This is a genomic window from Aquimarina sp. BL5 (genome assembly GCF_003443675.1).
GTDB lineage: Bacteria > Bacteroidota > Bacteroidia > Flavobacteriales > Flavobacteriaceae > Aquimarina.
In genome coordinates this window covers 1481201-1538871 of sequence record NZ_CP031963.1, presented here as the reverse complement: position 1 = coordinate 1538871, position 57671 = coordinate 1481201, and the positions used below count along the sequence as shown (strand labels likewise).

The window sequence follows — 57671 nt, the reverse complement described above, 5'->3', positions numbered from 1 at the left end:
AGCGATGAGATCATTTATCAATTGAAATACTTCTAAGAAAGTATCAAGCTTTTCCTTTGGAACATGCTTTCTTACGGCATGGTCGAATGTAAAAACTACATCTTTTGAAAAATTTCTCATTTCTACTCCGAAAGGGGTTAGATATATTAGAACACCACGTCCGTCTTGAGGGTTTTTCTTTCTAAAAATTAACCCTTTCTCTTCCATGGTTTTTAAAGTTCGTGATAAACTAGTGGCTTCCATACCCATCTTAGGGCCTAATGAGGTAGATGGAGTTCCATTTTCAGGATCGATGCTAATTAATGCAAAACCCGTTGCCATTGTACTACCTTTTTTACCTGCTTCTTCGTTATACATCTTGGCAACAGCCATCCATGTTGCACGAAGTGCATAATCAATTGTTTTTTCTCTCATTCAGAAAATTTGTTATGGTGTAAAGGTAAGAAAAATTTATTATGCACGCATAGTAAATTATATAAAAAATTGTGAAAAGAGAAAGTAATTTACATTTTTCTGTTGAATTAATAAAAAAACTCCTCATAAAATGAGGAGTTTACTGATTTAAAGTTAAAGTTTTACACTATACATTTGTAATCAGTGAATTGAATTAGCCATAAATTTTACTATATAGATCTTGATATTTTGCCTTGATCACTCGTCTTTTTAGTTTCATAGTAGGAGTGAGGTGTTCTGCTTCAATGCTCCACTCGTCTGATGTAAGTTCGAATCTTTTGATACGTTCCCATTTTCCGAATTTTTCATTATGCTCATCAACTTCTTCCTGTACGCGGTCGATTACGGTTTGGTTACTTACGATTTCTTCATTTGAATTACCGATAGAAATGCCTTTTCGATTTGCCCAATCTTTTACAAATTCAAAATTTAGTTGAATAAAAGCAGCAGGCATTTTTTCTCCGTCACCTATAACCATTATTTGTTCGATAAAACGTGATTGTTTCATCGCATTTTCTATTACCTGAGGAGCAACATACTTACCTCCTGAAGTTTTGAACATTTCTTTTTTACGATCCGTAATTCTTAAGAAACCTTCACTATCTATTTCTCCAATATCTCCAGTGTGGAAATATCCATCTTTTAGAACTTCTTTACTTTTTTCTTCATCCTTATAGTAACCTATCATTACCTGTGGTCCTTTTATAAGAATTTCACCATCTTCAGCAATTTTAACTTCTGTTTCAGGTAACATTTTACCTACAGTACCAATTTTAAAACCTCTGTCTCTAATATCATTTACAGAAATCACAGGCGATGTTTCTGTTAATCCATAACCTTCCATTACATTTATTCCTGCAGCGTTAAAAACACGAGCTAGTCTGGATTGTAAAGCGGCACTTCCTGATGCAATTACTTTTAGATTTCCTCCTAATGCTTCCTGCCACTTACTGAAAATTAGTTTTTTAGCAATGCCTAATTTCTTCTCATACCACCAGCCATTAGCACCATAAGGTTCATATTTTAAGCCTAGTTCTACCGCCCAGAAAAATAATTTCTTTTTTACACCTGTTAGATCTGCTCCCTTAGCAATGATTTTATCATATACTTTTTCCAGCAATCTAGGAACAGCTGTCATCATATCAGGTTGTATCTCTTTTAAGTTATCACTTATTGTTTCCAGAGATTCAGCAAAATAAATACCTATACCTCTATATTGGTATAAATACATTAACATCCTTTCATAAATATGACAAACAGGTAAAAAACTCAATGCCTTTACTTCTCCATCGAATTCTGCAAATCTGGTCGAACTATGTAAGGCATTAGTTACTATATTTTTATGACTTAACATAACTCCTTTTGGTCTACCTGTAGTTCCTGAAGTATATATTAAGGTAGCTAGATCGTCTTCCTTTACAGAAGCCATAAGCTTCTCTACTTCTTCTTGATTGCTATCATCGCTTCCGAGCTCTAACACCTTATTCCAGCTATCGCAGCCTTCTATGTCATTAAAAGAATATACTCCTTTAAGGGAAGGTACATTACCTTTTATGTTGTTTACTTTTTGCAAAACTTCATCATCAGATACAAAACAATAAACAGATTCGGAATGGTTTAAAACATATTCGTAATCTTCCTGAGAAATAGTAGGATAAATAGGTACATCCTGTGCGGCAATTTGTAACACGCCTATGTCAACAATATTCCATTCGGTCCTATTATTAGAAGAAATTATAGCAACTTTATCATTAGGTTTAACACCTAATCGTAATAAACCTCGGCTGATTTGATTTGCTTTTTCTACGTATTCCTTAGTAGAAGTAGCAACCCACTTTCCATCATATTTTGTTATTAAAGCTTTGTCTAAATTGTATTTCTCTAGCTGATAATGTGGGAAATCAAATAATCTAGTAATTGTATTCATACGTTGTTTCAGATATGTTTTTTCTCTGTTTGTAAAGACCTTTTAAATTTAAGAATTATGTTTTAAAAAAACGTAACGCTTAACAATTATAATAAAGTTGTACAACAAATTTGTTTAATATAATCAAAATTCTCCGAATTCTTATGCGCTAGAGAATTTTAAAAACTACTATGCGTGCATAGTTTCGCAAATTATAAAAAATATCACAATACACAACCCTAATATATAAAAAAAGGAGCTATCTTTTGATAACTCCTTAAGTTTTATGGGTTTTAATTGAAGAATTATCGTTTTAAAATTTTAAAAGTTTTGATGTTACCATTTATTTCTATTGTTAGAAAATACAATCCAGAATTTAATTTTGAGACATCAAGTTCTTGATCTCCAGAAACTTTAGTTTTGGTAGACACCTCTTGTCCTATCAAATTTCTTAGGTGTAGACTGAAATTAGTAGAAGATGAAGGAGATATTTTTAGAAAATCTTTAACAGGATTAGGGAATATTTTAAACTCAGAGAAGATAGTATCTGGAACATCTAATACATCTTGATTTATAGAATTCACAATCAGATCATCAAAAAAGAAACCATCTTCTTCGGTATTACCATCAGAAACAAATTGAAAGCGAACTTTAATAGTTTCTCCAAGATAATCACTAAGGTTGATTTCTTCTAGTACCCAATCTGTTTGGGTTCCATCATACAAAGGTTCGCCTGTTGGTTGCCCTGCGTTTGTACTACCTGAGTTTGTGAATTTTCCACATTGTGGAATCCAGGAACTTCCATTATCTATGGATACTTCGAATTGTGCATAATCCCAATTGTTCTCGATATCCCATTTTGCATAAAATTGAACATTTGCAAATGCTGCATCACTAAGATCTATATTTTGAGAAAGTTCGATTGTCTTATTTTGATTAGCGCTATAGTTTCCATTAGGAGATTCGGTTATTGAAGCATTAGCTGATACAAAGGTAGCCATGGTGGTAGACCAGCCAGACTGTGTATAATCAACTAAACTATTAGCGTCATTGTTAACAATACTCTGTAGCTCTCCATACTTTTTAGTAATATTTACAGATTCTGTGATGGCTCCTCCATCAACTAGAATTGTATAAGAAATGTCATCACCAATTTGGACTGAATTATTTAGATTCACTTGAATATTATCCGATACGTTGGTTCCAATTTGTGTGCTTGTATAATTTTTAGGACTACCAACACTCGTAATATTGTTGGAGATGGGTACAATACTTACTGTGAAATTTCCATTTCCTGTAACTCCTAATCTTTTTAGAGTATAGTTTGCATTGAAAGTAGTATTTTCTCCAATAAAGATGTTTCCTATACTTTCTATTTGTGCGTAGTTATTCGTCATTTTCGCAGCAGTAAGGTTTAGGTACATCATTCCTTTACAGATACCATCTATTTGGTTAGATGCTGGCCAGAAGGCGGTGCCTACTTCAGGAGTAAAAGAAAATATTTTATTATGCGGTTGTGTAGTTCCTCCATACATGAAGTCATCGCTATCTCCCGCAAACGGAGCATCTCTTAATGGGTTATAACCATTTTGGGAAGTAAGTTCCGCTCCAATCGTAACAAAAATATCTTCATCTGGCGTAGGGGTATTTGCAGCATAAGAATAAGGGAAATATAATAATTCGCCAAAAGTATGGTTGTTAAGAGCGATTACAAAATTGTGTTGCTCCGTAAACCATTTCATTGCTTGATTTTCTATTTCAGAAAAAGCGCTAGTACCATGATATGTTTCACTATTTACGTTGTTTGATGAACCAGGACCGCTCCAGGTTGCAGTCGCAGAAGTTCCATCGGGATAATGATCGTAGTTTCGATTGTTATCTACACCACCATTAGTTCCTGTAGCATTAAATCTGTTTTTTCTCCAAAATCCACCACCGTTAGGATTAGTAACTTGATTGTATAAATATCCATCAGGGTTTAAAACAGGTACAAAATATAATTCCGTATTGTCGACAATTTGTTTAATATCTGGATCAGAATTGTAATTCTCTAATAAATACCACATATAGTAAATAAGCTGAGATAAACTAGCCGGTTCTCTTGCGTGATGAATTGCATCGTATAATATTTCTGATTCGTTTTCATCTACATCAGGGTTATCAGAAATACGCACCCATTGTATTGTATTTCCTCCTATCGATGGCGAAACAGAATTGTCTGGTGTCCCATTCGTAACAAATGTACCGATGTCTACTCTTTCTGAAATTAATGTTGGGTACTGCGCTCTCATGGCATCGAGATTATCTAACATTTCTTGATAAGTAAGATATCCACCCATAGATCCTAACGAAAAATTAGATGGAGTAGGGTAGTTTGTTATAGTTCCATTGTCAGAAGGACAGCTTAGATTTTGTATGGCTTTTTGAGTTTTGGCAATTTCATTTCTTTTAATAAAATCTGCTTCCGCATCTTCTATTATAATGTCTACTTGGAAACCAAGATTTCGTGCAGTTTCAATTTCTATTGAAGAGAAATCCGAAATAATAAAAATTCCACGTTTATGTTGACCGTGATCCATGGGAACTCCTGCGTCCATAAGTAATTGGAAATTCTCCGGAGTATTGTACGTGATTTTAGCTTTACTATATTTTAGTTTTGTTTGAGAAATAGCAAAAGCCGAAACCAATAAAAACAGGGTGACGAATATTTTTTTCAAGGTTTACGTATTTAGGTTCAAAAAAGTTGTTGATACTTCTGTAAAAATACTGATTAAATCACCATTTGGTTGTGAAGCGTGAATCAGTAATACAGTTATTAATATATAACAGTTTGATAGTAATAAACCCTAAATAAGTTTTAACCAAAAGTAAAAATTACTTTGTATCCCCAATCCATAATCTAGCATTTACAAAAGCTTCTATCCATGGCGACACTTCATCTTGTCTTCCTTTTGGGTAGTTCGCCCAGTTCCATTGGAATGTTGAACGCTCGATATGAGGCATCATTACTAAATGACGACCTGTAGCATCACACATCATAGCAGTATTGTAGTCTGAGCCATTAGGGTTGGCTGGATATCCTTCGTATCCATATTTCGCAACAATATTATATTGATCTTCGGATAGTGGAAGGTTAAATTTTCCTTCGCCATGAGAAATCCATACACCAAGTGTACTTCCTTCTAATGAAGATAACATGACAGAATTATTTTTCTGAATCTTAACAGAGGTAAATCCACTTTCGTGTTTGTGAGAGTCATTATGATGCATTTTTCCGTGCTCACTATGCTCAGGATTGATCACTTCTAATTCCATAAATAATTGACATCCATTACAGATTCCGACAGATAGTGTGTCTTCTCTTTTAAAGAAGTTATTTAAAGCTGTATTCGCTTTTTCATTATAAAGAAATGCTCCAGCCCAACCTTTAGCAGAACCAAGTACATCACTATTCGAGAATCCACCTACAGCACCTATAAATTGAATATCTTCTAAGGTTTCTCGACCTGTGATAAGATCGGTCATATGTACATCTTTTACATCAAAACCAGCCAGGTACATAGCATTGGCCATTTCGCGTTCAGAGTTACTTCCTTTTTCACGAATGATAGCAGCTTTTGGCTTTGGATTATCATTATCAATTACAGGAAGTTTTCCATTAAAATGCTTAGGAAATGTATATTGTAAAGGTTGTTTTGCAAAATTATCAAAACGATCATTTGCTAGATTATTAGCGGTTTGCTTTTGATCTAAAAGGTATGATGTTCTAAACCATATTTTTCTTAAAGCTGTAATATTAAAATCAAATGATTCATCAGTATTTATGATTTCTAATGAAGCTTTATTGGTTACTTTACCAATATTGAAAAACTGAATATTATGCTCCGAAAGTATAGACTCTATATCTGAATCATTTGTACTTTGAAAAACTATACCTGCGTTTTCTGCAAAAAGTAACTTGATCGTATCTTGTTCTCCTAGTTGAGAAAGATCTAATGTTGCACCTAAGTTAACATCTGCAAAACATAATTCTAATAAAGTAGTAATTAAACCACCAGAGGCAACATCATGTCCAGCTACAATTTTGTTATCTCTTATTAATTGTTGAATTAGATTAAAGGTGTTTTTAAAATTTTGCGCATCTCTAATACTTGGAGCTTCTGAACCAATTTTATTGATTACCTGAGAAAAAGAAGATCCTCCCAGTTTGTAATTATCCTGAGATAAGTTAATATAATAAATGTTCCCGCTATCTTTTTGAAGTACCGGTTCTATTACTTTGGTAATGTCATTACAATTAGCAGCAGCTGATATAATAACGGTTCCCGGAGAAATGACTTCTTCATTTGGGTATTTCTGCTTCATCGAAAGAGAATCTTTACCAGTAGGTACATTGATTCCTAAATCGATAGCAAAATCAGAGATTGCTTTTACCGCTTTATATAAACGTGCGTCTTCACCTTCATTTTTGCAAGGCCACATCCAATTTGCCGATAAAGAAATAGATTGTAATCCATCTTTTAGTGGTGCCCAGACGATATTAGTTAAAGCTTCGGCAATAGAATTTTTACTTCCAGCTTCGGGATTAATAAGACCTGAAATAGGAGAGTGACCAATTGAAGTCGCAATACCTTCTTTAGAGGTGTAATCTAAAGCCATCACACCACAGTTGTTAAGAGGTAATTGCAGAGGTCCTGTACATTGTTGTTTAGCAACTTTTCCACCAACGCATCGATCTACCTTGTTAGTAAGCCAATCTTTACAAGCAACAGCTTCTAGTTGCAATACCTGTTCGAGATAAGTGTGAAGATGTTCTTGTTGGTACGAAATATCCTCATAGTTACGATCAATGGTCTTATCATTCATAATCGTTTTAGGAGAGCTGCCAAACATATCCTCTAAAGCCAAATCCATAGGTTTGTCACCTTTGGTTTTGGATTCGAAAGTAAAATGGTCATCTCCTGTTACATCTCCTACCTGATACATTGGCGAACGCTCACGTTCCGCAATTCGTTCTAAAGTATCAATATCTTTTTGTCCGATAACCAATCCCATTCTTTCTTGAGACTCATTACCAATAATTTCTTTGGCCGATAGTGTAGGGTCTCCAACAGGAAGTTTATCTAAGTCGATTTTCCCTCCAGTTTCTTCTACCAGTTCAGAAAGACAATTAAGATGTCCTCCGGCTCCATGATCGTGAATAGAAACAATGGTATTTACATCACTTTCTACCATACCACGAATGGCATTGGCAGCTCGTTTTTGCATTTCTGGATTAGAACGCTGAATAGCATTCAATTCGATACCGCTACTAAATTCTCCTGTGTCTGCTGATGAAACCGCAGCACCACCCATACCAATTCGATAGTTTTCACCACCAAGAATGACAATCTTATCTCCGGTTTCAGGTTTGTCTTTAAGTGCTTGTTCGGCTTTACCATATCCAATTCCACCAGCTTGCATAATTACTTTGTCAAAACCTAGTTTACGTGCATCTTCTTCATGTTCAAAAGTCAGAATGGATCCAGTAATTAGCGGTTGTCCAAATTTATTTCCAAAATCCGAAGCTCCGTTAGATGCTTTGATTAGAATATCTACAGGTGTTTGGTATAGCCATTTTCTTTCTTCCACAGATTGTTCCCAAGGTCTATTTTCTTCTAATCGTGAATAAGAAGTCATATAAACAGCTGTTCCTGCTAATGGTAAAGAACCTTTTCCTCCAGCGAGTCGGTCTCTGATTTCTCCACCAGAACCTGTAGCAGCCCCATTAAATGGCTCTACAGTTGTTGGGAAATTATGAGTTTCTGCTTTCAGAGAAATCACACTTTCGTAAGGTGTTTCTTGATAGAAATCCGGTTTATCAGCACTTTTTGGTGCAAATTGAGTAACCTTTGGACCTTTTACAAAGGCCACATTATCTTTATATGCGGAAACGATATTGTTAGGATGTGTTTCCGAGGTTTTCTTTATTAATTTAAAAAGGGAAGTCGGTTGCTCTTCTCCATCAATAATAAAGGTTCCATTGAATATTTTATGTCTACAATGTTCTGAGTTGACTTGAGAAAACCCGAATACTTCAGAGTCTGTTAATTTTCTTCCTATTTTTTTAGCTACTCCTTCTAAATACTCAACTTCTTCTGGACTTAGTGCTAACCCCTCAGTTTTATTATAAGCCTCAATATTGTCTATTTCTATAATTAATTCAGGCTCAATATTAATAGTATATATATTCTGATTTAGCCCAGTATATTTTTGAGAAAGCATTGGGTCAAAATCGGTAAAATCTTCTGATACAGACTGAAATTCTTCAATACGAATGATTCCTTCGATTCCCATGTTTTGGGTAATCTCCACAGCATTGGTACTCCAAGGTGTAATCATTGCGGCGCGAGGACCAACAAAAAAAGCGTCAATAGACGCCGAAGATATTTTAGGTTGGTTGCCAAATAACCATACTAATTTTTTGATATTTTCTGTTGAGATTTCATCAGTGGTTTGTACCGCAAATACATTCTCATTTTGGTTTCCGAAGAAGTGGATCATGCTTCCAGACTTTGTGTTGTTTTTAATAAGCTGCAAATTTACTGTTTTTCTTTACAAAGTATTGTATAAAACTTAATAGTAATATTAGAGTTATCCACTAAATTTTAAACAATGAACATAAATAAAAAAAGCGGCTAAATAGCCGCTTTTCATTTTATCGTATAATTATCTTTTTAGTAATACTCCTCTGAGATGAAATAATCTCTACTAGTAGCATTCCTTGAGGGAGACTTGATAGCTGAATAGCCTCTTTAATATTCTTTTTAGAAACAATTTGCTTCCCTGTAATATCATAAATGTTTAATTCGCTAGTAGTACCATTAGGAATATTAATAGTGATAGAACCATCTATTGAAGGATTTGGATACACTGTTATTAGGTTATCCAGGTCAAGATCATCGACTCCTAGGGTAGGGTCATAGCAAGTCCAAGATAGATCATCAATGATTACTCTATCACTAGTTGTTGCTTTGTCTGTAAAAGAAATTACAACATTTCCTGTAACATTAATATCATTAATAGTTGTGGTTTCCTCTGTATCACCATATGGAATTGTTCCTACAGCAGTTCCGTTAACTTGTACCGTAAATGTTCCACTACCACCACCAAATGCTCTAATGGTAGTTATTGTTAAAGAACCAATACCTCCTGAAATCGAAGGAGCTGTAAGCTCTCCATTTCTAATAGTAATTGCAGCATCGGTAAGAGTTTGATCTGTTCTAGCGTCTGTTGCGGTCCAGGTTCCTCCATCATCACCTGTCCACATACGATCAAGATATTGACTGGACGGAGCTCCTATGTTGGTAAAGGTTTCTGAAGCACAATCACTGCCGCCAGTTCCTCCAGCTAAGGTTGTGCCATTTACTGAATTGCTTTGTGCAGATTCGTTTCCAGCAGCATCTTTTGCCAATACACTAAAAGAGTAAGTAGTTTCAGGACTTAATCCGTTAACACTTGTACTGTTAGAAGCAACAGATTTATTAAAAACTGAATTTACATATACATCATATTCAGTTACAGCTGTATTGTCGGAAGAGACCGTCCAGGAAAGATCAACGCTATTAGAAGTTTCATTAGATACCATTAAATTTGTTGGAACCGTTGGCGCTTCTGTATCCACTGTTATGTTCCATATCATTTGTACATACTCTGGATGATCAATGAAAGGGTTCCTATTGTTCTGTCTTGCAAAAATGGCATCATTTCTATCCATTTCTCTTGTAGATACAGGATCCTGTAAATGCCAGGTTACAAGAATACTTAAAAAAGTATTATCAAAAACCTGATCACTAGTTCCATTAAACATACTATATGAATATCCTGCTACATTATCTTCATATCGAGTTGCAAAGTAGAAATGCATTCTGGCGATATCGCCTTTAAATTCATCAATAGGTTCGAAAACTGTAGCTGTATATCCTGCTGAATATCCTGCATCTAGATTATTACCTCTTTTAGAACCATTGGAGGTTGTTAAATTTGCATTTTCAACTCTTCCGAAAGGAAAACTCCCTCGTTGACTATTTACGTATTTATCAGAAGGAACTACAAAATGAGCATCCGAACGTTGTGGAGTAACTTGATTAAAAACAGATTGCGGAATTATATGTTCGCGGTTATAGAATTCTCCTTCAGATGTTCCGCCAGATCCTGGGTCCTGATCCGTAAAATGAGTGTATTCATAAGAATCTGTGCCATCTGGTTTTTCAGAATACATGTCCAAAACACTACCATTATTTTCATAATATGAATCGGAATCCGAAGTTACATATGTTGTATACAATCCAGCATAACCAGGATCTGTAGATTGAAATTCAGGAGTTAAACCATCATTGTCACTATCAATAATGTTTTTTAGTTGCGTTTTTAGGGAGTATCCTGATCCTGTTACAGAGTCATAATATCCCGATGGAACTTGACTAAAACCAAAATAAAATGCACAAAGAGCAATTAAAAGTAATCTTGTTTTCATTGTTTGTTGCGTAAGTTGAGTTATTTTCTTTCTAGTAGTGCCATATAAAATCCATCAAATCCAGATTCTGAAGAAAGCACTTTTTTATCCTTTACAAAGATAAACTCTTTTCCTATTTCTTTGGTTAAGAATGTTTTAACCTGTTCTTGGTTTTCTGAAGGTAAAATAGAACAAGTGGCGTATACTAATTTTCCGCCAGGTTTTACCATTTTGGAATAGCTTTCTAATATCTCGGATTGTGTTTGCCTGATTTTATCCAGAAATTCTGGTTGCAATTTCCATTTGGCATCTGGGTTTCTACTTAAAACACCTAATCCACTACAAGGCGCATCGATTAAGACACGATCTGCTTTACCGTGTAATTTCTTAATATCTTTAGTGCTTTCTATAGTCCGGGGTTCTATGTTGTGAGCACCTGCACGTCTCGCTCTTCTCTTAAGTTCTTTTAGTTTATTACTATAAATATCCATAGCAATTACCTGACCTTTGTTCTCCATTAATGCAGCCAAGTGTAGTGTTTTTCCACCAGCTCCTGCACAAGTATCTACTACCCGCTGACCTGGTTTTACTTCTAAGAAATCAGCAACTAATTGCGATGAACCATCCTGTACCTCAAAGAATCCCTTTTTAAAAGCTTCTGTAGAGAATACATTTGCTCTCTCTGTAAGTTGAAGAGCCGATGGATATCCTTTGATAAATTCTGTGTCTATATTTTCATCTTCAAGAATTCCTCTAAGCTTATCTCTGGATATTTTTAGAGAATTAGCTCTAAGAACTACCGGTGCTTGCTGATTTAAGGCAGCAATTTCTTTATCCCATTTAGCTCCCAACTCTTTTTCTCCTAATTCGTCCATCCAATCCGGTATGGATTCTCTAAATTTACGTGTATTGCTTAATTCATCAAAACGACCTTTGATACGTCTTGTAGGAGTAGGAATAATTTGTTTCCAGTCAGGTAATGTGATACCTCTTAGTGTAGCCCAAACAGCAAATATTCTCCAAAGATTTTCTCTAGAAAAAGGTTCAGAAACATCGGCAATTTCAGCATAAAGGCGTTTCCACCTTACGATATCATACACGGTTTCTGCAATAAAACTGCGGTCACGAGATCCCCATCGTTTATCACGTTTTAGTAATTTTTGAACTACTTTATCGGCATAAGCTCCTTCATTAAATATTTCAGTAAGTCCGTCTATAACAGCAAAAACCAAAGTTCTATGTAAACGCATTGTCATTTTTTTTAAGGTTTGCAAAGGTAATCCTTTGCTTTAGAATAGTGTTATATTTGATTCAAAAATATGGGGTATGAGATTTTTACTATTGTTGTTGGTTGTGACGCTTCTTTTCAATTGTGGATCAGAACAACAGAAATTAGTTCAACACAATTTTTCTGAAGTAACTGTCGAGACTATTTTTAGTGATTCAACGAGTATAAGAGCTATAGAAATATATGATAGTCTATTAATGTTTGCAGGTAGTAATGGTGTGTATGGAACTTTTGAAATAGATGATAAGCTTACTATCAAGAATAAAAAAATCAACACTTTAGATTTTGAAGGAGAGAAAATTCACTTTAGGGCTATAGCAGATACAGAGACTGATTTTTTTATACTGAGTATTGCATCGCCAGCTTTATTATATAAAATTAATAAAGAAAACCGAGAAACAAAGGTGGTGTACAAAGAAGATCACGAAAAGGTCTTTTATGATGCTATGACATTTTGGAATAATAAAGAAGGAATTGCGATGGGAGATCCAACGGATGGATGTTTATCCATTATTATTACCAGGGATGGAGGAGAGACCTGGAATAAATTTTCTTGCGAAGATTTACCTAAAACAGGAGAAGGAGAAGCCGCTTTTGCAGCTAGTAACGGAAATATAGCAATTGTTGGTAATCATACCTGGATTGTTTCCGGTGGTATGAAATCGAGAGTTTTTTATTCATCTGATAAAGGTAATAGCTGGCAAGTTTTTGAAACTCCAATAATACAGGGAATCGAAACAACTGGAGCATATTCTATGGATTTTTATGATGAAAGTAATGGGGTGATTTTTGGTGGAGATTATACAAAACCTGAGAATAAAAAAAGAAATAAGGCTGTAACGACTGACGGAGGCAAAACTTGGAATTTGATAGCAGATGGAGTAGGAGTGGGATATAAAAGTTGTATTCGATACATTCCCAATGGAGGTGGTAAAGAAATGATAGCATTAGGCTTTACCGGAATTTCTATTTCTAATGACTCAGGAAATTCATGGAAAGATATTAGTAAAGAAAGCTTTTATACACTTCGATTTATAAATGATAGTGTGGCAGTGGCGGCAGGAAAAAATAGAATTGCAAAATTAATTTTTAAAACAAAAAAGTAAATGATAAAGAGATCTCATTTACTTTTTATTCAAAATCAGCAAGATTTCTTATTGTCAATTTCTTTGTCGTCTATCCCTCAATTGCTTTAGAAGACGTTTGTTAAATTCCCTCTCTGCTTTTACCAGTTTTAGAATCTGCTTATAGGAAATAACTTGTCTTAGATCTGTAATTAGTTTTTTGCGAGCATTTAATTTTTGCTCTTCTCCTTTTATATGATTTCTTAAAAGCTCCTCAGCTTCTTTTTCACTTAAGCCTTCAGGTCCATCAGCATCTTTTATTGATCTAATAGATCTACGTTCTTCCTTTTTAAGGCTTTCCATGGTTTCGTCATGTTTGTTATAAATAGGCCAAAATTGTTGAGCTTCCTTACTACTTAAATTTAATTGTTCTGTTATATAAGCTATTTTTAAAGTTTTTACTCTTTCTCTAGAACCTCTTTGGGAATAAGAAATATTAATTGTAAAAACAATAATAAATAGTAATAGTATTTTTTTCATGCGTTCTTTTTTATTCAACATATATAATCTCATCAGTTAACTCTTCATCAGATAAATAATCTTCTAATTCTTTTTCACTTAGTTCGGTATTGCCAAATGCATCGGTTAAATTAGTTTCATCATCCAGCAATTCGGCAATTTCAGCATCACTAAATTCTGCATTTCCTTCCTCAAAGTACTCCTGAATGTCAGCAACATCAATATTGTCAAAATTAAAAGAATCATTTTCTTTATGAATCGAGATAGATATAATAATGGCAATCATCGCTGCAATACCAGAAACATATAATATGTTCTTTCTAGAGAATATAGATACTACGTTGGTTTCCTTGTTTACAGTAATTGTTTTTTGTAAAATCTTTTCTTCTATATTTTCAAAATACTTTTCAGGTGTTGTCAAGCCTGTTTTTAGACTATCAACAAGTATGGAAGTCTCTTTTTCCTCAGAATTCAGTTTTTCCATAAGCTGATTCTCAAAAGTATAGAAATAGTTGTCAGGAACATTTAGACCAGAGGATCTTGTATCCGATAGTAAAGAAGAGTTTTCATTTTCTTGAGATATTTTCTCAAAAAGCTTCTCTTCGAAATTATCGAAGTAATTTTCAGGAACTTTAAATCCTTTCTTATCGTTATGTAAATTATTTTTTTTCACTGTATATAGGACGCTATAAATGTAAAAAGGTTTAATTAGTTTTCAGGAATTCTTCAATTTTTTTAGAAGCTAAATGGTACGAGGCTTTTAACGCTCCTTCACTAGTCTCCAAAATTTCAGATATTTCTTTGTATTTCAATTCCTGAAAATATTTCATATTGAATACCTGTTGCTGTTTTCTTGGTAATAAAGTAATTGCCTTTTGCAATTTAAGTTGAATCTCATCACCTTCAAAATATACATCAGCTTCTAGGTTTTCGATAAGCTGTTGCTGTAATTCTTCATTACTTATATTATATTTTTTTGCCTTTTGGTTTAAGAAGGTAATAGATTCATTGGTAGCGATTCTATACATCCACGAATATAATTTACTTTCTCCTTTAAATTTTGATATGTTTTTATACACCTTAATAAACACATTTTGCAATATATCATCTGTATCATCATGGTTTTTTACCATATTTCTAATATGCCAATATAATCTCTGTTTATAAAGAGCAACAAGCTTGCTAAAGGCACTATTGATGTCTTTATCCGTTTTCAGGGCAATAAGTAATTTTTCTTCTTCTTGAATATTCAATAGTAAAATATAGTTTTAATGGTAGTTCATATGCGTTACTATGCTATAAGACTAAATTACATAAAAAAGGTTTAATAAGATCATTAAAATATTTTTTTGTAAGAAAATGTAGGAATTAAATGTAATAATTTAGTTAAAAGTGTGTTTTTTTAGATAAAAAGCATTAAATGTTTTGCAGTGTTCTAAAATGATTGTATCTTTACAAAGTAAAAATGAGTTAGTACTTTCATTTTCCCCAAGATGAAGGTTTTTAATAAAAGTGAGTTTTAATTTTAGATTAAGCCCCTAAATTAAGATGATTTGTGTGAAGAAAAAGAGCGTGGAGACGCTCTTTTTTATTTTATATACTTTCTTTGTGAGTGTTTCTATTACAATTATTCGGTATTTAGTTTTTGTTTTATTGTAAGTTTTAGATTACAAAATTATCATTTATTGATTAAACAAGTGTTAAAAAGTATGTTTTTTTAGATTAAATACATAAAATGTTTTGCAGTGTTCTAAAATGATTGTATCTTTACAAAGTAAAAATGAGTTAGTACTTTCATTTTCCCCAAGATGGAAGTTCTTAATAAAAGTGAGTTTTAATTTTAGATTAAGCCCCTAAATTAAGATGATTTGTGTGAAGAAAAAGAGCGTGGAGACGCTCTTTTTTGTTTTTATATAATTGATATTCAGGGATTAGCTATCAAAAGATTGCATGGTAACTAATTTTTGGTATGCGCCATTACTAGCAATGAGTTCTTCGTGAGTCCCTTGTTCTACAATTTTTCCTTTTTGCATTACAACGATTAAATCTGAATTTTGTATAGTAGATAGTCTATGTGCTATTACGATACTGGTTCGATTTTTCATCATATTTTCTAAAGCTGATTGCACCAGTCGCTCGCTTTCTGTGTCTAAAGCGGAGGTCGCTTCATCCAGAATCATGATCGGGGGATTTTTTAGCACCGCTCTGGCTATAGAAAGTCGTTGTTTCTGTCCGCCACTTATTTTATTACCACTATCACCAATATTGGTTTCTATACCTTTGGGAAGGTCTTTTACAAATTCCCAGGCATTCGCTATTTTTAAAGCTTCCAATATTTCTTCGTCAGACGCATTTTCATCTCCAATAAGCAAATTATTTTTGATAGTGTCATTAAATAAAATTGAGTCTTGAGTCACCAATCCCATTAACCCTCTTAAGGATTCTTTAGTAATATCTCTAATATCGATACCATCTATTTTGATAGCTCCTTTATTTACGTCATAGAATCTCGTAACCAAATTAGCTATCGTGGATTTACCACTTCCGGATTGCCCAACGAGTGCAACAGATTTACCTTTAGGAACATTAAGAGTGAAGTCGTTTAGCACATACTCATTCTCGTATTTAAAGGAGATACCTTCTAAAAGAATATTATCCTCAAAATTACTTTTATCAACTGCTCCAGGTTTATCTTGTAATGGAGATTCTGTGTTTAGGATTTCTAGAACACGTTCTGCAGCGGCGTTACCTTTTTTTACTCCGTAGTTAGCTTTTGAGATTGCCTTTGCAGGAGTTAAAATGTTATATGCTAAACCAATATATGCTAAAAACATTTCTGCTTCTAAAGTTTTGCTTACAAACACTAATCTTCCTCCATACCATAGCAATACAGAGATTACGCAAATTCCTAGAAATTCACTAGTTGGAGAAGCTAAATTCTGACGATTTAATAAAGTATTTGAAAATTTGAAAAACCTTGATGTAGATTCTTTAAACTTATTTCCAAATATTTTTTCGGCATTAAACCCTTTAATTACCTTAAGTCCACCCAATGTTTCTTCAACTACGGATAAAAAATAACCTTGTTCTTTTTGAACTTTATCAGAGTGCTTTTTTAATGTTTTACCAATTAATGAAATAAGAAACCCTGAAACCGGAATAAAAATGAATACAAACAACGTAAGTGTTGTACTCAAGTAAAACATAAATATTAAGGTAAAAAGAATGGTAAGGGGTTCTCTAACTATTAGCTCTAGAATTGACAAGAAAGAATGTTGTATTTCTAATACATCAGTAGAAATCCTCGCCATAGTATCTCCTTTTCGTTTTTCAGAGAAGAAGGATAATGGGAGACTAATAGTTTTTTCATATAACTCATCTCTGATATCTCTTAATACGCCATTTCTTAGAAATGTAATAAAGTACATTGCTAAATAATTAAATAGATTCTTTAACATGAATATAGTAATAATAGCTATAATCATATAAGTAAGAACATATAATTCCCCTTTAGAAGCAACATTTTCTGAAATAAAAATGTTTAGAGAATCCATGAGATAATCCTTAGAACTAGCAATTCCCTTCCATACAGGTTCGGGATACACCGTGTTTTTTTCCTTATTAAATAATACTTTAAGCATGGGAATTAATGCTATAAAGGACAATGCACTAAACAGTGCATAAAAAATATTACATATAATATTTAGAATCCCGAAAGATTTATAAGGTTTCGCAAAGCGAAGAATTTGTTTAAAATAGTTCATTAAGTATTCAGAAACGGTTATTATCGTTATTTAAGTTAATTGTAAATCTTTTTTGATGACTTCTATTTTATGATCTAGTTTTTCCTGTACTTTATCAAAATCAGCAGTAGTTGCTAAAGACTCTTGTACACTTATATAGAATTTGATTTTTGGTTCGGTTCCGCTTGGTCTTGCAGCGATTTTGCTTCCTGCTTCTGTGTAAAAGATTAATACATTGGATTTAGGGACATCAATAGTTTGCTCCGTGCGATCTTGGGTATTTTTGGCAATACTCGTATGATAATCTTCGATCAGTACTATTTTTTCGTTGTTTAGTGCTGTCGGAGGGTTATTTCTTAAATCAATCATTGTTTGTTTTATCTCCTCAGCGCCTTTAATTCCTTTTTTAACAAGAGAAATCAAACTTTCTTTATAAAATCCGTGATCTGTGTATAGTTTTAATAGCTCTTGATAAAACGAACTGCCATGAGATTTTGTATATGCTACTATTTCACAGGCTAATAGAGTAGAAGTAACAGCATCTTTATCACGAACAAAATCACCAACCATAAAGCCAAAACTTTCTTCTCCACCACCAATAAAGTGTTTTTCAGGAAAATCTTTGATGAGTTTAGCAATCCACTTAAATCCTGTAAGTACTTCTTTATATTCTACACCATATGCTTCACCAAGATTTCTTAGCATCGGAGTAGACACTATAGTAGAAGCTATAAATTCATTGCCATTTAATCCTTTTTCTTTATAGTGTTTTAATAAAAACCAAGTCATTACTACCATAGTTTGGTTTCCATTAAGCAATTGTAATTCTCCTAGATTGTTACGAATGGCAATTCCTAGTCGATCACAATCCGGATCTGTACCGATTACAATGTCGGCATCTACTTTTTTTGCCAATTCCATCGCCATGGCAAGTGCTTCAGGTTCTTCTGGATTTGGAGATTTTACTGTTGGAAAATTACCATCAGGAATTTCTTGTTCTTTTACGATGTGTACATTTTTGTACCCAGCTTTTTCTAATGTCTCAGGAACTGAAGTAATAGAAGTACCGTGTAACGAGGTGAATACAATAGTCGTATTATCTTTGGCCTCTTGAGTAGCAGCAAAACTTCCTTTCTTAACACTGTTCTCTATAAAAGGTACATCAATTTCTTTATCAATTTTCTGAATTAAATCAGTGTTTGCATCAAACTTGATATCGGTATAATTTAGTGAGTTAATTTCGGCAATAATCTCACCATCTTGTGGGGGAACTAATTGCCCTCCGTCTTGCCAGTATACTTTGTATCCATTGTATTCTGGCGGATTATGACTAGCAGTTAGTACGATTCCACAATGACAATTTAATTCTTTCACGGCGTATGATAACTCCGGTGTTGGTCGTAAACTAGAAAATAGATATACTTGAACCCCATTAGCAGAAAATACATCGGCAACAAGTTGGGCTAAGGTATCGCTATTGTTTCTGCAATCGTAAGCTATTACAGCTTTTGCTTGTTCTCCAGGAAATTCTTTTTTTAGGTAATTACTTAAACCTTGTGTACTTTTTCCTAAAGTATATTTATTAATGCGATTTGTTCCTACTCCCATGATACCGCGCATACCACCTGTACCAAATTCTAAGTCCTTATAAAAACTCTCTTTAAGAATTTCGGGATTGTTTTGCTTTAATTGTGAAATTTGTTCTTGTGTTTGAGTATCAAAAATAGGTGATAGCCACTCTTCAACTCGGGTATTTAGTACGGAATCTGAAATCTGCATTGGTTTAGGTTTTGTAACAAAAATACTATTTAATTTTGTTTTGTAAGCTCCTTTAAAAAGGATGTGCTTCGTTAAACTTAAGTTATGTAAGTAGAGGAGTTCTTTTTTTTAAGAAAAATCTCCTAAACAGAGAGTTTTTGTTTGAAAATTAAGACAAATTGAGTGAAATTTTTCAAGAGTTTTATCTCAAAAAAAGAAATAATTTTCTTAGACCGATTTCAGATTTAGAGATGTATTTTCTCAGAAATGTTATATCGTTCTTTATCTCGCTTGCTTGTTAAAATGATCTCTCCCAGGAATCCAGCAAGAAAAAACTGTGTTCCTAATATCATAGATGTCAATGCTACATAGAATTCAGGTCGTTGAGCAATTAATCTTCCTTTTGTTTCTATAAAGAGTTTGTCAATTCCTAGATACAATGAAAAGCAAAATCCAACAATAAAAAGAATGGTACCGATCAGTCCAAAGAAATGCATTGGGCGCTTACCAAAGCGAGACATAAACCAAATGGTAATTAAATCTAAGAAACCATTTATAAAACGACTCATCCCAAATTTAGTTTTACCATACTTTCTTGCCTGGTGTAATACTACCTTTTCACCAATTTTATTAAAACCAGCATTTTTTGCCAATACAGGAATATAGCGATGCATTTCTCCATGTACATCAACATGTTTCACCACTTGATTTTTATATGCTTTCAATCCACAGTTAAAATCGTGTAATTTTAGACCCGATGTTTTTCTTGCGGCAGCATTAAATAATTTGGAAGGTAAATTTTTAGCGATTACAGAATCGTATCGTTTCTTTTTCCATCCAGAAATCAAATCATAATTATCTTTGATAATCAGATCATATAATTCAGGTATTTCTTCTGGATTATCTTGTAAATCTGCATCCATGGTAATGACTACATCACCTAGAGCTTCTGCAAAACCAGCATGTAAAGCCTGAGACTTACCATAATTTCTCAAGAATTGTATTCCTTTTACGTTTTGGTCCTTTTTTGATAAGGTAGTAATGACATCCCAAGATCCATCTGTACTGCCGTCATCTATAAAAATGATTTCATACGAGTAAGAGTTGGATTGCATTACCTTTGCGATCCAATCATATAATTCGGTAAGCGATTCCTGCTCGTTAAGCAACGGTATGACAACAGAAATATCCATATTATTTTGATGCTGAATTAGTTTTAAAAACAGAACCTGCAATTAAAGATATCACAGCTCCTAAAAATACAAACCAAATTGTATACATAATGACCCCAATATAAGACTTACTAGCATCTTGATTCTCAAGATTTAGTTTTACTTGATCCAACTGATCTGGAGAAAATTGTTCTGTAAATCGTAACTGTGTATTTATTTGAAAATCAGGATCGATATAAACATCATAAACATATGCCATAGAACAGTAGCATAGTCCAATCGCTCCCATAATAATGATACCCGTTTTTAGAGCGTCTATAATGGTTAAACTACCTTTTATGTTTTTATATTTTTTAATTACATATATAATGAGAATAATCTCTAGTATAAAAGCAATCAAAAAAGTAACATAATATAGAATAGGAGAGAGTTCTAATATTCTGGATATATAGTCCAAAGCAACTCTGGAAATACCAGATAAAAAGGCTACGCCAAGAATATAGTTAAGAAAATTTTTATGAGAAATCCCCATTGATAATTTAGTAAAATGATTTGGTTGACAAATATAGGTATTACATTAATAGAAAATATGAACTCATCTTGACTTTCTGTTTTGAACTAAAAAAATTGGATTGCTGCATCAGCAATCCAATTGTGTGTTTTTAAATTATGTATATTTTAATATAAAGGTTCTTTCTTTTTTACGGCCAAACAAGCTAATAGTCCGATGATGATATAAAATATCATCCATCCAAACCATCCTTTGACCTGAGACCCTAAGCTTAAAGTATCTTGTTCTTCAGCTTTAGCAATTTGCTTTTCTATTTCTTCTTGCGGTGCTCCCATACTTTCCATAAAATCAACAGAAACTTGAATTCCTTTTTCCTTTATATCCAAAGCAGCTTCTGGGTCAACTACATTAAAAATAAGTATGGCTACTACCGAGCTAATAAGCGTTCCGATTACAACAGTAATAAAGTATGAAGTAAATGCAGATTTAAAAGAAATGAAACCTTCTAATTGTTTCCTGCTTTTTACTGCTGCTATGATCCCAAGTGTGATAGGTAATAGTATTGCAATTGCCAAGTTTATGTACCATAATTTAGTAAAAAAATCTTGATACACCGCATATGCTATTACAGTAATTAATGAAAGAATTACTCCTAAAGTGATACCTTGAGCAATTCCATTAGATTTTACTGGTTTTTCCATAATTATATTGTTTTGGTTATTTAGATATAACACATAAGTATACAAATGTAGCAAATTGTTACATTTTACTTTTTAAAAAGATGATAATGGAAAATTCTGAATGGAGATAATTTTTTTAGTATCTACTGTTTATCAGTAGCACTAATTAAAAGGGTCTCGCTTTTTTCTGATGATGAGTCCGCCAATAAGACCGAATAAAATACCATTAATCAAATCTTCTGCAAGAGCAATTAAAATCATTCGAATGGGAGAAGTATATTTTCTTGTGATCGCAATTTTTCTTTCAATATTTTCTTGGGTGAAATTGGTAGCAGTTTTTGCAATACGTTTGATTTGCTTGTCTTCAATTTGTGTAATAATTTCAGGATCTATTACTTTAATTAATAAAACCTTCCATAATATAGCCATTAATCCTCCTAACAAAGATATTCCTATACTAATCTTTAACGCTTCTCCAAGACTCATATAACCATTGTTATTTTTTTTAAAAATAAGCAGACCGGCAATGATGCTGGTAATAGTTATGAAAAAAAGAATAATTAAATGGAATACACCTTGATCGGTGTAATTACCGGTTAAGTAAGAGGTAAGACTAAAAATAATACTCGCTATCCCAAAAAGAACACCATATTTTAGGATATATTTTTTTGAAGGAATGCTCTTACTTTTCATTGTTTCCTTTAGTTGTTTTTGTAGAGTTTAAAACTCAAATATAATAAAATGTTAATAGTAAATTGCTTAATTTCTTCTTTTTTAATGGGTAATTATCGAAAAAAGATTATATTTACGTTATAAAATTACGGTTAAACCATCGTTTTTATTGTTTTTTACAAGTAAGACATAATAAAGATAAAAATGCATTTTAGCTGTTTTTTTTGACTCTTTAACTCCCAAAATATTGGCTTATGAAAACAAAATTACTTTATTTAACGAGTTTTTTACTTGTGCTTATTACTTCTTGTTCGTCTGATGAGAGCATTAATGGTTCTGTGGAACAAGAAAAAGATTTAAAGGTGAAAAGTCTTATTGAGGCTTTTGCGAAAGATGTAATTCCTTCTCCAGGTTTTTCTAAATTCATTGAAGAAGTACAAAACAAATCATCCTCTGGATTGACTACTGAAGAAGCTGATCAATTGGAACAAGAATTTTTGAGTCGACAAACGGAAGAGTTTGTTCAGCTCTACTATTATGTATTAGCATTAAATTTATCTAAAGAAGAACTTAGAGGTTTTATAATTGAATATTTATCTATTATCAATAAAAGTTTTAAAGAGGATGCGAAAAATGATACCGATGAGTGTGCAGCTGGTGGGGCTGGAGATGATGACTCTATTTTGTGGGCATTAATCCTTGCAATCTTTTGTGAAGAGAATAAAGTATGACATAACATCTATTAATTTAATACTGTAAGAGTTTTCTAATAAAGAGAGTTAAATTTCTTTTAAGTAAAAGAGTATTGCAGGTAGCAGGATACTTTTTTACAATGAAAATTTAATCTTTTAAAATTATTAAACCAATTTTATTTTATTCAAGGTTGGTATTTTATAAAAAATGTTTAAATTTGCACCTCGAAAATGATAATACAATACAATGAGAAAAGATATTCACCCAGATAATTACAGACTAGTTGCCTTTAAGGATATGTCGAATGATGAGGTTTTTTTAACTAAATCTACTGCGAATACTAAAGAAACACTTGAGGTTGATGGTGTTGAGTATCCGTTAGTGAAATTAGAAATTTCTAGAACATCTCATCCTTTTTATACAGGTAAGTCTAAACTAATCGATACTGCAGGACGTATCGATAAGTTCAAAAACAAATACGCTAAGTTCAAAAAGTAATTTAGTATGTAAGAATTATTGGAAAGCCTTTCTTCATAGAAGGGCTTTTTTGTTTTTAGATGTTACCGTATTTTTGGAACTTGATGACATAGAGTAATTGAATTTTTGTAATGTAACTCGAATAGTGGATAGTGGTTTCATATGGTTAATTACGTCATTTCGAGTGATACGCCTTAAGCGGATTGTATCGATAAACTTTCAAAAATGAAAATTTACTTGTCTTCTATATGATTTTCTATCAAAAATTATTTTGACTGACGTAAATTTTCTGATCATTATTCGCGTTAATATTGTAATATTGATCATCTATTAAGTAACAATAACAATGCAAAACTTTTCATTTTTATAGCTATGAATTATATTCTTTTTGATGGAGCTTCCAGAAATTCACTACTTCCTTTTACATATACCAGACCAGTAGCTGATATCAGGATTGGTATTTTAACCATTCGTGAGAAATGGGAGCAATATTTGGGATTTACAACCTCTACAATTACCGAAGAATACCTTAGTGGTAAGTTTCCTATGGTAGAATTAGAAGAGAATGTAATGATAAATGCTTCTTATTTACCAACAGAGAATCTAGTAATTATGGTGAAGAACTTAGAACCGAATCAAGCTATATTTTTTGAAGACGAACCAATTGCTTTTTATGCAAAAGAAGATCAGGAAGTAGATTTTGACACCTATGATGTAATTCAGTATAGCTATGATGATGTATTTACGGTAAAATATACCTGGGATATTTTTTCTAAAAATGAACGAGCAATCAAGGAAGATTTTGATTTACTTACTAAAGATCGCGAGAGTCAACCAATTCCAACAAGTAATAATGTCATTGCGCCAGAAAATGTTTTCTTAGAAGAAGGTGCTAGATTAGAATTCGCAACACTTAATGCATCTGGAGGACCGATATATATAGGAAAAGATGCAGAAATTATGGAAGGTAGTCTTATTCGAGGACCTTTTGCTCTTTGTGATCATGCCACCGTAAAAATGGGAGCTAAGATATATGGCGGTACTACAGTAGGGCCACATTCTAAAGTAGGAGGAGAGGTTAATAATTCTGTGATATTTGGATATTCTAATAAAGGTCATGATGGATTTATAGGTAATACGGTATTAGGAGAATGGTGTAATCTTGGAGCAGATACGAATACCTCTAATCTTAAAAACAACTATGCGCCGGTACGATTATGGAATTATGAAACAGAAGGTTTTGCGAAAACAGGATTACAGTTTTGTGGTTTAATGATGGGTGATCATTCTAAATGTGGTATCAATACAATGTTTAATACAGGAACTGTAGTAGGAGTTAATGCTAATATTTTCGGTAGTGGATTCCCACGTAATTTTGTACCTAGTTATAGTTGGGGAGGCAATAGTGGATTTACTACCTATTTAACCAAAAAAGCTTTTGAAGTAGCAAAAGTAGTGATGTCTAGACGAAATATAGAACTAACAGAAGAAGATCAAAAGATTCTGGAGCACGTTTTCGAAGAAACAAAAACGTGGCGTAAGAGTTATGTATAAAAGGACTCGGGAATTCTGAAAATTTTTATTATACAAAAAAGACAGTCTTCTTAAGACTGTCTTTTTTGTATAATAAAATGTAGTAAACTCTAGTTACTTTGAGTAAAATGTTTCAAGTGCTCCTGCCGAGGCGCTTTCGTTATCGCTCAGAATAATTAATTCTGATCCGTTTAAAGTAACTGTTCCTGATAAATAAAACAGAAAACCAAATTCTTCATCATAACTATCTACAAAGTTGGTTTCAAGGTCAGTAGTTTGGTCTTTAAATGCTATCAGGTTCAATGTATTTTCTTCTTCATCAAATGCCCACATTCCAGATATTAAATCTTCTGAACCAAAGGTGTCAACTACTTGGCTGTTATTAACACTACAAGATTCTAGACTTTCAGGAAAATTAAATTCTTGCTTTTGGAAAAATAAATCTTCAAAAGTAAAAGTTCCATTCTCATCTAAAGTCAGTTTTATTTCGGTAGATGCATAGCACCAACCTTCTGATTCCTGAACTACTAAAGTATCATCATTATTACAGGTAATAGTTCCCGGTCCCTCACAAAAGTTCACATCCCCAAGTACAAGAGTTTGGTTATTCGATAATTGCTTTGTGTAATTCCAAGTACCCACTAAATTAGGGTTACCTCCCCATGCTTCAATTTCTACACAAACTTCTACTGGCTGGCTGATATTACCATCAGTATCGTAAATACAGATTAAATAACAAAATGTTCCCGCAGGCACAGTATCTTCAAAATCTACATCAATTTCAATTTGTTGATCGTTTACTTTGCTTAGTTTTTTGTTAAAAAATCCTTTTCTTTTCTCATTGTTAATTACTTTTGATCTACGAGGTCCTGTAACGTTCCAATATTCATTAGCCATGGTACCATCTGTGGATTGTACCTGGATATATGCTCCTGCATAATTGGTTGGTGCGTCAAAAGTGATATCAAAACCATTTTTCTGAAAACCAGATTGCGTAGTTTGATCCATAGTAAAAGGTAATGTGCCTGTAGGAGTTGGAGCATCACCGGGAACTATTGTTCCGTTGTTGATAATAATATTTCCGGATACATCGTCAGGGTTTAAAGCAATTTCTTCTGTTGGATCAGGAGTTACAGTTACGATTCCGCTAACTGAGTCATCATCACTACAAGATGCTGCTACTAGGAATAATGCTGCTACTGCACAGAAATAGGTTTTTTTCATAAGATTTAGGTTAAAAATTTATGTTAAAAAAATTAAATAGATGCCGAATATAATAAAAAAACATCGATTAAGAGTGTTTTTAATCGATTAAAGGCTGTTTTCTGTATATGTTAAATCAAAGATTAAGGAGTCTTCTCCTTCCAAACCCGCTTTAAGACTAAGAAGTTTTGTGGGTTATTAGTTAATCCTTTTACACTGTTTTGAACAAATCGTGTAGCTTGATCATAATACAAGGGAACTATGGGAGCATGTGCAATTACTATAGAGTCCATTTTTATGTATAATTCTTCTCTTAGTTTATTATCTGTGATAGAAAAACTCTTTTCGTAAAGTTGGTCAAAAGTTTCGTTTTTAAAATGAGTGTAGTTGGGACCATTTGGAGTGAAGTTTTTACTATAGAAAGGGGATAAGAAATTCTCGGCATCTGGATAATCCGCAATCCAGCTTGCCCTAAATGTGTCCAATTCACCACTCCATTTCTTTTCTCTTATCGTGGAAGGAGTCATTACATCGACAATAACCGTAAGGCCGACTTTTTCCATTTCTCTTTGAATAAATTCAAACAAACTTTGGTAGTTATTATCTGTAGCAATCCTAATAGTTGGTTTTTTGTTGCCACTGCGCTTTATATATTCTTTAATGAGTTGTTCTGCTTTTGACGGATTATACTCGTATCCCTTTTGTGCATTATAACCTGGTAGCCCATTGGGTATAAAGCCACTAGTAGCGGGAGTTCCAACTCCGTTCTTTAAATAGGTGATCATTTTTTGTCTATCGAACCCATAATTAATTGCTTTTCTTATCAATTCAGATTTAACTTCTTCGTTATTTCCTTCTAGGTAAAAGCCTAAGTATTCTGAATTTAAGTAAGGGCTTTTTGTAAACTTAATTTTGTCTTTAAACTTGTCTCTTAGTTTACCACTAGGTGTGAGTAATTCATCTTTGTACGATGCATCCAGACTATTTAGAAAATCAATATTTCCTTTAGCAAATTGCAAAAATTCTGTTTGTTTATCCGGTAAAAATGTAACTGCAACAGCTTCGAGATAAGGTAATTGTTTTCCGTTTTTGTCTTTTTCAAAATAAAGCTCATTGCGACGTAATATCAGTTTGATGTTTTCTTTCCAAAGTTTAAATCTAAAAGGTCCAGTTCCAATTGGATTTGCTCTAAATTTCGTACCATAGAATGTTATAACTTCTTCTGGTACTACGGAGCAATATCGCATACTCATCAATCCTAAAAAGGCAGGAAAAGGTTTTTTTAGTTGTACCCGAAAGGTAGTATCATTAATTGCTTTATAATTTTCTACGTTTTTTAAGACCCAATTTCCAGGAGATGCAACTTTTGGGTCAATAAGTCTGTTAAAACTATATTCAAAATCCTTTGCTGTTACTGTTCGTGTGCTATCTTTAGTTTTAAAGGCGGTATGTTTATGGAACTTCACATTATCTCTTAAAGTGAAAGTATAGATTAAGTTATCATCCGAAATTGTCCATTTTTTTGCAATATCCGGCTGTATGTGTAATGAATCGTCTAATTGCACAAGGCCATTGAATAATTGGTTTGTTGCCCAAATAATTGGTGGGTTTCGGGCAAATGCAGGATCTAAGGTAGGGATATTAGAATATTCATTATATCTGAATACCAGATGATCTTTGTCTTCTTTAGAAGAATTTCCACAAGAAAAGCAGAGAGTACACAGGTAAATTGCTGCTAAATAGTGAATTATGGAAGTTAATCGGTTGATTTTCAATTTTAGTAAACGGATTATTGTTGGTATCTTTGACGGCTTTTAATTATGATACTAACGAAGGTCGGGATCTTTTAATTAAAAACAAGTGTAAATATAAACAGATTTCTGCCTTTGCAGAAATGCCTTCATATTTGTTAATGAGAAAAAAAGTAGCTTTTTATACCCTAGGTTGTAAATTAAATTTTTCGGAAACCTCTACGATTGCCAGAAACTTTACGGATGAAGGCTTTGATCGTGTAGATTTTTCTGAAAATGCTGATATTTATGTAATCAATACCTGTTCCGTTACAGAGAATGCGGATAAAAGATTTAAAACTATCGTAAAGCAAGCTCAAAAAGGGAATCCAGATGCATTTGTTGCTGCTGTGGGGTGTTATGCTCAGCTAAAACCAGAAGAATTAGTAGCCGTAGATGGTGTTGATCTGGTATTGGGAGCGACTGAGAAGTTTAAGATCACGGACTATATTAATGATTTGTCCAAAAATGAATTTGGAGAAATACATTCTTGCGAAATTGAAGAAGCTGATTTTTATGTAGGTAGTTATTCTATAGGAGACCGTACCAGAGCATTTTTGAAGGTTCAAGATGGTTGTGATTATAAGTGCACGTATTGTACTATTCCATTAGCGAGAGGAATTTCACGTAGTGATACCTTAGATAACGTGCTAAAAAATGCTAAAGAAATTTCTGAGCAAGGGATTAAAGAAATTGTGTTAACAGGAGTAAATATTGGTGATTACGGTAAAGGAGAGTTTGGTAATAAGAAACACGAGCATACTTTTTACGAATTAGTGCAAGCGCTGGATGGAGTAGAAGGTATTGAGAGATTACGTATATCATCTATAGAGCCTAACTTATTAAAGAATGAAACAATTGATTTTGTTTCAAAATCTAGAACGTTTGTGCCTCATTTTCATATTCCATTACAATCTGGAAATGATGAAATACTAAAACTGATGCGCCGCAGGTATCTTAGTGGTTTGTATGTGGATCGTATTAAAAAGATTAAAGAAGTAATGCCACACGCTTGTATAGGAGTTGATGTTATTGTTGGTTTTCCGGGTGAGACTGATGATCATTTTCTAGATACGTATAATTTTTTATCAGAGTTAGATATATCTTATTTGCATGTGTTTACATATTCTGAAAGAGAAAATACAGTGGCGGCTTTATTGGAAGATGTGGTTCCGCAAGATGTTCGTAAGAAAAGAAGTAAAATGCTACGAGGATTATCTGTAAAGAAAAGAAGAGCTTTTTATGAAAGTCAGATAGGTGCGGAAAGAACAGTGTTGTTCGAATCTGAAAATAAAGAAGGTTATATTCACGGGTTTACAGAGAATTATGTAAAAGTAAAAATGCCATGGAATCCTTCGTTTGTGAATACTCTGAATAAGGTAAAACTATTGGATATTGATGATGATGGAATGGTGAGGTTTAAGCTTTTGGATCAATAAACAGGGGCTTAGGAAATAAAAAAACCTGCTCACAAGCAGGTTTTTAACTTTTAAAACAGACAAACTTCTATATGTTAATTCCGACAGGAAGTAAGTCTTTATACTTTCTTCTATTCTTTCGCATAAACTTAGCGATAATAGGGCTAGTAGGTACTAATCTAATATTACGTTCTTCGATAATATTAAAAACAGCTACTATAAAATCTTCAGAATATCCTTTTTCTATTAGCTCATCAGGCATGATAAGTTTAGTTAAGAATATTTTTCTCTCTTGTTGAGCATACTCGATCTTTGCTTTTTGACCTTCAATAGTAGTCTCGAATTGTCTCAAAAATTCGTTATCTACTATTTCTAATTCCACATCGCTCATGTTCTCCATATTTTTTTTAATTTACTATTTAATAAAAATTAAAAGGGGTGTTTTAAAATGTATAGCTTTTGATTATCAGAAATTCAATAATTATTCTGAAATTAGTTCATGATTTTGCATCGAATTTTGTTATTGTTTTTTTTAACCTAACTAAGATTTGTTAGTTCAATTTTTCCCTTTTACAATAATTTAATACACTGTTTACTTTTTTCTAATAAAGTATTACTATAATTTTGAATTGCAAAGATAAGAAAATTAGCGCTTTAAATGCATAAACCACTGTTAAAATACCTAGTATGAAGGAAGTTACCCATGTTTATTTTGTTCCCGGTATGGCTGCAGACGTTTCCATTTTTGAATACATAAGTCTTCCTGAAGATACATATAAGACACATACGATACCTTGGAAGATTCCTGAAAAAGGAGAGTCTATTAAAAATTATGCACAACGTATGTGTGAAGAAATCGAACATGAACAGTGTGTGCTTATTGGTGTTTCCTTTGGAGGGATGATAGTTCAGGAGATGAGTAAGTATCTCAATGTTAAGAAATTGGTTATTATTTCTAGTGTTAAAAATAAACACGAATTACCAAGAAGAATAAAGATAGCAAGAAAAACTAAGGCCTATAAGTTAATGCCTACTTCATTGGTTTCTAAGATAGATAATTGGGAAAAACTTGCTTTTGGTGATTTTGCAAAGAAGAGAGCCGCTATGTATCAAAAGTATCTTTCTGTTAATGATAAAACATATTTGGATTGGGCAATAGAGAATATTGTATGTTGGGATCAGGAAGAGTCAATTGAGGGAATTGTTCATATTCATGGTGATAAGGATATTGTGTTTCCGATTTCACACATTAAAGATTGTATTACTGTAGAAAATGGTACACATGTTATGATAATTAATCGTGCAAGATGGTTTAATACCCATTTACCGGAAATAATTGAGAATTAATTACCAATATTCCAATATTTTACATTATTTTGGAAACATAGAAATTATTCCCCAATAAAATCTACTTATAAGATGAAGATGATAAGAAAAGTTTTAGTTTTTTTAGGAGTGCTATTTACCTTCGGTATTTTAGTGAACGCTACACAAGAAGAGCCACAGAAACCAATTGCTCAAGAGCTTTTAGAGGAAAAGCTAATTAATGACTACAATGTCTATGCAGTACCTATGCCGGAAAATATAAATTTTGCTGGCGAGTTAGTACCAGTAGAAAATCCTGATATTCGTGAGCGAATGGATAGAGAGTTATTGGTAAATACCTATTGGCAATCCAATGGTTTGCTGCTGTTTAAAAGGGCTAATAAATACTTTCCTATTATAGAGCCTATTCTTAAAGAAGAAGGGGTGCCTGATGATTTTAAATATCTAGCAGTTATAGAAAGTAGTTTGACGCAAGCTGTTTCTCCTGCAAGAGCTACGGGTTTTTGGCAAATATTAAAAAACACAGGAAAAGAATACGGTTTAGAAGTAAACAATAATGTGGATGAAAGATATCATATCGAAAAATCAACGAGAGTTGCTTGTAAATATTTAAAGAATGCAAAGAAACGTTTTGGTAGTTGGACATTAGCTGCAGCAGCTTATAATGCTGGTCCTGCAGGAATAAATAAACAATTACAACGACAAAATGCAACAACATACTATGATCTTTTGTTGGGACAAGAAACTGGAAGATATGTATTCAGAATTACAGCAGTAAAAGAGATTCTTAGTAATCCTAAGAAATATGGTTTCAACTTTACTAAAGATGATTTGTATGAGTATATTCCAACATTTAATGTTTTAGTGGATGAACCAATTACTGACTTTAACGAATTTGCGGCTAAGTATAATATTAATTATAAGATTTTAAAACTTCACAATCCTTGGCTAAGAGAAACAAATCTTAATAATTCGACAGGTAAGGAGTATTTGATTAAAATTCCTAGAGAAGGGTATTATAAGACCGGAGTAGGGCAATAGTAATTAGTACTCAGGCTAAAAATTAATTCAATCTTTTTATAGTGCTATAAACACAATTATTGTAAAATTGTGGTATGGATACAATGACAATCATTTCACTGGTAGTAATAGGCTTATTGGCTGGTTTTCTAAGTGGAACTATGGGAATTGGTGGGAGCGTGGTAATGATACCTTTGCTAATCTTATGGGTTGGTTTTACGCAGCATCAGGCACAAGGCACGAGTCTTGCGGTACTATCGGTTCCAGTTACATTATTAGCTGCTTTTAATTATTATAAAGCAGGCCACGTAAACCTGAAATTTGCCGCTATAATAGCGGTAACTTTTATTTTAGGAGGTTATTTAGGTAGTAAGTTTGCAATTTCCGTTAATCAGAGCGTACTGAAAAAAATCTTCGGAGGAGTACTATTGCTAGTTGCATTGAAAATGATTTTTGGGAAATAATAAATTGAGGTTTTAAAAAACCTATCTGTTCCTATTGTTTTTCCTCTGATTGTCAAGAGAATCTTTCTCTCTTCGATAACGTTCGTATTCTTCGTCGATATCTCGTTCTTCTTGTGAGCGTGAATCTCCTCTTTCTTCTTTAGTTTCTTTTTTATTTTCCTCTTCTGAAGCCGTTAATGCACCTTTCGCATCTAAATCAGCAATCAAGAGAGAAACTCCTTTAGATAAGGAATTATAATGAATAGTATAAGAATTACTAAGTGTTTCGCTAGAATGATGTGTTTCAATTTTACGAATGTCTAATAATTTTTTATCACTATCCATAAAATACATCATAGGAAAACCAAGAGAGTGTTTCAGGTTATTAATGATATAAGAATTTTGATTCGTTTTTTCATTTACGTATAATAACTGAATATTCTGACTGTATTCTCCAACTTTTTCTTTCAATCTTTCTTTCGTATCCCAAAACAAGACAATAAAGTCAATTTGATCATGAAACTTATCTGATAAATCATTTAAAGCAGGTATTTCTCCTATTCCAGGAACACACCAAGTAGCATACGTAATTAGAAATATAGGTTTTTCAATTTCTTTAAAAGAAATAGGTTCCCCTTTCATAGGACTCATTTTAAAATCGTCCATATAAGTACCTACAAAATGATTCTGAACAAGTGAATCAAATAAAAATTGTGCATACTCAAGATCTTGATCTTTGTACGCTTCATTACTTTTTAGATTGTATTTTTTAATATGAGCGGCAACAGCTACAGAAAAAGGAATCTTTCTTTCCAACTGTGCATAGGCACTTCCAAAATATAAAAAGAGTATTCCTAGAATTAATATTTTCTTCATTACAACTTTATTACGGTAGCTAAAGTACTATAAAGTCTTTAAAAATAACAGTTTTAGCTTAGCAAAACCATTTTTTTGCTTGTTTAGCACCAGACTTATTTTCCCTTTTAACTACTAGATAACGTAATTATAGGTACAATTAGTGTGCCTAAATCTTTTTCATTTGCTGTTTCATCATGGTAATCTGTTCCTTTAGCATGCCATGCTTATCCAGTTTCTTAGCTTCTGTTAGGAGGTTTTGTGCTTCTCTTTTTCTTCGTTTGGTCATTGCGATCCCAGCAAGATTAAGTTTGGCAACGGCAAGATCCTGATTCATAGACAACCCTAATTTAATAGCTTTCTTAAGATATTTTTCTGCTTGCGTAATATTGGTTTGAGATAGCATGATCCCCAGTAGGTAGTTATAATACCCGTGTTGTTTGGTTGTTAGAGCAGTCTCCGGGTTTTTAATTTTATCTAACCATTTCTTAGCTCCGGCAAAATCTTGTTTACGTAATCTTAAGAACGAAAGAAGAATTAATTCATTTTTGAAATATAAAAAGACAAAAATCGAAGCAAGTAAAATCAACATTATCCCGTTGCCAATATATCCTTCTATCATCTGCCAAATGGCCGTTCCAACAATTAATGCTGCGATTACTAATTTAATATTTTTGTTATACATGAAATGTGTTATATTTTTTGTCGCGGCAAAGGTAATAAAAACAATTAAAAATATTTTGATATTTAGGTTTGTGAAAGTAAAAACTCTTTGTATATTTGCCCGCAGTTTTGGGATGACATCCCATTAGTTTAAAAAAAGATATTTCAAGAAGATTTATAAAGATAGATAGCAATGAAAAGAACGTTTCAACCATCGAAGAGAAAGAGAAAAAACAAACACGGTTTTAGAGAGCGTATGGCTTCTGCTAATGGTAGAAAGGTACTTGCTCGTAGAAGAGCTAAAGGTAGAAAAAAGCTATCTGTTTCTTCAGAATTAAGACATAAGCACTAATGATTCTAGTGCAATGAAAATATTAAGGTGTTACTTTTAGGAGTAACGCCTTTTTTTGTATCTAATCGATTCCTAAAAATATTTTTAATACTTCAATACCAACACCAAAATGCCAAAAAACGAAAAACTCAAAAGTATATTGATCATCGGATCAGGACCAATTATCATAGGTCAGGCATGTGAGTTTGATTACTCAGGATCACAAGCTTTACGCTCTTTAAGAGAAGATGGAATAGAAACCATACTAATCAATTCTAATCCGGCAACGATTATGACGGACCCTTCTATGGCGGATCATATATACTTGAAACCATTGAATACTAAATCTATTATCGAAATCCTTAAGGAACATCCCCAGATTGATGCAGTACTGCCAACTATGGGAGGACAAACAGCATTAAATCTATGTATAGAAGCTGATGAGAAAGGAATATGGAAAGATTTTGATGTAGAAATCATAGGTGTTGATATTGACGCTATTAATATTACGGAGGATCGTGAGCAGTTTAGAGAGTTAATGCTTAAAATAGGTATTGGGATGGCTCCGCAAGCTACAGCAGGATCCTATCTAAAAGGTAAAGAAATTGCTCAGGAATTTGGTTTTCCATTAGTAATTAGAGCATCGTATACTTTAGGAGGTGCTGGAGCATCTTTTGTTTATAAAGAAGAAGAATTTGATGAGTTATTAACTAGAGGATTGGAAGTGTCACCAATTCACGAAGTAATGATTGACAAGGCATTGATTGGTTGGAAGGAGTATGAATTAGAATTACTTAGAGATGCTAATGACAATGTAGTAATTATTTGTGCAATCGAAAATATGGATCCAATGGGTATTCATACAGGAGATTCTATTACTGTTGCGCCAGCAATGACACTAAGTGACAAAACATACCAACGTATGCGTGATATGGCTATTCATATGATGCGCAGTATTGGTGATTTTGCAGGAGGATGTAATGTACAATTTGCGGTGAGTCCAGATGAGCGTGAAGAAATTATAGCGATAGAAATTAATCCACGTGTCTCTCGTTCTTCAGCCTTAGCGTCTAAGGCAACGGGATATCCAATTGCGAAAATAGCGGCAAAATTAGCTATTGGATATACATTAGATGAATTAGATAATCAGATTACAAAATCTACATCAGCTTTATTTGAACCAACACTAGATTATGTAATTGTGAAAATCCCTCGTTGGAATTTTGATAAGTTTGAAGGGTCTGATCGAAGATTAGGACTTCAGATGAAATCGGTGGGAGAAGTAATGGGGATTGGTCGTTCTTTTCAGGAAGCTTTACATAAGGCAACCCAATCTTTAGAAATAAAGAGAAACGGTCTTGGAGCTGATGGAAAAGGGTATAAGAATTATGATCAGATTATAGAAAAACTAACATATGCCAGTTGGGATAGAGTATTTGTAATCTATGATGCGATCCAAATGGGAATTCCGCTTAGTAGAATATATGAGATTACTAAAATAGATATGTGGTTCTTAAAGCAGTATGAAGAATTACATTTATTAGAAAAAGAAATTTCTACTCATACAATTCAGACATTGACTAAAGATCTAATCCTTGAAGCAAAGCAAAAAGGTTTTGCAGATAGACAGATCGCCCATATGCTGGGGTGTTATGAAAGCGAAGTATACAATAAAAGAGATGAATTAGGAGTAAATAGGGTTTATAAGTTAGTAGATACTTGTGCTGCAGAGTTTAAGGCAAAAACGCCATATTTTTACTCTACTTTTGAAGCCGAAGTAGAAACTCCTGAAGGAGAAGTTCTTGTCTCTAATGAAAGTATTGTAACAGATAAAAAGAAAATCGTTGTTTTAGGATCAGGGCCTAATCGTATTGGTCAAGGGATTGAATTCGATTACTGTTGTGTTCATGGAGTATTAGCTTCTGCGGAGTGTGGTTATGAAACAATCATGATTAATTGTAATCCCGAAACAGTTTCTACGGATTTCGATACTGCTGATAAACTATATTTCGAACCGGTTTTTTGGGAACATATCTACGATATTATTCGTCACGAAAAACCAGAAGGTGTAATTGTTCAGTTAGGAGGACAAACAGCACTAAAACTCGCTGAGAAACTAGATCGTTACGGAATTAAGATTATTGGTACCACATATCAATCATTGGATTTAGCAGAAGATAGAGGAAGTTTCTCTACATTATTAAAAGAAAATAATATTCCTTATCCAGAATTTGATATTGCTGAAACAGCTGATGAAGCTTTAGAAGTTGCAGATCGTTTAGATTTTCCAATATTAGTACGCCCATCTTATGTACTAGGTGGTCAGGGAATGAAAATTGTGATAAATAAACAAGAATTAGAAGAACACGTTGTTGATTTATTGCGCAAAATACCAAATAATAAATTATTGTTAGATCACTACCTTGATGGAGCTATTGAAGCTGAAGCTGATGCGATCTGTGATGGAGAAAATGTGTATATCATCGGTATAATGGAACATATAGAACCTTGTGGAATTCATTCTGGAGATTCTAATGCTACTTTACCACCATTTAATTTGGGAGAGTTTGTAATGCAACAAATTAAAGATCATACACATAAAATTGCTTTAGCATTGAATACCGTTGGATTAATCAATATTCAGTTTGCTATCAAAGATGATGTTGTATACATCATAGAAGCAAATCCAAGAGCTTCTAGAACAGTTCCTTTTATAGCGAAAGCTTATGGAGAGCCTTATGTGAATTATGCAACAAAGGTAATGTTAGGAGAGAAGAAGGTTACAGACTTTGATTTCAAACCACATTTAGACGGATATGCAATCAAGCAGCCAGTATTTTCTTTTAATAAGTTCCCTAATGTGAATAAGAAGCTAGGACCAGAAATGAAGAGTACAGGAGAAAGTATTTTATTCATCGATGATCTTAAGGATGATCAGTTTTATGATCTATATTCGAGACGTAAGATGTATTTAAGTAAGTAATTCTGAAAAGATATATTGTAAAATCTCGCTTTTATGGCGGGATTTTTTGTTTATGAATGATTATGTTTTTAAAACAAAAGAAAGCTTTAAATTTATAGTTCTAAGAAAACTATATTATAACTAGATTTTTTATTCCTGTTTTTTTATTCTTTAGTTCCCTCATAGTTGGGCAAGAGAGTAGTTTAGAAATCCAAAAACAAATTGATCAAACGGTTTGGGCGCCTTTTCAGAAAGCATATGAAGCTCTGGATGCAACGTCATTAAATGCCATTTATGCAGATCAGGTATTACGGGTGACACCAGAAGGTATCGATACTAAGAATGTGTTTAAAAATAAGAATCTAGAAAGTCTGAAAGCTTCTAAAGAAAGTAATACACAAATAAAACTAGATTTTTGGTTTGATAGCAGACATACGAATGAAGATACCTCGTATGAAGTAGGTTTTTATAAGATTGGTATTACTGTCGATGGTACAACCCAAAATATTTATGGTCAATTTCATATTGTATTAAAAAAGATCAATGGTCAATGGAAAATCACGCAGGATTGGGACACCACCACAATTAATGGTAAGTCTATAACAGCAGAAGATTTTGAGAAAAAGGAACCGTTGAAATTTTAATTAAATTAGAAACAGTTTATTTGCTGTCTTTTTAATTGATATTGATTTTGAAAATATAGTTAGTTTCGCCGAACACCTTTTGTTCTAAAACAGTTTCAAAAATAAGATTTGATGTTAGCGCTATGTTTTTTATGTGTTCTATATTACAATCTTCAGAAAGAATCATGTAGATATAATGCGATTGAGTAGTGTGAGAAGCAAGTTGCTCAAATAATTTTTTAAAGTATTCAAAATTTTCTCCGCAAAACCAGGCTTGTTCTTTAATGTTTTTTGGTTTTTTGGGATAATAAGGTGGATTTATAACGATATATTCAAAAGTTCTATTTTGTAAATTATCAAATAAATTTGATAAAATTAATTCAACTTTTAATTTATTATTTTCAGAAGCTTTTTTTAAATATTGTAATGCAGTTGGATTAATATCGGTTGATGTTACGATGGCTCCTTTTTTTGAAGCGAACAGCGAAATAATGCCAGAACCACAGCCAAGTTCTAGGAAGGTTTTATTTTTTAAGCTTACTGGTTTGATAAAATCAAGTAGAATTTTTGTGCTAAGCGTTAAGTGAGGAGGGAATACATCTGGATGTACTTTTACTTCAATTTTATCATACGCATATTTTCTAGGTTTTAAATAAAATAATTTTAAGCCTAATTTTAAAAATGGATGCGTTATTTTTTTTAGAAAACGTCTCACCTATTCAGAATAAAACCCTTGTGTTTCGGGTTGTCGATACTTCCATATTTTATGCAACGCTTTTATTTCATATGGATAGTGATACATTTCACTTCTGTATCTAATACCGGCTACAGTACGTAGTATTTTTTTCTTTGCGCCTTTAATTCTAAAATCGGAAGCAGTAGGATAATATCCATTTAGGACGGTTTCAAAATTTTTGATTTTATCTACCATTTCTGGTCTTAGCCAAGGTGTTAAGGGGTTTTTGCGAAGATCGAAGTTTTCCCATTCAGGGTTTAACCAGTCTTCTAATTTTTTTGGAAAACTAAAACCTGCTTTCTGGATTTGTTCGTATAATTCAGAACCTTCGGTAGCTACGGGACTGTAGAGATAGATAATAATTTCAGCGTTTGGGTTTAATTCTTTTATTTCTCTAATGAATTGAATATCCCAATTAATCTGATCCATTACCTTTTTAGGAGAATCAGCAGGCATTCCCAATACAAAAGAAAATTCTGGAATGATACCAATTGGAGCTAATCTCTTAGCAAAATCTTTTATGGTTTGACCAGTTTGTGTGCCCCCCTTGTTCATTTGTTTTAAGATCTCATCATTTCCTGTTTCTGCGCCAAGGAATATCATTTTACATCCGGCGTTTTTCATAGTGATTAGATCTTCATCACTATATTTATTTATAGTATCGATTCTTCCTTCTCCCCACCATGTAATGCCGTCATTCATGATTAATTTCGAAAACTCTACAACACGTTTTCTGGAAGTAAAAAAATTATTATCATGAAATTCTATAGCATCAACTCCGTAAGTATCTTTAAAATATTTTACATCCGTATATACCGTTTGTGCTGATTTTGCTTTCCAACGTCCTTCATATATAGGTACTACAGCACAGAAAGAACAAGTAAATGGACAGCCGAGGCTAGAATGATATGAAAAGGTGCGTTCGCCCAGAAATGTCTTACTTAGGTAATGCTTTAGGTCATAAAACTTGTTTAAATGCTGATAAGGCAATGGAGGTAGCGAATCTTGATCTAGTAATTTTTCTTTTTTCGTTTGTATAATTTCTCCATTATTATCTAAATAGATAAGATTTTTGATATCACTTATTTTAAGATAATCATTGTTTTCTATAGCATCAATTAAGGAAGGAAAAGCTACATCACCAGGCCCATTAACAATGTAATCAACAAAATCAGACTGAATACTCACTTTATATTGGTTAGAAGCAAAATAGCCTCCCCAAATGGTTATGCTTCCTGGGAATTGTTCTTTAACCTTTTTCGTAAAAGGAATAGCTTGCCTTAATTGTGGTCCAGGCATTACCGTAGAACAGAAGTATTTAAAAGCTCCTGTATCAAAATAACTTTTAATTTTTTTCCAAGGGTCTTTTTCTAGATTTCCATCTATAAACACAAAATCATATTTTCCATAGATGGAAGCTCCTACTTGTAGAATGGAGTTAGGTATTCTATGTTTTGCGTTAGCACTCCTTGGGTTGAATATGATGATTTTATTACTCATAAGTTTTTTACAAAAATATTACCGTGTAAGCGATCAATAGAAAGTTCTTTAAAAATCGAAATCATTTCATCTTTAGATACCCATTTATTAAGTTCAAATTTTGGTTTTTCGTTTAAATTGAAATTATAGATTGTATCAGACTTATCCAATAATTTTATGATTTCTATAGTATTCTCAATAAAGCCTCCGGTAAATTCAAACTCAATTAGTGGTATAATATAAGTTAAATTAGAAAGAATTTCTAATTCATATCCTTCTACATCTATTTTACAATAATTAGGCATTCCATATGTATCAATAAGCCAATCTAATTTTTTTACGGTAACTTTTTCTACCTGATTCCAACTTAGTGAATCGTTACTAAAATAGTCAATAAATTTATTCGAAAACGTTGCTACTTCAATATGACTTCCTAATTTTAGTTCTTTAGTTTCATTATTGCTTCCTACCGCATATTTATGATATTGAAAATTACGATGTTTAATCTTGTCAAGGTAATTATGACAGATGGATTGTGGTTCAAAAGCTATTACACTAGCACCAAGAGATAAAAAAAGTTCACTCTTAACTCCTTTATTTGCTCCAATGTCAAAACACATATCATTTAGGTGAATAAGTTTAGAGTAAAACTTCTTATTTGTGTATCGATGTATACTGAGTAAATGTCTAACTTTTTTAATTACTTGAATCACCTGAAATTTGTTTTTCTATTATCCATTTGTAATGAATTTTTGATTAAGTCTAAGTATTTGTATTTTTAGATAACGTTTATTATACCAAGACGTCAATTCTGATGTTTTATCCAAAAATTCTTTCGCCTTTTGGCGATCTCCTTTTTTTATAAAGAAATAGACTATTTTGAAATATATCTCATTTTTATATTTCTTGTATTGATTTTCTGTTATGGCATTACTCTCAAATAATTTTTTTAAAGTAATTATATAGTTTGTTAAGGCTGATACTCTAAGGTTTTTAGATAAATTAGTAGTATGATCTATTTTATAGGATAAAATCTCAGAACAGTAATAAAAAGGATATTTTGCTGCAGCTCTTAGGAAAAAATCGTGTTGTCCATCGATCATACTTTTATCATAGGGATCTATTTCTTTTAGTATAGATCTTTTAAAGCTATAAAATGGATAAGGTAATACTTTATTACATAATATTTTTTTAAGGATACTTTGGAAAAAATCTTTTTTAAATGAATAAATATTAGAAATGTGTGTTTTATCCTCTCTAAGGATACTTGCATTATGAAAAATAAAATTGATATTAGGTTCTTGATTGAATAAACTAAATAGATGCGATAATTTATTTTCTTTCCATATATCATCAGAATCAAGTATACAGATAATATCACCAGACGATTTTCTAATTCCTTCATTTCTTAAGAAACTTCTATGCTTACTTTTTTTGTATTTGTGATATTTTAATCTATCATCCTTAAAGTTTTCAATTATCAGATGAGTATTATCTGTAGAACCGTCATCAATAATGATATGCTCATAATCTTCATAACTTTGTTTCAATACGCTAGAAATCGTATCCGTGATCAGATGCGCTCTATTGTGTGTTATGGTGATAATACTAAATTTCATTAATCGTTATTTAATTCTATGATTTTGTCATATAGATTCGTTGTATTCTTTATGTGGTGAGAAACCAAAATAATAGTGGTTTTATTTTCAATAGCAAAAGACTTAAGAAATTTTAAAACTTCAATTTCTGTTTCTTTGTCCAAGTTATTTGTAGCTTCATCTAAAATTAAAATTTCTGGTTTATTAAGAATCGCTCGAATAATACATATTCGTTGCAGCTGACCGCCAGATAGATTAGTGCCATCTGACCCAATATATGTTTCTAGTTGATTAGGAAATTGTTCTATGATTTCATCGATCTTGAAAACCTTTAACAGTTTATGTATCTTTCGGGTATCGTATTTTTTTTCAGATAAGACTAAATTATCTAAAATGCTGCCTTCATAAATAAAAGGACGTTGTGTTAGATATGTAAAAAGATCAAAGAAATCATATTTGTTCTCTTCAGTAATTTTAGTATTGTCAATGAAAATTTCACCAGCTTTGGGATTAATTAGTTTAGCTATGATATTTAATAGCGTAGTCTTTCCAATCCCGGAAGCACCAGATATTGCTATAAATTGTCCTTTGTCTATAGTAAGATTAATATTTTTTAGTATTTCTTTTTCATTGTTATAAGAAAAGGAAATATCCTTTAGTACAATACTGTTATTAAAAGCAATAGGAGATTTTGATACTTCTGTTTTGATGCTTTTTTTAGTCCTTTTTTCAATAATTTCTAAAGTATAAATGTTAGATTTTAGATTAGTAAAAGCTATATTTAAACGATTCACCGACGGAATTGATTTAAAAAGTAATGAAGCGAAAATTGACAAAAAAACAATAGGACTTACTCCTCTCAAAGAAAAAGTATTTATTGAAATAAAAATGAAACAGACTAAGAAAATTAATATAATTTCAGTTTGCCTTGAACTATTCAGTCTTTTAGATTGTAAGATGGCATAGCTTCGATTTAGTTTTTTATTTGAAGCATTGAATTTTTCTAAAAAATGAGTTATCAATCCAGAAGATTTTATAGATAAATATCCATTTAATAAATTCGTCAGATTGCCTATATTATTGTCAAAATCAGAGGAACGGGTTTCATTAATTTTATCAATATCTTTTCGATTATGTCTTTTGTAAATAAAAACGATAATCCCCAACATAATAATTATTAAAATAGTAATGACGTAATTATAAAATATTCCGATTATACCAAGAATTAGTAATAATGCTATTTCCGAGATAATTGTATTTACAGATAATAGAACATTTCCAACGAAGTCATTAGCTACAAAAATGATATCTTTTATAATAGTAGATTTTTTTTGTTGCTTAAAGATGTTGTAATTCCCTAGTATATAATGCTTTGAAAGTGATAGAGAATAGGCAGCCCCTAAGTCGTAGGCTGTTTTTGTTTGGAACTTATTTATTAGGATAGCGACGTAATTTTTTATCAAAAAGAATGCGATCACTATACCAGCAAGTAATAATCTGTTTTTTCCTAGGATTTCAAAAGGCAAAAAGTCAAAAGAGCTATCTTTATCTAACAAGAAAATTATTAATGGTATTAGGAGAAAGACAGAAAAAATATCCAAAACTAGAAGGATAAATGAAAGCATAAAAAATCGCACAGAGATTTTTTCGTATCCTTTAGGAAGTACTCCTTTAATTCTGATCAAAATTTTATAAAAACTCAACATATTCATTATTTAATTATTGATCATTACTTTCTGAAAATTATAAAAACCAAATCCTCTTTGATAATCTGAAAGATAAATTAATGTATTTCCATTTACAATAGCTGGTTTCAGCTTATTAGTTGTGTCATCTGTTATTTGTTTATCTAAATAAAACACATTATTATCTTTTAAATAAATATCATCATAATTGATTGATGTTATTTTGTAGTTTGTTATTCTTGTTTGGCTTCCTTTGTCTGACCAATATTTATAAACCAGAAATCCATTTTTGATGGTATAATCATAAATAATAGATTCTTGATGGTTTTTAAATGCAATAATACCTTTAGATTGTATTGCAGATTTTTCTTGTGATAAAGAGGTAACGAGTAAACTTAAAATAATGCCAAAGCTTACTATAGCTACATGGGATTTATACGATGTATGCTGCTTTAATATTAGAATCAACCATAAACTTATAAATAGAAATAGTTTAAAAAAAGATAGGGGTAAAGGAAAGTCGAAAAAATAGTTTATAGGAAGGTTACTTACTAGAAATAGTAAGAAAAGGATGCCAACTTTACCTTTGTTTTTGAAATCAAAAGTATTGGAAAGTACGCTTATTACTATAAATATCAATAAAACACTATTATAATTACTTCCATAAGGAGATAATAGGTAAGTAGCTAATATCCAATAAGAAAATGCTTGTATAGGATAGTTTTTTTTGTAACTAAAGTATAGTCCATATCCTACTAGGATAATTTTAGATAATAAAAGAAAAAAGTGATAGTAGTAAGAATTATCAATTAGTGGGAATGGATTTTTTATTTGGTGCGAAATGAAGACATGTTTTAAAAACATTAAAATGGATTGATAGCTTTTAATGAACTCTCCAGATATTTCTCCTTTATTCGCTTTTGCTAATATGTTTTCGAAGAAAAAAGTCCAAGAATCTATACCATTTACATAGATGGAAATTCCTAAAAATATAAGAGAACAACATGAAAGAATGATTAATCCTTTAACCTTTTTTCTAAAGAGTAAGAAAGCAAAAAGGATGATCGGAAAGACTTTTAAAAGAATGGCCAGTCCCCAAAAACTTCCCATTTTAAAATAGTTATTTCTTTTGTAAGCTAAAAATCCTTCAGAAATTAAAAAGAAAAGTAATAAATACACTTGACCAAATAGGATATTGTTTTTAATAGGGAAAAAAAACAGTAAAAGAATAGTAATGTAATGGATATATGGTATTTTATATTCATTGAATAAATTCCTTAAAGCATAAATAAATAAAAAAAGACTTATAATATTAAAAACAAGTTTAGCTGCGCTAAAGCTTAATAAAGTAAAAGGCCAGAAGAACATCGCAAGAAAAGGAGTGTTTGGGGCATAACTAGCAAAAACATCTTTTTGAATTTCGAATATATTTTGATTGAACCAAATTGGATCGTATATGATTGTTGGGAAAAGTCCACGATCGAGAAAATAAGCTCCAAAATAATAGTTTGCAAAATCGTGTGGTAAGAACCAGAAGGACCTAACTAAATAATAGATACCAAATATTATAAATGGTAGTATATAAATCCAGAATTTATGTTTGTCTAAAACCCCCATTATTTTAATAAATTAGATTTTATTATTCTATTTTGAAGCGAAAAATATGTAATGGAGACTCTGCTCAAATCAAATCCATATATAACGTTCTTTTTAAAGTTTATGGAAAAGACTTCTTTAAGGTATTTAGTAAGATATAAAACATCTTCTAAAAGAAGATTTTGAAAGAAAAGTTGTGCTAACATCTTATTATCAAAAATAGAACCGTCTATAATATCAAAGGGAATTTCATTACAGTTCTTCGGTAGTATTTTTTCTGCATTATATACAGGAAGAATAGCTACTATTTTTTTTGAGTTGAGCATGCTAGTTTATATGATTGATCTCGTTAGTTGATTCTTCTCTAATATTTTCTGGGACCTCTAGCGTTTTCCAAGGTGCTAAAGCATCTATCTCCCTTCTATGATATAAATCACCCAAGAAATCAAATTCATGATGTCTATGTGTTTTAAGGTTATGTAATTTTGTTTTTACTTCTTCAATAGTAATTCCCCATTCATTAGATAAGTGTTCTGCAGAAGGCTCCATAAATGCTATGTAAGATATTTCCATTTCGGTATGTAATCTTTTATTTCTTATTTCCTTATCCTGCCATATACTGTCTTGATAAGATCTAAGTTGTTTATTGTAATAGTCTAGAGTATCTTGTAATTTTTGAAAAGTAAGATATCCATCGTGATCTTTTTGTTTTCTAAATATGGGTTGTATGCTAGTTTCATGGCACCATATACATTTTGCAGGCTTTCCAGCCATTGTAATTTTATTATCAGCAACATCTTTTAGATTTCCGTTTCGGTCATAGATCCCAAATTTTAGTTGTCCGTTATTCATTACTTCTACTGTTTCATATTCGAATATTTCTTTAGTGATGGAATCGATTTCGACAGATATATAAGCCTGTTCTCTCCGATTATTATATTTTGAGTACGAAATTATTCGATCTACAAGAGAGACGCTGGAATTATCTATATAACCGCTGATAGAATCGAAAGCATATAGAGAATTATAATCTTCTAATTTATTAGGTACATTAACGATTCTGTAGTAATGATAGGAACTACCGATAGTAAGTGCTATATATCTTCCTAGGTCAACAGAATTGTTCTTTTGGTATTCTTCTGTTTTTTTTAGTTTAGAGTTTAATTTTTGTAGGTATCTAGAAGCGTTTTTATCGAATTTAAGTTGATTTAAGTTTAGAGAAATGATCTTTTGGTTATCTGTAGAGATACCCTTTGAAATACTATCAGATGCCAAATCTGAACCTAAAAAAGATAAACACCATTTTAGGGCTATTACATTTTTGGTAAATGTATCAGAAGGATAGGATTTGTTCCATTTTAAGTTAATTTTTTGGTTCTCGACTGAAGAGTTACAAGAAAAAACTAAAATTAATAATGCAACTGTTATTAAAGTAAACGAAATAGAATATTTATATTTTTGATATTTCATATATGTAATAACTTTCTTTTGAAACTATATTTTTAGTAAAACTTTTGAGAAACTTATATTTCAAAGTACTGCTAATAGTTTTATATTCTTCTATAGGTATTGCCGCTATTGTTATAAAAATAGCACTTTGATCTACATCATTCATAATACTTTCTAAAGAATTAACTAATTCATTTTTAGAGTGGGAAATAGTTAAGTCTTTCCTATTCCAAGTACAATAACTTTGATAACTGTTAGTATTTGTGAAAAATATAGGAGCCTCTAAATAACTGCTTAAAGGTGTTCCTTCGCACCATTGCGTAATTACAATTTTATCAGTAAGTTTTGATTCTTGTAAAAATTCTACGGTTTGTTTTGAGCTAGAGAAGGGCAGAAGAAGGTCAAAACTATAAGATACAATTCCCGAAAACGTTTGGATTATTAGAATACTATAAATAAGAATATTCCTTATTTTTTTATGTGTCAATACAGAAAACCAAGAGTTAAATATGTTCTTTTTTATTGGATAATCATTTTCCATCCATAATCCTGTAATTATAAATAAAAAGTTCAAACCAAAATATCTTGGTGCAGATAATTGAGTAACAAAAAAGAATATTGCAGTACCTAAAATTCCTAGGTATGCGTATAACAAAATTATTTTATTTTTATAAAAAATAAAGAGTGGGATAAAAATACTGAGTATTCCTAATACTGATGATAGCGGTTTGCTAATATTTACGATAAAATGAGAATTCCAAAAATGTATTGTTCTAAAGTCAGGAATAACGAATACTCCTTTAAAGAAAGCAATGAAACTTCTAGAAACCCTTTGGAATAAAGAAAGATCCTGAACTCTTTCAAAAAAAGAATTATCAGAAGGAGGTATAATTTGAATAATTGCTAAAAGGATACCAATAGCAAAAAGGAACATACCAAAAATCATTTTAGTGGAAATGTACGGTCTGTTTTTTTCGATAGATTCTAAGCATATAATAAACATTATGCAGGTTGTGATTACTATAAAAATAGCGTGAGTATTGCTTGCTATTGCGAGAAGCACTGAAAAAAGCACGATTTTTTCTTTACGATAACTATAAATACTAAGAGCAAGAAACAGGAAAAGTATTCCTAAATTATAATTTCTACTTAATAAAGTATATTCAAAGAATATAAAATAACTAAAAATGAATAATACTTTGAATAGCAGTGTAAAAGGAGATTTTTTGAGAAATACAACAACTAGTAAAGAAGATATACTAATATGCAGTAATTGCATCCAATAAGGATCTAAGGAGAACTTACTTATAAAGAAAAGTAGAATATTCCATAGTATCGGATGACCCTCATATTTTGTGTTATTTATTAAATCTATAATAGACTTACTATCTCTAGCTAACAACCAATGATGAGATTCATCTAACCACAATTCATGATGTAATATTCCGATTAAACTAAGCGTAAAGAATACACAAGTAATAAAGAAATAATTTAGATTTTTTTTATTCCAAAATGTGGAGTCAATACCAGCCATATGAGTCTATCTCAATTTATAATACTTCATGAACATTAAAGCGGCGATCGATTTTAATTTTAATTTTAATTTTAATTTTATGCTGTTTTCGTTTTTAAAATAATTTACTTCATTAACAATTCGTCTTACAGCAAAATCATAGAATTTACGGTGGTAGGTTCTCCTAAAATCAATATCTCTATCGGTAGAGGTGTCCCAATCCGGTTGTTCTGTAATATCATTTTCAATTTCATTATACAGAGAGGTTCCTTTTATGGGATAAGCAACAGTGATTGTAAAATGTGTAGGATTAGCAACTTTTAGATGATGTATGGTTTCGGCAATATCTTTTTCATCTTCACCGGGATACCCTACCATGATGAACGTTCCAGTTTCTATACCTAATTGATTTGTTTTTTGAATAGCTTCTCTTACCGTTTCTACTTTAACTCTCCTGTCCATCGCATCCACTATTTTTTGTGAACCACTTTCTGCACCAATCCATATTCTATAACAGCCTGCCTCTTTTAACTGTTGTAAAACTTCATCATTTAAGCGTTCCGCTCGAGTAATACATTCAAAAGGGATAATAGCATCTTGCTGTATTACTTCTTTATGAAATTCTGCTAACCATTTATGACTTACCGTAAATACGTCGTCAACAAACCAAATAGTATCAGGATTATATTCTCTTTTAAGCATTGCTAATTCTTGAGCTACAAGATTAGCGGGTCTTCTTCGATAACTTTGTCCATAAACAGCTGTGCTACACCATTTACAGGTGTAAGGGCAACCACGTTGCGTACTAATGGTCATAGAACTTTGTCCATGGTTGTTTTTCCAAGTATCAAGATATTTTTGCATATCGATAGCTTCTCTATCAGGAAGAGGAAGCACCGATAAATCTTTCATTTTTATTCTTGCTGTAGTTTTTACTACTTTATCGTTATCCAAATAAGCAATTCCCGAAACAGCAAGTATATCAGTTTTATTTATAATCGCTTGATGAAGTTCATACAAGGTTTCTTCTCCTTCGCCTATTACAATGTATTGAGCACCAGATCTTAAGTAGTTTTCAGTGTTGTAGGTAACATCAGGACCCCCTAAAATTATTTTTGGAAAACCATAAGCAGCTTCTGTAATAAGTGTTTTGATAAGCTTTATGACTTCTACTTTAGTCATTAGATTCGCATATATTGCTACTACATCGGGTTTTTTAGACGCTATAAAGACTAATTGATCTTCTTTAGAACTAAATGTGGTATCAAAAACATAATTTTCTAAACCGCGTTCTTTTAAATACCCGGCAATGTATAGTTGTCCCAAAGGAGGATAAGGCTTCATAATCCTTTGTTCTTTAGGATCTGTGCTTAGATAATATGCGTGGGTAAGTATTATGCTCATTTTTTGACTAATGAGATTAAATAATGATCACTATATTTTGATAAGAATGCGAAACGTCTGAACAACATATCTAAGCTTGATAATATTTTTAAAACTCCTAGTTTGTTGCTAAAGAACGATTCAAGATAAGAAGGAGGGATCCATAATCCGATAGGTTTTAACTTTTTTGTGTTAAAGAATTCAGTTGATACTTTTTTAATATCTTTTGGGTTGTAATACCAAGTGTTTACTTCGATTCCATCTACATTTGCTATTACAACATCACTGGTATTACGTCTAAAGGCTTGCTTAAATTTATTTTTCATCATAAAGTAGATGTTTTCCATCAAACAGTGTCTTGGCATAATAACTCCTACAATACTACCATTTGGTTTTAATTTTTTTTCTGCCGTAATAAAAAATTGATTCAATTGATTAGGAGACAGACAGTTTAGTCCTCCAAAATCCGAAAATATCAAATCAAAAGAATGGTCGGAATTAAAAGTTTCAAGTTCATTGATATCTAGTTGTAGAAATTCTAGGTGTTTATCGTTACCGTTTTGTTTGGATTTAGCAATAGAGATCATTTCTGAAGATATATCAGTCGCAATAACTCGATGACCTTGATCAGCTAACCATATGGCATCATGACCAGTACCACAGTTAATTTCTAGAATATCTAATTCTTGATTGGATGGCAGTATTTCTGTTAAATGACCATATACCAAATTTCTTTGGAGTTCACCAATTTTGCTATGAGTAAAAGTACTATCATAGGTTATCGCAGCTATGTCAAAACTCTCATTCATTTATATGCTCCATTCTTTTTAAAATTTGTGCATCTATATATGCACTTGGGAAATAATATAGTAAATATGATATTCTTTTTACGGCAATACTAGAAAGCTTAGAAGGGTTTTTTAGAGTTGTTTTTAAGAATCGTAATCCTTGACTTTTTCTATATTCTTTATGCACATACCTATGTAATTTTTTATAATATTTAGAATTATATGTGCTCTTAAACATCATAGCTAAATCATCAGAGTCTGTCCAATTTGCCTTAAACCTAAGATCATCCTTTACTTTATCATAGAATTTAGTTCCGGGAAGTGGATATGATACTGATATTCCTAAATCATCGGGAACTAATTCTTTAATCATTTTTATGGTTTTAGAAATATCACTTTTTGTTTCTCCTAGGTATCCAAATTGAATAAAAAATGCCACGCGTATATTTTTCTCTTTTAATAAGGTTGTAGCATTGTATATTTCTTCTACTTTAGTTCCTTTATCCATAGCATCTAAAATAGATTGAGAACCACTCTCTGCTCCAACCCAAACTTCTTGTAACCCAGATTCTGCAAGAGCATCAATGGTATCTTCTTTAAGTAATAAATCTACTCTACTTTGGATATAATATTGTAAGGTAACATTTTGTTTTTTTAGCTCTAGATTAAAATCTTGCACCCATCCAGGAGTTAAGCCAAAAATATCGTCGCACATCCAGAAACGTTCGACTTTATATTTTTTTTGTAAATATTGTATATGTTTTACGATATATTCTGGAGAATGTGTGTTATATCGATTGCCATAAATTGGTTTAGCGCACCAATTACATTTAAATGGACAACCTCTAGTAGTAGCAAGATTTAAAGTAAATTCTTTACCACCATTATTCCAGACTTTTCTATATGAATCAATATCTACAAGGTCCCAAGCAGGTATTGGTAATTCGTCTAGATTTTTTAGAACTTCTCGTTTAGGGTTTGTGATCGTTTCTTCATCCTTTATGTATACAAGGCTTTTAATTTTTTCTATGGGTTGGTTATTTTTAAGTGCAGAAATAAGTTCTAATAAAGTTAGTTCTCCTTCTCCCTTAATAATATAATCCGCTCCATTGAATAGATACTTAGCATGATGATCTGTAGCGTCAGAACTGTTAACAATTATGGTACACTCATGGCTTTTTCCAATTCTCATCATTTCAAAAGCGGCTTTGCGCATTGTGGTAAGACACATTTTGGTCAAGTAATTAAAGCCATCATCATATAAAACCAGGAATTTTGGTTTCTTTTTTATAATTTCTTTCTCAATCTCATATGGGTTATCTCTCAGATTGGTATCAAAAAGATCAACTGTAAACCCTTTTTCTCTTAGTAATGAAGCAGCATATATAGTTCCTAATGGAGGATAAGGTGTTTGATTCTTCCATTGTTTAAGATCTAAAGGGTAATAATAAGAATGTGAAAATAAAATATCAAGCATGTTCTTTTTCTAATTCTATATTGTACTTTAATTGAAATTCATTGTATCTTTTATTAAGCCTGTCGATGACCTTTTTTTGGAAATTTCGTGGATGATGTTTAGATACATTATTAGTTGATTTCATTGCTATATCAAAATCACCTTTTTTTAATGTTTGAAATTTAGTATTCCACTTTTTTAAAGTCATTTTTAAAAAAAGTTTCTCTAGAATGTTACCAATTTTTGTGTTAAAAATTAGTTCTATTGCCTTGGTGATAAACGGTTTATTTTTCAAATTTTTAATAGAAGATTTTCCTATTTCTAGATTAGGTAGAAAATTAGAAACCCATTGATTTTGATTATAAAAACCAGTAAAATCTCCAGAAACAGGAATCAGTGTCAATAATTCAGTTGCTGTAAATATATTTTTTTCAGATATCTCTAAGGAATTTTCTGAAATAAAGTAATTGATACAAAAGAACTTTCTAGAATTGAGTAAGAATATTTTTTTGTACAGCATTAATAAAGTTCTGGCTACCCATAAACGCTCTGATTCTGTAATTACAAAAAAATCAACATCACCATTTTTATCGTGGTAATTTTTAGACAAAGCACCAGAAATACCAACAGCTTTTACATAGGGGAATTTAGCAATTAAAACTCCTTTTTTTATTGCTTTTTCCATGACCGACTTGGCCATTTTATTACCCTCTATACGTCGAGAAACGGATTCTAAGTTTCCGTCAAGAAAATAGTAGCTATTATCAGAAGAAATAACTCCTTTTTTTTTGAGATATTCCAATTCGTTTTTGATTTCACTTTGATCAGTGGCTGCAGAAAATAAATAAATCTCTTCAGCAGAAAGGGGATATTTAAAAATGGAGAAGTATAACAAGGTTTTAAGAGATTTCACTGAGAGTTGAGTTTTAATTAGAACATCATTTTAAAATAATGTTATTTGTTTTTACTAATCATTATTGTGCTGGAATCTAAATATATTGATTTTATGGATAATTACATGATCGTTGACGGGATATATAGTTAATACTTAGAGAAATTTTGAATGAATTAACATTCAAGGTTTATTACCGCAAATAACATGGTTAATTTGTATACACTCAATTAAAACACGCTAAAGAGGAAAAATTGAATTTAAAAAAGGAATTTTTCAAGTTGAAAAAATAGAATTTGAAAAAATTATTTCTTTTTTAGAACAAAGTTGAATGACACGGAGACATCGTCCGCTATCTTTTTACTAACTATGCCTGGAATCTTAATATCAAATTCTTCAGCTTTGGTTATAAAGCTTGAAGTAATAGAAATTGTATCATCATCGTCTTTATTAAGAACAGCTTTTGTTTCAATTTCTTTTGATTTGCCGTGCAATGATAAGGTTCCTTTAATAGTATATTCATTCTGTATATTAGTATTGTCAAAATCTAGAAGGTTACCTTTAAAAGTTGCTTTAGGATAATCGTCTGATTCAATATAGTTTTCATTAAAATGCTCTTCCATTAAAGCATTTTTAAAACGAAATCCTTTCATTAGAGCTAAAGCTGCGAACTCTCCATTATCGGTATTTAGAATAGCAGTTACCGTTGTGTTTTTCGCTTTTACCTCTTCAAAAGCGGGTACAGAAGCTTCAAAATTAATAGTGCCTTTTTTGGTAATAAACTTTCCTTGAGCAACAATAGATGCTGAAACAAATAGTAATAAAAAGAATAAGAAATTTTTCATAGTATGACAGTTTTTATTGTTCTAATAATCCATCGGTATTCCATTGTAAAATAATATCTATGGTAGTTTGTGGTAGTCTAGGCCCTCCAGCAGGCATTAAAAAGTTAGTGTCTTCTGAAGAAACTCTATCAAGCAATCCTCTGTTATCTACTGCTTCTTTTACTTGATCAAAGGTTAGAAGCGGCATTGGTGCAAAGTTAATAGGAGGGTCATTATGACAAGAAGTACAATTATTATCAATAATAGCTTTTACATTATTATCATAGGTAACAACTGTAACAGGCGGTGTCACATCTATTAAATCATTTTCACTATCATTTTCACAACTTATACTTATTGTAATTATGCAAAGAATCAAAAATTTGAAAAAATATACTTTCATAAATTCCTTTTTGAATTTTAGTTTTGAATGGTAGAAATTAGATTAAATTTAGTTGATATGCAAAAATAAGTTTCATTAGGTGGATAATTTTCATACTTTTAAAACAAGTTTAAACAGAAAAAGTACAATGAAAAAACTACTAATAGTAATTTTAATTCTAGGAATTGCGGCTTTTGTTGGATATAAATATGTGTACCAATCTCATAGAGACATTCAGGGAGAGAAGGCTGAATTTACAGTGGATGCAACCGAATTAGCAAGAGAGTTTTCGGAAAATTCTGATGTAACTTCTAAAAAGTATCTGAATAAAACAATTATTGTTGAGGGAAAACTAACAGAAATAGAGGCTAATTCTTTAATGCTAAATGATGCTGCGTATTGTACTTTTGACATTAATCATAATATTTCTGAATCTAGTTTAAATTCAAAATATGCCATAAAAGGAAGATGTATAGGATATGATGAACTTTTGGAAGTGGTTAAGTTAGATCAAGCATCAATTATTAAATAATTTGTCTTTAATTAGTATTTTAAAATCATTTTTATGAGAAAACTCTTATTCCTTCTATTTTTATTTCCGTCCATTACATTTGCTCAAGATGACCTGTTAGATGAGTTAGCGTCGGAAGTTCAGGAAGACAATTATGTAACCTCTACTTTTAAAGGACTTAAGATTGTAAATTTTGAATCTACAAAATTGGTTAATAAGCGAAACTTATTTTTTGTAGTTGCTCACCGTTTTGGTAGTGTAGAAAATGGTATTGATGATTTTTTTGGATTAGATCAGGCGGTTACCCAACTTAAGTTTATCTATGGTATAACGGATGGGTTAAACGTAGGTATTGCTCGTAGCTCGTTTCAAAAAACGTATGGAGGCCATATTAAATATAGGATCGCAAGACAGAAAAAAGGAGGATTTCCTTTTACTATTGTTGGATACAATTTACTAACTATTAATACTGGTTTAGAAAAAGATCAACTGCCTAAATTAGAATTTAATAATAGGTTATCTTATGTGTCTCAAATTTTGATTTCTAAAAAAGTAAGTAAAAGACTTTCGCTAGAATTAGCACCTTCTTATTTACATGAAAATTTTGTTCGATTTGATGATCAGGATAATTCTCAGTTTATTATGGGAGTAGGAGGGCGTTATAAATTAACTAACCGTTTTAGTCTTAATTTAGATTATGGGTATCATTTTAATAGAAGTAGTAGTTCGACGTTTAAAAACCCACTATCTATCGGTTTTGATATAGAAACGGGAGGGCATGTATTTCAGGTGCATTTTACAAATGCACAACCTATGTTCGAAAACGGTTTCTTAGGTCAAGGATCTGGAGATTGGGGAGATGGTGATTTTTTCTTTGGATTTAATTTGAGCAGAGTTTTTGATCTTTAAGGTTGTTAAAGATTCAGTTTCATCGTTTTTGGGTTAAGATTTGTATTTAAGTTTGAAGCTTAATTAGATTTCTGTAATAGAAAAGTCAGCAAATAGTATTTCTTCGTCTCTTAGGTCAGATGAGTGTTTTAGACTTCTGTAGATACCCCATTTTGGTCGAATAAAGTCAGCTTGTGTTTTCCACATTCTTAAAGTATCGTCGTTATACTCGAGTATTTTTGCACCGGTTTTTAAATCCTTAATTAGTATAGAAAATTTAGCTTTACCTTTTTCTTCATAAGTAACGGTTTCAATAACATCTACCCATTTCCCTTTAAAAGCGCTTAATGCTACATAGGTTAATGTGTTTTGGTCTAAGCCAGAAGAATATCTTAATTCTAAGCGATCAACACTTCCTTTTCTGGCAGTAAGTGTGATGAGTGGCATATCTTTATCAAATCCGCCTACAGCCTTTAATTGATGTAGATGTGTGAATTTTTTAGAAGGCTGGAAACCTTTATCCAGTTTAAATTTCCACTTATATTCTACAGTTTCTCCTAAAACTCCTTTGAGATTATCAGGGGATGATTTATAACTTTTAATTTCGTTACGTTGTCTATCGAATTTCTTACAGCGATCATTATCTTCTTCGACATGAATAACAAATTTGAATACATTCTTTTGTAATTCTTGATTAAAAACTTCCGTAATATGTGTGTCATTAAAACTTGAATGGTTGTCGCAATCACCTTTCTTTTTCCCTGGTGCTTCAATGGGCTTATAACCTGGAGCAAGTTTGGAAGTAATAAGTTCATAGGTGTCTCCAGGGCCGTCTGCAATAAGAGTAACCTGAGAATATGCAGAAAAGTATGCTAAAAAAGCAAATAGTATTAGAACTGATCTCATAATATTTTTGTTTGAACTTTTTACTAATTTGTTTTTATTACTTTTTTTATAGTAAAAGTATTAGTCTTCTTATCTACCAATTTTATAAAATAGATACCCTTAGCAAGATTGCTGATATCTAATTTGTTATCTATTCCTAATCCATTTAATTTAGTGACTAATTTTCCTGATCCATCAATGATTAGTACTTCGTAATTATTTGTATTTGTTGAAAGATTGAAATTTATGGATGCGCTCGCAGGATTTGGGAATACTTGGAATAGTTCTTTTTCTGATATCCTTGGTATAGAGAGTGTAGGATTTTCAGTTACCGAGAAGTTAGCATATAATACTTCTTCATCCCTTAAATCAGAAGAAGAATTTAGACTTCTATATATTCCCCACTTTGGTCTAATGAAATCAGCGTTTGTTTTCCACATTCTTAGTTCAGATGAAGAATAGTTCAGGATCTCTGCTCCGGTACTAATATTGGTAATAATGATATTATAGATCGCATTATTAGTTTCACCGTAGGTAACTGTTTCTACGACTTCTACCCAATTACCTCTTAAAAGTGATAGATTTACTGTAGTAAGCGTGGATTGCGAAGTTGTTGGAGCATATCTTAATTCCAATCGATCTGGACTTGCTTTTCTGGCTGTTAAGGTAATCAATGGTTGGCTTTCTTCTGCAGAATCTGCTCCTACAGATTTTAATTGATGAAAATGAGTAAAACTTCCAGAAGGTTGAAAATTAGCATCAATTTTAAACTTCCATTTATATTGTACAGTTTCTCCAAGTACCCCTTTCAGATTGTCTGGAGAAGGAGCGTAGGTTTTTATTTCATTACGTTGTCGATCGGTAGTAGAACATTTGTCACGATCAATGTCTTCATCTACGTGAATAATAAATCTAAAAACATTAATACCCAAATCAGCATCAAATATTTCGTCTATATGACGATTGCCGTCTGTACCGGAATATGTCGAATGATTATCGCAAGAACTACCTGTAACTCCAGGAGCTTCTATAACATTTCCACTAGTTGGAGCAAAAACACTATTAATGAGTTCATAGGTGTCACCAGGGCCATTAGCGTCTAACGTTACCTGAGCTTTAGTACTAAAACTTATAAATAAAACAAAAATTAGCGTAAATAGTTTCATCGTATATTATGTTTTAAGTTATGGCTTTAATAGTGATATCCCTGCAAAAATATGCAAGGATATCATCTAAACTCAAATTAAAATCAAACTTTTTAAAATGTTTTAGTTTTTAACTATTGCTTTAGTAATTTTAGCTCCATCACCATATATATTCATATAATACAATCCGGTAGAGAAATCCGTTAAATCGATAACATCTAAGTTACTATCTTTTTGTATTAATATTTGACCAGTTATGTTTACTACCTCGATAGATGAAATGATATCATTCTTAGAACTTATATTGATTACGTTAGTAGTTGGATTAGGGAAAAAAGAAAAATCCTCTGTTAATTCTTGTTCTGTAATAGAAAGAACATTCGTTGTTATGTTAGGCTCTCCATAAGTATCTAATGGTACGGTTGTTCCTGTTAATGAAACAGGGATGTTTCTCGCCTCATTTGTACTAATTTGCCATTCTGGAAAGGAATTAGAATTAAGACGACCAGCCATCCAATCTGTACCTCCAACATAACCAGTTGTTCCATCAAATCTAGCTATATACATAGGGTATTGTTGAAGAGTTACAACAGTTGATAATGTATTATCATAATTTAAAAAAGGATCGCTATCAGTAAGAATTTCAACAAAAATAATTTGACCATAAGCAAATTCACCAACTTCAGGAGAAGATATATCATCGTCATCAAGAATACTCACTGAGTCATAAATTGTCCAAGATAAATGATCCGCACCAGGTGCAGCTGTTGCATCATCAATTATTCCATTTTCATCTGTATCAATTATTAAATCTTTAGGCGATCCAGTGGTGGATTTGATTAACATATATGTGCTACTTTGATC

The 57671-nt window shown here is 31.9% G+C and carries 51 protein-coding genes (2 of these 51 running past the window's edge); 13 read left to right on the top strand and 38 right to left on the bottom strand.

The annotated features are described in order from the left end of the window. The 6 genes from D1818_RS06625 to D1818_RS06600 all read right to left on the bottom strand — a co-directional run. Nucleotides 1-414 carry the 5' portion of a MarR family winged helix-turn-helix transcriptional regulator gene (locus D1818_RS06625; RefSeq protein ID WP_118457218.1) on the bottom strand. The gene continues 42 nt to the left of window position 1, outside the view, so the window shows 414 of its 456 coding nt (coding positions 1-414); its start codon is at nucleotides 412-414; the stop codon falls past the left edge of the window. A gap of 193 nt (nucleotides 415-607) precedes the next feature. Next, nucleotides 608-2380 (bottom strand): long-chain fatty acid--CoA ligase, encoded by a 1773-nt coding sequence (locus D1818_RS06620; protein WP_118457216.1) that lies wholly within the window; start codon nucleotides 2378-2380, stop codon nucleotides 608-610. 284 nt (nucleotides 2381-2664) lie between these two features. Then, a complete protein-coding gene (locus tag D1818_RS06615) occupies nucleotides 2665-5076 on the bottom strand; it encodes a M14 family zinc carboxypeptidase (RefSeq protein ID WP_120752518.1) in 2412 nt (803 codons plus the stop codon). A gap of 157 nt (nucleotides 5077-5233) precedes the next feature. Beyond that, nucleotides 5234-8902, bottom strand: a complete 3669-nt coding sequence (gene purL / locus D1818_RS06610; RefSeq protein ID WP_118457212.1) for a phosphoribosylformylglycinamidine synthase — start codon at nucleotides 8900-8902, stop codon at nucleotides 5234-5236. Between the two features lie 154 nt (nucleotides 8903-9056). Further along, nucleotides 9057-10874: an endonuclease gene (locus D1818_RS06605; protein ID WP_118457210.1), complete on the bottom strand. Its 1818-nt coding sequence runs from the start codon at nucleotides 10872-10874 to the stop codon at nucleotides 9057-9059. 20 nt (nucleotides 10875-10894) lie between these two features. Beyond that, complete coding sequence (locus D1818_RS06600; protein ID WP_118457207.1) at nucleotides 10895-12103, bottom strand: RsmB/NOP family class I SAM-dependent RNA methyltransferase; 1209 nt, start codon at nucleotides 12101-12103, stop codon at nucleotides 10895-10897. A 76-nt stretch (nucleotides 12104-12179) separates the two neighbouring features. On the opposite strand from D1818_RS06600, the gene D1818_RS06595 reads away from it, so the two are divergent. Beyond that, the gene (locus D1818_RS06595) at nucleotides 12180-13247 is read left to right on the top strand and encodes a sialidase family protein (protein ID WP_118457205.1); all 1068 of its coding nucleotides are present in this window, start codon (nucleotides 12180-12182) and stop codon (nucleotides 13245-13247) included. 54 nt (nucleotides 13248-13301) lie between these two features. Here D1818_RS06595 and D1818_RS06590 read toward each other — a convergent pair whose 3' ends face one another. The 9 genes from D1818_RS06590 to D1818_RS06550 all read right to left on the bottom strand — a co-directional run bounded on the left by D1818_RS06590 (nucleotide 13302) and on the right by D1818_RS06550 (nucleotide 22281). Further along, nucleotides 13302-13745: a sensor of ECF-type sigma factor gene (locus D1818_RS06590; RefSeq protein ID WP_147406171.1), complete on the bottom strand. Its 444-nt coding sequence runs from the start codon at nucleotides 13743-13745 to the stop codon at nucleotides 13302-13304. Between the two features lie 10 nt (nucleotides 13746-13755). After that, nucleotides 13756-14397 carry a hypothetical protein gene (locus D1818_RS06585; RefSeq protein ID WP_118457201.1) on the bottom strand — a complete coding sequence of 214 codons (642 nt, stop codon included), beginning with the start codon at nucleotides 14395-14397 and terminating at the stop codon, nucleotides 13756-13758. 31 nt (nucleotides 14398-14428) lie between these two features. After that, nucleotides 14429-14971, bottom strand: a complete 543-nt coding sequence (locus tag D1818_RS06580) for an RNA polymerase sigma factor (RefSeq protein WP_118463556.1) — start codon at nucleotides 14969-14971, stop codon at nucleotides 14429-14431. Between the two features lie 684 nt (nucleotides 14972-15655). After that, nucleotides 15656-17488 carry an ABC transporter ATP-binding protein gene (locus tag D1818_RS06575; protein WP_118457199.1) on the bottom strand — a complete coding sequence of 611 codons (1833 nt, stop codon included), beginning with the start codon at nucleotides 17486-17488 and terminating at the stop codon, nucleotides 15656-15658. A 30-nt stretch (nucleotides 17489-17518) separates the two neighbouring features. Beyond that, the gene (locus D1818_RS06570) at nucleotides 17519-19246 is read right to left on the bottom strand and encodes a phospho-sugar mutase (protein WP_118457197.1); all 1728 of its coding nucleotides are present in this window, start codon (nucleotides 19244-19246) and stop codon (nucleotides 17519-17521) included. 224 nt (nucleotides 19247-19470) lie between these two features. Continuing rightward, on the bottom strand, nucleotides 19471-20418 hold the full coding sequence (locus D1818_RS06565; RefSeq protein WP_118457195.1) for a glycosyltransferase family 2 protein: 948 nt from the start codon (nucleotides 20416-20418) through the stop codon (nucleotides 19471-19473). A gap of 1 nt (nucleotide 20419) precedes the next feature. Beyond that, a complete protein-coding gene (locus D1818_RS06560; RefSeq protein ID WP_118457193.1) occupies nucleotides 20420-20929 on the bottom strand; it encodes a DUF4199 domain-containing protein in 510 nt (169 codons plus the stop codon). Nucleotides 20930-21075: 146 nt separating this feature from the next. Beyond that, nucleotides 21076-21609: a DUF4199 domain-containing protein gene (locus D1818_RS06555; protein ID WP_118457191.1), complete on the bottom strand. Its 534-nt coding sequence runs from the start codon at nucleotides 21607-21609 to the stop codon at nucleotides 21076-21078. A 141-nt stretch (nucleotides 21610-21750) separates the two neighbouring features. After that, the gene (locus tag D1818_RS06550; RefSeq protein WP_118457189.1) at nucleotides 21751-22281 is read right to left on the bottom strand and encodes a DUF4199 domain-containing protein; all 531 of its coding nucleotides are present in this window, start codon (nucleotides 22279-22281) and stop codon (nucleotides 21751-21753) included. Nucleotides 22282-22514: 233 nt separating this feature from the next. Between D1818_RS06550 and D1818_RS06545 the strand changes: the two genes are divergently transcribed. The 3 genes from D1818_RS06545 (at nucleotide 22515) to D1818_RS06535 (ending at nucleotide 24984) form a co-directional block, all read left to right on the top strand. After that, a complete protein-coding gene (locus D1818_RS06545; protein ID WP_118457187.1) occupies nucleotides 22515-22991 on the top strand; it encodes a hypothetical protein in 477 nt (158 codons plus the stop codon). 208 nt (nucleotides 22992-23199) lie between these two features. Next, on the top strand, nucleotides 23200-23451 hold the full coding sequence (locus D1818_RS06540; protein ID WP_027392055.1) for a type B 50S ribosomal protein L31: 252 nt from the start codon (nucleotides 23200-23202) through the stop codon (nucleotides 23449-23451). 351 nt (nucleotides 23452-23802) lie between these two features. After that, nucleotides 23803-24984: a GlmU family protein gene (locus tag D1818_RS06535; protein ID WP_118457185.1), complete on the top strand. Its 1182-nt coding sequence runs from the start codon at nucleotides 23803-23805 to the stop codon at nucleotides 24982-24984. 93 nt (nucleotides 24985-25077) lie between these two features. On the opposite strand, the gene D1818_RS06530 is transcribed toward D1818_RS06535, so the two are convergent. Together D1818_RS06530 and D1818_RS06525 are read right to left on the bottom strand one after the other, a co-directional pair. Next, a complete protein-coding gene (locus D1818_RS06530) occupies nucleotides 25078-26187 on the bottom strand; it encodes a hypothetical protein (RefSeq protein ID WP_118457183.1) in 1110 nt (369 codons plus the stop codon). A 122-nt stretch (nucleotides 26188-26309) separates the two neighbouring features. Beyond that, nucleotides 26310-27935: an ABC transporter substrate-binding protein gene (locus D1818_RS06525; RefSeq protein WP_118463551.1), complete on the bottom strand. Its 1626-nt coding sequence runs from the start codon at nucleotides 27933-27935 to the stop codon at nucleotides 26310-26312. Between the two features lie 143 nt (nucleotides 27936-28078). Here D1818_RS06525 and mtaB point away from each other — a divergent pair, with 143 nt between their 5' ends. Continuing rightward, nucleotides 28079-29395, top strand: coding sequence for a tRNA (N(6)-L-threonylcarbamoyladenosine(37)-C(2))-methylthiotransferase MtaB (gene mtaB / locus D1818_RS06520; RefSeq protein WP_118463548.1), 1317 nt, complete (start codon nucleotides 28079-28081; stop codon nucleotides 29393-29395). A 67-nt stretch (nucleotides 29396-29462) separates the two neighbouring features. Here the strand turns inward: mtaB and D1818_RS06515 are convergent, their stop codons facing one another. Further along, nucleotides 29463-29765: an N-acetyltransferase gene (locus D1818_RS06515; protein WP_118457181.1), complete on the bottom strand. Its 303-nt coding sequence runs from the start codon at nucleotides 29763-29765 to the stop codon at nucleotides 29463-29465. A 296-nt stretch (nucleotides 29766-30061) separates the two neighbouring features. Here D1818_RS06515 and D1818_RS06510 point away from each other — a divergent pair, with 296 nt between their 5' ends. From D1818_RS06510 to D1818_RS06500, 3 genes are all read left to right on the top strand, one after another. After that, a complete protein-coding gene (locus tag D1818_RS06510) occupies nucleotides 30062-30721 on the top strand; it encodes an alpha/beta fold hydrolase (protein WP_118457179.1) in 660 nt (219 codons plus the stop codon). 72 nt (nucleotides 30722-30793) lie between these two features. Further along, the gene (locus D1818_RS06505; protein ID WP_118457177.1) at nucleotides 30794-31741 is read left to right on the top strand and encodes a lytic transglycosylase domain-containing protein; all 948 of its coding nucleotides are present in this window, start codon (nucleotides 30794-30796) and stop codon (nucleotides 31739-31741) included. Nucleotides 31742-31815: 74 nt separating this feature from the next. After that, complete coding sequence (locus D1818_RS06500; RefSeq protein ID WP_118457175.1) at nucleotides 31816-32184, top strand: sulfite exporter TauE/SafE family protein; 369 nt, start codon at nucleotides 31816-31818, stop codon at nucleotides 32182-32184. A gap of 21 nt (nucleotides 32185-32205) precedes the next feature. Here the strand turns inward: D1818_RS06500 and D1818_RS06495 are convergent, their stop codons facing one another. Both D1818_RS06495 and D1818_RS06490 read right to left on the bottom strand, forming a co-directional pair. Continuing rightward, a complete protein-coding gene (locus tag D1818_RS06495; protein ID WP_118457172.1) occupies nucleotides 32206-33039 on the bottom strand; it encodes a redoxin domain-containing protein in 834 nt (277 codons plus the stop codon). Between the two features lie 148 nt (nucleotides 33040-33187). Continuing rightward, nucleotides 33188-33703: a DUF2892 domain-containing protein gene (locus D1818_RS06490; protein ID WP_118457170.1), complete on the bottom strand. Its 516-nt coding sequence runs from the start codon at nucleotides 33701-33703 to the stop codon at nucleotides 33188-33190. Between the two features lie 171 nt (nucleotides 33704-33874). On the opposite strand from D1818_RS06490, the gene rpmH reads away from it, so the two are divergent. The 3 genes from rpmH (at nucleotide 33875) to D1818_RS06475 (ending at nucleotide 37618) form a co-directional block, all read left to right on the top strand. After that, nucleotides 33875-34033 (top strand): 50S ribosomal protein L34, encoded by a 159-nt coding sequence (rpmH, locus tag D1818_RS06485; protein WP_081414554.1) that lies wholly within the window; start codon nucleotides 33875-33877, stop codon nucleotides 34031-34033. A gap of 109 nt (nucleotides 34034-34142) precedes the next feature. Beyond that, nucleotides 34143-36995 (top strand): carbamoyl-phosphate synthase large subunit, encoded by a 2853-nt coding sequence (carB, locus tag D1818_RS06480; RefSeq protein WP_118457167.1) that lies wholly within the window; start codon nucleotides 34143-34145, stop codon nucleotides 36993-36995. 113 nt (nucleotides 36996-37108) lie between these two features. Next, complete coding sequence (locus D1818_RS06475; protein ID WP_118457165.1) at nucleotides 37109-37618, top strand: nuclear transport factor 2 family protein; 510 nt, start codon at nucleotides 37109-37111, stop codon at nucleotides 37616-37618. A gap of 31 nt (nucleotides 37619-37649) precedes the next feature. Here the strand turns inward: D1818_RS06475 and D1818_RS06470 are convergent, their stop codons facing one another. The 15 genes from D1818_RS06470 to D1818_RS06400 form a co-directional block, all read right to left on the bottom strand. Continuing rightward, nucleotides 37650-38312 carry a methyltransferase gene (locus tag D1818_RS06470; RefSeq protein ID WP_118457163.1) on the bottom strand — a complete coding sequence of 221 codons (663 nt, stop codon included), beginning with the start codon at nucleotides 38310-38312 and terminating at the stop codon, nucleotides 37650-37652. Continuing rightward, nucleotides 38313-39833 carry a radical SAM protein gene (locus D1818_RS06465; protein WP_118457161.1) on the bottom strand — a complete coding sequence of 507 codons (1521 nt, stop codon included), beginning with the start codon at nucleotides 39831-39833 and terminating at the stop codon, nucleotides 38313-38315. Beyond that, nucleotides 39830-40525, bottom strand: coding sequence for an FkbM family methyltransferase (locus tag D1818_RS06460; protein ID WP_162897266.1), 696 nt, complete (start codon nucleotides 40523-40525; stop codon nucleotides 39830-39832). Before D1818_RS06460 ends, D1818_RS06465 begins: the two co-directional genes overlap by 4 nt. Before the next feature lie 18 nt (nucleotides 40526-40543). Beyond that, nucleotides 40544-41431, bottom strand: a complete 888-nt coding sequence (locus tag D1818_RS06455) for a glycosyltransferase (RefSeq protein ID WP_118457157.1) — start codon at nucleotides 41429-41431, stop codon at nucleotides 40544-40546. Further along, complete coding sequence (locus D1818_RS06450) at nucleotides 41431-43095, bottom strand: ABC transporter ATP-binding protein (RefSeq protein WP_162897265.1); 1665 nt, start codon at nucleotides 43093-43095, stop codon at nucleotides 41431-41433. The genes D1818_RS06455 and D1818_RS06450 overlap by 1 nt, the downstream gene beginning before the upstream one ends. A 30-nt stretch (nucleotides 43096-43125) precedes the next feature. Further along, nucleotides 43126-44712, bottom strand: coding sequence for a glycosyltransferase family 87 protein (locus D1818_RS06445; RefSeq protein ID WP_118457152.1), 1587 nt, complete (start codon nucleotides 44710-44712; stop codon nucleotides 43126-43128). Continuing rightward, the gene (locus D1818_RS06440) at nucleotides 44712-45017 is read right to left on the bottom strand and encodes a hypothetical protein (RefSeq protein ID WP_118457150.1); all 306 of its coding nucleotides are present in this window, start codon (nucleotides 45015-45017) and stop codon (nucleotides 44712-44714) included. Before D1818_RS06440 ends, D1818_RS06445 begins: the two co-directional genes overlap by 1 nt. A gap of 1 nt (nucleotide 45018) precedes the next feature. Continuing rightward, nucleotides 45019-46161, bottom strand: coding sequence for a hypothetical protein (locus D1818_RS06435; protein ID WP_118457147.1), 1143 nt, complete (start codon nucleotides 46159-46161; stop codon nucleotides 45019-45021). Beyond that, entirely contained in the window at nucleotides 46142-47674 is a 1533-nt protein-coding gene (locus tag D1818_RS06430; protein WP_118457145.1) for a hypothetical protein, read from the bottom strand. Before D1818_RS06430 ends, D1818_RS06435 begins: the two co-directional genes overlap by 20 nt. Nucleotides 47675-47680: 6 nt before the next feature. Continuing rightward, the gene (locus D1818_RS06425; RefSeq protein ID WP_118457142.1) at nucleotides 47681-49057 is read right to left on the bottom strand and encodes a B12-binding domain-containing radical SAM protein; all 1377 of its coding nucleotides are present in this window, start codon (nucleotides 49055-49057) and stop codon (nucleotides 47681-47683) included. Next, nucleotides 49054-49845 carry a class I SAM-dependent methyltransferase gene (locus D1818_RS06420; protein ID WP_118457140.1) on the bottom strand — a complete coding sequence of 264 codons (792 nt, stop codon included), beginning with the start codon at nucleotides 49843-49845 and terminating at the stop codon, nucleotides 49054-49056. Before D1818_RS06420 ends, D1818_RS06425 begins: the two co-directional genes overlap by 4 nt. Beyond that, nucleotides 49838-51301 (bottom strand): radical SAM protein, encoded by a 1464-nt coding sequence (locus tag D1818_RS06415; protein WP_118457138.1) that lies wholly within the window; start codon nucleotides 51299-51301, stop codon nucleotides 49838-49840. The genes D1818_RS06420 and D1818_RS06415 overlap by 8 nt, the downstream gene beginning before the upstream one ends. Next, on the bottom strand, nucleotides 51294-52193 hold the full coding sequence (locus D1818_RS06410; RefSeq protein WP_118457136.1) for a nucleotidyltransferase domain-containing protein: 900 nt from the start codon (nucleotides 52191-52193) through the stop codon (nucleotides 51294-51296). Before D1818_RS06410 ends, D1818_RS06415 begins: the two co-directional genes overlap by 8 nt. A gap of 284 nt (nucleotides 52194-52477) precedes the next feature. Beyond that, a complete protein-coding gene (locus D1818_RS06405) occupies nucleotides 52478-53017 on the bottom strand; it encodes a YceI family protein (RefSeq protein WP_118457134.1) in 540 nt (179 codons plus the stop codon). Between the two features lie 13 nt (nucleotides 53018-53030). Beyond that, complete coding sequence (locus D1818_RS06400; protein WP_118457132.1) at nucleotides 53031-53399, bottom strand: hypothetical protein; 369 nt, start codon at nucleotides 53397-53399, stop codon at nucleotides 53031-53033. A gap of 127 nt (nucleotides 53400-53526) precedes the next feature. Here D1818_RS06400 and D1818_RS06395 point away from each other — a divergent pair, with 127 nt between their 5' ends. Further along, nucleotides 53527-53910, top strand: a complete 384-nt coding sequence (locus D1818_RS06395) for a hypothetical protein (protein ID WP_118463545.1) — start codon at nucleotides 53527-53529, stop codon at nucleotides 53908-53910. Nucleotides 53911-53943: 33 nt separating this feature from the next. Next, entirely contained in the window at nucleotides 53944-54798 is an 855-nt protein-coding gene (locus D1818_RS06390) for a DUF5777 family beta-barrel protein (RefSeq protein WP_118457130.1), read from the top strand. Nucleotides 54799-54861: 63 nt separating this feature from the next. Here D1818_RS06390 and D1818_RS06385 read toward each other — a convergent pair whose 3' ends face one another. The 3 genes from D1818_RS06385 to D1818_RS06375 all read right to left on the bottom strand — a co-directional run. After that, nucleotides 54862-55683, bottom strand: coding sequence for a heparin lyase I family protein (locus tag D1818_RS06385; RefSeq protein ID WP_118457128.1), 822 nt, complete (start codon nucleotides 55681-55683; stop codon nucleotides 54862-54864). A gap of 23 nt (nucleotides 55684-55706) precedes the next feature. Further along, nucleotides 55707-56828, bottom strand: a complete 1122-nt coding sequence (locus tag D1818_RS06380; RefSeq protein ID WP_118457126.1) for a T9SS type A sorting domain-containing protein — start codon at nucleotides 56826-56828, stop codon at nucleotides 55707-55709. 102 nt (nucleotides 56829-56930) lie between these two features. After that, nucleotides 56931-57671, bottom strand: the 3' portion of a protein-coding gene (locus tag D1818_RS06375; RefSeq protein WP_118457124.1) for a T9SS type A sorting domain-containing protein. 609 nt of this gene lie beyond the right edge of the window; only the last 741 of its 1350 coding nucleotides appear in the window; its start codon lies beyond the right edge, outside the window; it ends in the stop codon at nucleotides 56931-56933.

What these genes read in the sequence shown, in the direction of transcription:
- D1818_RS06620 (WP_118457216.1), bottom strand. Translation starts at nt 2,380, where the DNA reads ATGAATACAATTACTAGATTATTTGATTTCCCACATTATCAGCTAGAG.
- purL (WP_118457212.1), bottom strand. Translation starts at nt 8,902, where the DNA reads ATGATCCACTTCTTCGGAAACCAAAATGAGAATGTATTTGCGGTACAA.
- D1818_RS06605 (WP_118457210.1), bottom strand. Translation starts at nt 10,874, where the DNA reads ATGAAAACAAGATTACTTTTAATTGCTCTTTGTGCATTTTATTTTGGT.
- D1818_RS06600 (WP_118457207.1), bottom strand. Translation starts at nt 12,103, where the DNA reads ATGCGTTTACATAGAACTTTGGTTTTTGCTGTTATAGACGGACTTACT.
- D1818_RS06595 (WP_118457205.1), top strand. Translation starts at nt 12,180, where the DNA reads ATGAGATTTTTACTATTGTTGTTGGTTGTGACGCTTCTTTTCAATTGT.
- D1818_RS06590 (WP_147406171.1), bottom strand. Translation starts at nt 13,745, where the DNA reads ATGAAAAAAATACTATTACTATTTATTATTGTTTTTACAATTAATATT.
- D1818_RS06575 (WP_118457199.1), bottom strand. Translation starts at nt 17,488, where the DNA reads ATGAACTATTTTAAACAAATTCTTCGCTTTGCGAAACCTTATAAATCT.
- D1818_RS06570 (WP_118457197.1), bottom strand. Translation starts at nt 19,246, where the DNA reads ATGCAGATTTCAGATTCCGTACTAAATACCCGAGTTGAAGAGTGGCTA.
- D1818_RS06565 (WP_118457195.1), bottom strand. Translation starts at nt 20,418, where the DNA reads ATGGATATTTCTGTTGTCATACCGTTGCTTAACGAGCAGGAATCGCTT.
- D1818_RS06560 (WP_118457193.1), bottom strand. Translation starts at nt 20,929, where the DNA reads ATGGGGATTTCTCATAAAAATTTTCTTAACTATATTCTTGGCGTAGCC.
- D1818_RS06555 (WP_118457191.1), bottom strand. Translation starts at nt 21,609, where the DNA reads ATGGAAAAACCAGTAAAATCTAATGGAATTGCTCAAGGTATCACTTTA.
- D1818_RS06550 (WP_118457189.1), bottom strand. Translation starts at nt 22,281, where the DNA reads ATGAAAAGTAAGAGCATTCCTTCAAAAAAATATATCCTAAAATATGGT.
- D1818_RS06545 (WP_118457187.1), top strand. Translation starts at nt 22,515, where the DNA reads ATGAAAACAAAATTACTTTATTTAACGAGTTTTTTACTTGTGCTTATT.
- D1818_RS06540 (WP_027392055.1), top strand. Translation starts at nt 23,200, where the DNA reads ATGAGAAAAGATATTCACCCAGATAATTACAGACTAGTTGCCTTTAAG.
- D1818_RS06535 (WP_118457185.1), top strand. Translation starts at nt 23,803, where the DNA reads ATGAATTATATTCTTTTTGATGGAGCTTCCAGAAATTCACTACTTCCT.
- D1818_RS06530 (WP_118457183.1), bottom strand. Translation starts at nt 26,187, where the DNA reads ATGAAAAAAACCTATTTCTGTGCAGTAGCAGCATTATTCCTAGTAGCA.
- mtaB (WP_118463548.1), top strand. Translation starts at nt 28,079, where the DNA reads ATGAGAAAAAAAGTAGCTTTTTATACCCTAGGTTGTAAATTAAATTTT.
- D1818_RS06515 (WP_118457181.1), bottom strand. Translation starts at nt 29,765, where the DNA reads ATGAGCGATGTGGAATTAGAAATAGTAGATAACGAATTTTTGAGACAA.
- D1818_RS06510 (WP_118457179.1), top strand. Translation starts at nt 30,062, where the DNA reads ATGAAGGAAGTTACCCATGTTTATTTTGTTCCCGGTATGGCTGCAGAC.
- D1818_RS06505 (WP_118457177.1), top strand. Translation starts at nt 30,794, where the DNA reads ATGAAGATGATAAGAAAAGTTTTAGTTTTTTTAGGAGTGCTATTTACC.
- D1818_RS06500 (WP_118457175.1), top strand. Translation starts at nt 31,816, where the DNA reads ATGGATACAATGACAATCATTTCACTGGTAGTAATAGGCTTATTGGCT.
- D1818_RS06495 (WP_118457172.1), bottom strand. Translation starts at nt 33,039, where the DNA reads ATGAAGAAAATATTAATTCTAGGAATACTCTTTTTATATTTTGGAAGT.
- D1818_RS06490 (WP_118457170.1), bottom strand. Translation starts at nt 33,703, where the DNA reads ATGTATAACAAAAATATTAAATTAGTAATCGCAGCATTAATTGTTGGA.
- rpmH (WP_081414554.1), top strand. Translation starts at nt 33,875, where the DNA reads ATGAAAAGAACGTTTCAACCATCGAAGAGAAAGAGAAAAAACAAACAC.
- carB (WP_118457167.1), top strand. Translation starts at nt 34,143, where the DNA reads ATGCCAAAAAACGAAAAACTCAAAAGTATATTGATCATCGGATCAGGA.
- D1818_RS06465 (WP_118457161.1), bottom strand. Translation starts at nt 39,833, where the DNA reads ATGAGTAATAAAATCATCATATTCAACCCAAGGAGTGCTAACGCAAAA.
- D1818_RS06455 (WP_118457157.1), bottom strand. Translation starts at nt 41,431, where the DNA reads ATGAAATTTAGTATTATCACCATAACACACAATAGAGCGCATCTGATC.
- D1818_RS06445 (WP_118457152.1), bottom strand. Translation starts at nt 44,712, where the DNA reads ATGGGGGTTTTAGACAAACATAAATTCTGGATTTATATACTACCATTT.
- D1818_RS06440 (WP_118457150.1), bottom strand. Translation starts at nt 45,017, where the DNA reads ATGCTCAACTCAAAAAAAATAGTAGCTATTCTTCCTGTATATAATGCA.
- D1818_RS06435 (WP_118457147.1), bottom strand. Translation starts at nt 46,161, where the DNA reads ATGAAATATCAAAAATATAAATATTCTATTTCGTTTACTTTAATAACA.
- D1818_RS06430 (WP_118457145.1), bottom strand. Translation starts at nt 47,674, where the DNA reads ATGGCTGGTATTGACTCCACATTTTGGAATAAAAAAAATCTAAATTAT.
- D1818_RS06425 (WP_118457142.1), bottom strand. Translation starts at nt 49,057, where the DNA reads ATGAGCATAATACTTACCCACGCATATTATCTAAGCACAGATCCTAAA.
- D1818_RS06420 (WP_118457140.1), bottom strand. Translation starts at nt 49,845, where the DNA reads ATGAATGAGAGTTTTGACATAGCTGCGATAACCTATGATAGTACTTTT.
- D1818_RS06415 (WP_118457138.1), bottom strand. Translation starts at nt 51,301, where the DNA reads ATGCTTGATATTTTATTTTCACATTCTTATTATTACCCTTTAGATCTT.
- D1818_RS06405 (WP_118457134.1), bottom strand. Translation starts at nt 53,017, where the DNA reads ATGAAAAATTTCTTATTCTTTTTATTACTATTTGTTTCAGCATCTATT.
- D1818_RS06400 (WP_118457132.1), bottom strand. Translation starts at nt 53,399, where the DNA reads ATGAAAGTATATTTTTTCAAATTTTTGATTCTTTGCATAATTACAATA.
- D1818_RS06395 (WP_118463545.1), top strand. Translation starts at nt 53,527, where the DNA reads ATGAAAAAACTACTAATAGTAATTTTAATTCTAGGAATTGCGGCTTTT.
- D1818_RS06390 (WP_118457130.1), top strand. Translation starts at nt 53,944, where the DNA reads ATGAGAAAACTCTTATTCCTTCTATTTTTATTTCCGTCCATTACATTT.
- D1818_RS06385 (WP_118457128.1), bottom strand. Translation starts at nt 55,683, where the DNA reads ATGAGATCAGTTCTAATACTATTTGCTTTTTTAGCATACTTTTCTGCA.
- D1818_RS06380 (WP_118457126.1), bottom strand. Translation starts at nt 56,828, where the DNA reads ATGAAACTATTTACGCTAATTTTTGTTTTATTTATAAGTTTTAGTACT.